This window comes from Autumnicola aciditolerans, assembly GCF_041679265.1.
Taxonomy (GTDB): Bacteria; Bacteroidota; Bacteroidia; order Flavobacteriales; family Flavobacteriaceae; genus Autumnicola.
Window position 1 is genome coordinate 1 of the sequence record NZ_JBGFSM010000012.1, and the last position, 57671, is coordinate 57671.

At 40.7% G+C, this 57671-nt stretch carries 56 protein-coding genes (1 of these 56 running past the window's edge); 25 read left to right on the top strand and 31 right to left on the bottom strand.

Annotated features, from left to right (window positions below; all coding sequences use genetic code 11):
* Positions 1-188: 188 nt before the first annotated feature.
* Complete coding sequence (locus AB8M93_RS13110) at positions 189-479, top strand: YciI-like protein (RefSeq protein ID WP_373058391.1); 291 nt, start codon at positions 189-191, stop codon at positions 477-479.
* A gap of 110 nt (positions 480-589) precedes the next feature.
* On the opposite strand, the gene AB8M93_RS13115 is transcribed toward AB8M93_RS13110, so the two are convergent.
* The 6 genes from AB8M93_RS13115 to AB8M93_RS13140 all read right to left on the bottom strand — a co-directional run bounded on the left by AB8M93_RS13115 (position 590) and on the right by AB8M93_RS13140 (position 5590).
* Positions 590-1069, bottom strand: a complete 480-nt coding sequence (locus AB8M93_RS13115) for a hypothetical protein (RefSeq protein WP_373058393.1) — start codon at positions 1067-1069, stop codon at positions 590-592.
* A 68-nt stretch (positions 1070-1137) separates the two neighbouring features.
* On the bottom strand, positions 1138-2292 hold the full coding sequence (locus AB8M93_RS13120; RefSeq protein ID WP_373058395.1) for a tetratricopeptide repeat protein: 1155 nt from the start codon (positions 2290-2292) through the stop codon (positions 1138-1140).
* Positions 2285-3838 (bottom strand): M56 family metallopeptidase, encoded by a 1554-nt coding sequence (locus tag AB8M93_RS13125; RefSeq protein ID WP_373058397.1) that lies wholly within the window; start codon positions 3836-3838, stop codon positions 2285-2287. The genes AB8M93_RS13120 and AB8M93_RS13125 overlap by 8 nt, the downstream gene beginning before the upstream one ends.
* A gap of 33 nt (positions 3839-3871) precedes the next feature.
* Entirely contained in the window at positions 3872-4333 is a 462-nt protein-coding gene (locus tag AB8M93_RS13130) for an energy transducer TonB (RefSeq protein ID WP_373058400.1), read from the bottom strand.
* Entirely contained in the window at positions 4308-5225 is a 918-nt protein-coding gene (locus tag AB8M93_RS13135) for a M56 family metallopeptidase (protein ID WP_373058402.1), read from the bottom strand. Before AB8M93_RS13135 ends, AB8M93_RS13130 begins: the two co-directional genes overlap by 26 nt.
* Entirely contained in the window at positions 5225-5590 is a 366-nt protein-coding gene (locus AB8M93_RS13140) for a BlaI/MecI/CopY family transcriptional regulator (RefSeq protein WP_373058404.1), read from the bottom strand. The genes AB8M93_RS13135 and AB8M93_RS13140 overlap by 1 nt, the downstream gene beginning before the upstream one ends.
* 341 nt (positions 5591-5931) lie before the next feature.
* Here AB8M93_RS13140 and AB8M93_RS13145 point away from each other — a divergent pair, with 341 nt between their 5' ends.
* From AB8M93_RS13145 to AB8M93_RS13185, 9 genes are all read left to right on the top strand, one after another.
* Complete coding sequence (locus AB8M93_RS13145) at positions 5932-6861, top strand: 1-phosphofructokinase family hexose kinase (RefSeq protein WP_373058406.1); 930 nt, start codon at positions 5932-5934, stop codon at positions 6859-6861.
* 49 nt (positions 6862-6910) lie between these two features.
* Positions 6911-7687 (top strand): trehalose-phosphatase, encoded by a 777-nt coding sequence (gene otsB, locus AB8M93_RS13150; protein ID WP_373058408.1) that lies wholly within the window; start codon positions 6911-6913, stop codon positions 7685-7687.
* A 29-nt stretch (positions 7688-7716) separates the two neighbouring features.
* The gene (locus AB8M93_RS13155) at positions 7717-8214 is read left to right on the top strand and encodes a DUF456 domain-containing protein (protein WP_373058410.1); all 498 of its coding nucleotides are present in this window, start codon (positions 7717-7719) and stop codon (positions 8212-8214) included.
* A gap of 428 nt (positions 8215-8642) precedes the next feature.
* A complete protein-coding gene (locus AB8M93_RS13160; RefSeq protein ID WP_373058412.1) occupies positions 8643-9317 on the top strand; it encodes a hypothetical protein in 675 nt (224 codons plus the stop codon).
* Positions 9318-9468: 151 nt separating this feature from the next.
* Positions 9469-10743 (top strand): cation:proton antiporter, encoded by a 1275-nt coding sequence (locus AB8M93_RS13165; RefSeq protein WP_373058414.1) that lies wholly within the window; start codon positions 9469-9471, stop codon positions 10741-10743.
* A 105-nt stretch (positions 10744-10848) separates the two neighbouring features.
* The gene (locus tag AB8M93_RS13170; protein ID WP_373058634.1) at positions 10849-11892 is read left to right on the top strand and encodes a flavin-containing monooxygenase; all 1044 of its coding nucleotides are present in this window, start codon (positions 10849-10851) and stop codon (positions 11890-11892) included.
* A 101-nt stretch (positions 11893-11993) separates the two neighbouring features.
* Positions 11994-13013 (top strand): aldo/keto reductase, encoded by a 1020-nt coding sequence (locus AB8M93_RS13175; RefSeq protein WP_373058416.1) that lies wholly within the window; start codon positions 11994-11996, stop codon positions 13011-13013.
* Between the two features lie 139 nt (positions 13014-13152).
* A complete protein-coding gene (locus AB8M93_RS13180) occupies positions 13153-14049 on the top strand; it encodes a YihY/virulence factor BrkB family protein (protein ID WP_373058418.1) in 897 nt (298 codons plus the stop codon).
* Positions 14050-14125: 76 nt separating this feature from the next.
* Complete coding sequence (locus tag AB8M93_RS13185; protein WP_373058420.1) at positions 14126-15673, top strand: NAD(P)/FAD-dependent oxidoreductase; 1548 nt, start codon at positions 14126-14128, stop codon at positions 15671-15673.
* A 188-nt stretch (positions 15674-15861) separates the two neighbouring features.
* On the opposite strand, the gene AB8M93_RS13190 is transcribed toward AB8M93_RS13185, so the two are convergent.
* The 4 genes from AB8M93_RS13190 to AB8M93_RS13205 form a co-directional block, all read right to left on the bottom strand.
* Positions 15862-18837, bottom strand: a complete 2976-nt coding sequence (locus AB8M93_RS13190) for a DNA polymerase III subunit alpha (RefSeq protein WP_373058422.1) — start codon at positions 18835-18837, stop codon at positions 15862-15864.
* 801 nt (positions 18838-19638) lie between these two features.
* Positions 19639-20856 (bottom strand): DNA polymerase IV, encoded by a 1218-nt coding sequence (gene dinB / locus AB8M93_RS13195; RefSeq protein ID WP_373058424.1) that lies wholly within the window; start codon positions 20854-20856, stop codon positions 19639-19641.
* Positions 20857-21103: 247 nt separating this feature from the next.
* Positions 21104-23470: a TonB-dependent receptor gene (locus AB8M93_RS13200; RefSeq protein WP_373058426.1), complete on the bottom strand. Its 2367-nt coding sequence runs from the start codon at positions 23468-23470 to the stop codon at positions 21104-21106.
* Positions 23471-23653: 183 nt separating this feature from the next.
* The gene (locus tag AB8M93_RS13205; protein WP_373058428.1) at positions 23654-24178 is read right to left on the bottom strand and encodes a hypothetical protein; all 525 of its coding nucleotides are present in this window, start codon (positions 24176-24178) and stop codon (positions 23654-23656) included.
* Positions 24179-24393: 215 nt separating this feature from the next.
* Between AB8M93_RS13205 and AB8M93_RS13210 the strand changes: the two genes are divergently transcribed.
* Positions 24394-24639 carry a hypothetical protein gene (locus AB8M93_RS13210; protein WP_373058430.1) on the top strand — a complete coding sequence of 82 codons (246 nt, stop codon included), beginning with the start codon at positions 24394-24396 and terminating at the stop codon, positions 24637-24639.
* A 364-nt stretch (positions 24640-25003) separates the two neighbouring features.
* Here AB8M93_RS13210 and ald read toward each other — a convergent pair whose 3' ends face one another.
* The 3 genes from ald to AB8M93_RS13225 form a co-directional block, all read right to left on the bottom strand.
* Positions 25004-26104 carry an alanine dehydrogenase gene (gene ald / locus AB8M93_RS13215; RefSeq protein ID WP_373058432.1) on the bottom strand — a complete coding sequence of 367 codons (1101 nt, stop codon included), beginning with the start codon at positions 26102-26104 and terminating at the stop codon, positions 25004-25006.
* A 102-nt stretch (positions 26105-26206) separates the two neighbouring features.
* Entirely contained in the window at positions 26207-29062 is a 2856-nt protein-coding gene (leuS, locus tag AB8M93_RS13220; protein ID WP_373058434.1) for a leucine--tRNA ligase, read from the bottom strand.
* A gap of 148 nt (positions 29063-29210) precedes the next feature.
* A complete protein-coding gene (locus AB8M93_RS13225) occupies positions 29211-30137 on the bottom strand; it encodes a ketopantoate reductase family protein (protein ID WP_373058436.1) in 927 nt (308 codons plus the stop codon).
* A gap of 187 nt (positions 30138-30324) precedes the next feature.
* Here AB8M93_RS13225 and AB8M93_RS13230 point away from each other — a divergent pair, with 187 nt between their 5' ends.
* The 9 genes from AB8M93_RS13230 to AB8M93_RS13270 all read left to right on the top strand — a co-directional run bounded on the left by AB8M93_RS13230 (position 30325) and on the right by AB8M93_RS13270 (position 35702).
* Positions 30325-30738, top strand: a complete 414-nt coding sequence (locus AB8M93_RS13230) for a hypothetical protein (RefSeq protein ID WP_373058438.1) — start codon at positions 30325-30327, stop codon at positions 30736-30738.
* Positions 30739-30944: 206 nt separating this feature from the next.
* The gene (locus AB8M93_RS13235; RefSeq protein ID WP_373058440.1) at positions 30945-31823 is read left to right on the top strand and encodes a cell division protein FtsX; all 879 of its coding nucleotides are present in this window, start codon (positions 30945-30947) and stop codon (positions 31821-31823) included.
* 177 nt (positions 31824-32000) lie between these two features.
* Entirely contained in the window at positions 32001-32258 is a 258-nt protein-coding gene (locus AB8M93_RS13240) for a DUF3098 domain-containing protein (RefSeq protein WP_373058442.1), read from the top strand.
* 1 nt (position 32259) lies between these two features.
* Positions 32260-33054, top strand: a complete 795-nt coding sequence (locus tag AB8M93_RS13245; protein WP_373058444.1) for an undecaprenyl-diphosphate phosphatase — start codon at positions 32260-32262, stop codon at positions 33052-33054.
* A gap of 13 nt (positions 33055-33067) precedes the next feature.
* Positions 33068-33352, top strand: a complete 285-nt coding sequence (locus AB8M93_RS13250) for a nucleotidyltransferase family protein (protein ID WP_373058446.1) — start codon at positions 33068-33070, stop codon at positions 33350-33352.
* A gap of 50 nt (positions 33353-33402) precedes the next feature.
* Positions 33403-33675: a HepT-like ribonuclease domain-containing protein gene (locus tag AB8M93_RS13255; protein ID WP_373058448.1), complete on the top strand. Its 273-nt coding sequence runs from the start codon at positions 33403-33405 to the stop codon at positions 33673-33675.
* On the top strand, positions 33665-34387 hold the full coding sequence (gene truB, locus AB8M93_RS13260; RefSeq protein ID WP_373058450.1) for a tRNA pseudouridine(55) synthase TruB: 723 nt from the start codon (positions 33665-33667) through the stop codon (positions 34385-34387). The genes AB8M93_RS13255 and truB overlap by 11 nt, the downstream gene beginning before the upstream one ends.
* A complete protein-coding gene (locus tag AB8M93_RS13265) occupies positions 34388-35119 on the top strand; it encodes an energy transducer TonB family protein (protein ID WP_373058452.1) in 732 nt (243 codons plus the stop codon).
* A gap of 4 nt (positions 35120-35123) precedes the next feature.
* Positions 35124-35702: a DNA-3-methyladenine glycosylase I gene (locus AB8M93_RS13270; RefSeq protein ID WP_373058454.1), complete on the top strand. Its 579-nt coding sequence runs from the start codon at positions 35124-35126 to the stop codon at positions 35700-35702.
* Between the two features lie 60 nt (positions 35703-35762).
* Here AB8M93_RS13270 and aat read toward each other — a convergent pair whose 3' ends face one another.
* From aat to AB8M93_RS13285, 3 genes are all read right to left on the bottom strand, one after another.
* A complete protein-coding gene (aat, locus tag AB8M93_RS13275) occupies positions 35763-36401 on the bottom strand; it encodes a leucyl/phenylalanyl-tRNA--protein transferase (protein WP_373058456.1) in 639 nt (212 codons plus the stop codon).
* 90 nt (positions 36402-36491) lie between these two features.
* Positions 36492-36863: a DUF3127 domain-containing protein gene (locus tag AB8M93_RS13280; protein WP_373058458.1), complete on the bottom strand. Its 372-nt coding sequence runs from the start codon at positions 36861-36863 to the stop codon at positions 36492-36494.
* 5 nt (positions 36864-36868) lie between these two features.
* A complete protein-coding gene (locus AB8M93_RS13285; protein WP_373058460.1) occupies positions 36869-37741 on the bottom strand; it encodes a flavin reductase family protein in 873 nt (290 codons plus the stop codon).
* 114 nt (positions 37742-37855) lie between these two features.
* On the opposite strand from AB8M93_RS13285, the gene AB8M93_RS13290 reads away from it, so the two are divergent.
* Positions 37856-39010 carry a sensor histidine kinase gene (locus tag AB8M93_RS13290; RefSeq protein WP_373058462.1) on the top strand — a complete coding sequence of 385 codons (1155 nt, stop codon included), beginning with the start codon at positions 37856-37858 and terminating at the stop codon, positions 39008-39010.
* Here the strand turns inward: AB8M93_RS13290 and AB8M93_RS13295 are convergent.
* The 3 genes from AB8M93_RS13295 to greA all read right to left on the bottom strand — a co-directional run bounded on the left by AB8M93_RS13295 (position 39007) and on the right by greA (position 40391).
* Entirely contained in the window at positions 39007-39417 is a 411-nt protein-coding gene (locus tag AB8M93_RS13295) for an acyl-CoA thioesterase (protein ID WP_373058464.1), read from the bottom strand. The two genes, AB8M93_RS13290 and AB8M93_RS13295, sit on opposite strands and share 4 nt — an antisense overlap.
* Positions 39417-39812: an HIT family protein gene (locus AB8M93_RS13300; protein ID WP_373058466.1), complete on the bottom strand. Its 396-nt coding sequence runs from the start codon at positions 39810-39812 to the stop codon at positions 39417-39419. The genes AB8M93_RS13295 and AB8M93_RS13300 overlap by 1 nt, the downstream gene beginning before the upstream one ends.
* Positions 39813-39914: 102 nt before the next feature.
* On the bottom strand, positions 39915-40391 hold the full coding sequence (gene greA / locus AB8M93_RS13305; RefSeq protein ID WP_373058468.1) for a transcription elongation factor GreA: 477 nt from the start codon (positions 40389-40391) through the stop codon (positions 39915-39917).
* A 298-nt stretch (positions 40392-40689) separates the two neighbouring features.
* On the opposite strand from greA, the gene AB8M93_RS13310 reads away from it, so the two are divergent.
* Positions 40690-41121, top strand: coding sequence for a Rieske (2Fe-2S) protein (locus tag AB8M93_RS13310; protein WP_373058470.1), 432 nt, complete (start codon positions 40690-40692; stop codon positions 41119-41121).
* 57 nt (positions 41122-41178) lie between these two features.
* On the opposite strand, the gene AB8M93_RS13315 is transcribed toward AB8M93_RS13310, so the two are convergent.
* Entirely contained in the window at positions 41179-43560 is a 2382-nt protein-coding gene (locus AB8M93_RS13315; RefSeq protein ID WP_373058472.1) for a TonB-dependent receptor, read from the bottom strand.
* Between the two features lie 353 nt (positions 43561-43913).
* Here AB8M93_RS13315 and AB8M93_RS13320 point away from each other — a divergent pair, with 353 nt between their 5' ends.
* Positions 43914-46334: a hybrid sensor histidine kinase/response regulator gene (locus AB8M93_RS13320; protein WP_373058474.1), complete on the top strand. Its 2421-nt coding sequence runs from the start codon at positions 43914-43916 to the stop codon at positions 46332-46334.
* Here AB8M93_RS13320 and AB8M93_RS13325 read toward each other — a convergent pair.
* The 8 genes from AB8M93_RS13325 to AB8M93_RS13360 all read right to left on the bottom strand — a co-directional run bounded on the left by AB8M93_RS13325 (position 46324) and on the right by AB8M93_RS13360 (position 53403).
* Complete coding sequence (locus AB8M93_RS13325) at positions 46324-47685, bottom strand: sigma-54-dependent transcriptional regulator (RefSeq protein WP_373058476.1); 1362 nt, start codon at positions 47683-47685, stop codon at positions 46324-46326. The two genes, AB8M93_RS13320 and AB8M93_RS13325, sit on opposite strands and share 11 nt — an antisense overlap.
* A 334-nt stretch (positions 47686-48019) precedes the next feature.
* Positions 48020-48355, bottom strand: coding sequence for a hypothetical protein (locus tag AB8M93_RS13330; protein WP_373058478.1), 336 nt, complete (start codon positions 48353-48355; stop codon positions 48020-48022).
* A gap of 462 nt (positions 48356-48817) precedes the next feature.
* Positions 48818-49219: an alternative ribosome rescue aminoacyl-tRNA hydrolase ArfB gene (arfB, locus tag AB8M93_RS13335; RefSeq protein ID WP_373058480.1), complete on the bottom strand. Its 402-nt coding sequence runs from the start codon at positions 49217-49219 to the stop codon at positions 48818-48820.
* A gap of 4 nt (positions 49220-49223) precedes the next feature.
* Positions 49224-50774 (bottom strand): DUF4301 family protein, encoded by a 1551-nt coding sequence (locus tag AB8M93_RS13340; protein ID WP_373058482.1) that lies wholly within the window; start codon positions 50772-50774, stop codon positions 49224-49226.
* Positions 50764-51342 (bottom strand): AAA family ATPase, encoded by a 579-nt coding sequence (locus AB8M93_RS13345; RefSeq protein WP_373058484.1) that lies wholly within the window; start codon positions 51340-51342, stop codon positions 50764-50766. Before AB8M93_RS13345 ends, AB8M93_RS13340 begins: the two co-directional genes overlap by 11 nt.
* Positions 51303-51935, bottom strand: a complete 633-nt coding sequence (gene pnuC, locus AB8M93_RS13350) for a nicotinamide riboside transporter PnuC (protein WP_373058486.1) — start codon at positions 51933-51935, stop codon at positions 51303-51305. Before pnuC ends, AB8M93_RS13345 begins: the two co-directional genes overlap by 40 nt.
* Positions 51936-51994: 59 nt before the next feature.
* Positions 51995-52744, bottom strand: coding sequence for a phosphoglycerol geranylgeranyltransferase (locus AB8M93_RS13355; protein ID WP_373058488.1), 750 nt, complete (start codon positions 52742-52744; stop codon positions 51995-51997).
* Positions 52741-53403 carry a 4'-phosphopantetheinyl transferase family protein gene (locus AB8M93_RS13360; RefSeq protein ID WP_373058490.1) on the bottom strand — a complete coding sequence of 221 codons (663 nt, stop codon included), beginning with the start codon at positions 53401-53403 and terminating at the stop codon, positions 52741-52743. Before AB8M93_RS13360 ends, AB8M93_RS13355 begins: the two co-directional genes overlap by 4 nt.
* A gap of 62 nt (positions 53404-53465) precedes the next feature.
* Between AB8M93_RS13360 and ahcY the strand changes: the two genes are divergently transcribed.
* The gene (gene ahcY / locus AB8M93_RS13365; RefSeq protein ID WP_373058492.1) at positions 53466-54782 is read left to right on the top strand and encodes an adenosylhomocysteinase; all 1317 of its coding nucleotides are present in this window, start codon (positions 53466-53468) and stop codon (positions 54780-54782) included.
* Between the two features lie 386 nt (positions 54783-55168).
* Here the strand turns inward: ahcY and rpmA are convergent, their stop codons facing one another.
* The 3 genes from rpmA to AB8M93_RS13380 form a co-directional block, all read right to left on the bottom strand.
* A complete protein-coding gene (rpmA, locus tag AB8M93_RS13370) occupies positions 55169-55429 on the bottom strand; it encodes a 50S ribosomal protein L27 (protein WP_373058494.1) in 261 nt (86 codons plus the stop codon).
* A gap of 29 nt (positions 55430-55458) precedes the next feature.
* On the bottom strand, positions 55459-55956 hold the full coding sequence (gene rplU / locus AB8M93_RS13375) for a 50S ribosomal protein L21 (protein WP_373058496.1): 498 nt from the start codon (positions 55954-55956) through the stop codon (positions 55459-55461).
* 115 nt (positions 55957-56071) lie between these two features.
* Positions 56072-56536 carry a DUF4199 domain-containing protein gene (locus AB8M93_RS13380; RefSeq protein WP_373058498.1) on the bottom strand — a complete coding sequence of 155 codons (465 nt, stop codon included), beginning with the start codon at positions 56534-56536 and terminating at the stop codon, positions 56072-56074.
* 357 nt (positions 56537-56893) lie between these two features.
* Here AB8M93_RS13380 and AB8M93_RS13385 point away from each other — a divergent pair, with 357 nt between their 5' ends.
* A protein-coding gene (locus AB8M93_RS13385; RefSeq protein ID WP_373058500.1) for a M16 family metallopeptidase crosses the window boundary here: on the top strand, positions 56894-57671 show its 5' portion. The gene runs 545 nt beyond the window's last position; the window shows 778 of its 1323 coding nt (coding positions 1-778); it begins with the start codon at positions 56894-56896; its stop codon lies beyond the right edge, outside the window.

The following is a 57671-nucleotide window of genomic DNA, read 5'->3' on the forward strand; positions in this document are numbered from 1 at the left end:
TTGTTTCTTTAATAATCGAATGTTTGATTTCATATACAAGTTGACTTTAGTGGTCAACCTATATCAGGGACATACAAGGGTCATTTTTCCACTTTCCACTTTCCACTTTCCACTTTTCACTTTTCACTTTCCACTTTCCACTTTCCACTAATAAAATATCGTAACTTGGTTTTCAAATAAATTCAACAATGAACTACTATATTTTGAATTATATTCTTGAGAAAAATTATCTTGAAGAGCGCGGGAAATACAGGACAGAACATTTAAACCTGGCAAAGGAAGCCGCGCAAACAGGTACGGTTGTTTTGGCAGGTGCTTTAGATAATCCTGCAGATGAAGCAGTTTTAATTTTTAGGGCAGAAAACGAAGAAGCGGCAAAGACTTTTGCTGAAAGTGACCCTTATGTAAAAAACGGACTCGTAAAAGAATGGAGTGTTAGAAAATGGAATGTGGTTATAGGAAATGACGTTGCAAATTGACAATTGAGAACTGTGCTTAGTTTACCAATGGAAAATCGTAAATCAGGTAGCATTCATTGTCCATCATTAACCCTCCATTTTCCATTTTCCATTGTTCATTGTCAATTATCTTATTCTGCTTTAATTACCACCGGCATTTTAAAAACGGTGGAAACGGGAATTCCTCTTTTGCTGGCAGGATAAATTTTGGGAAGGGAATCTATGCTTTGGTACAGCCATTCTTCAATTTTTGGTAATTGCCTGGTAAGGATGGTATCCATCGATGCGATGGAATCAATTTCAGGCTTACCCTGTTTGCTTATCTCAAGATAGATCACCAGGGTATCATCTATACTTTCGGTAACTACAGGCTGTTGTCTGGCGAGATAGGCATAAATATTTTGCGCCACTTTTGTCTCAAAGCACTCTTTAGCCCCTGACAGTTCGGTTTCCTGCCGGCAGTCTTCAAAGGCGGGATACTCATCAACTTCCTTCCAGTTTAGCGCCTTGGATTCCTGGTCTAAGACTTCTTCCGAAGAAATTTTTTTGGTTTCAAAGTTACAGGCAGATAAAATAAGTAAGGAGAAAACAAGAAGTAAAATTCGTTTCATTACCAATTTGCGGTTAGGCTTTCAGCAAAAGTAATGAAAATGAGAGGAATCTAAAGATATACTATTTTTTACTCCTTCGCTTTTTCTGCCATATGGATTTCCTTTTTAATATCACTTACCCGGTTCCTGGCCAGGTAAATCATGCCTTCATTCCCTTTTGGATCGTACTTGTTTAAATAAGCTTTATAATAGTTCATCCGGGTTTCCAGGTCTTTAAAATAATTATCGGCTGCAATTGCCCGTTCATACATTGCCCGCTCATTATCAGGGTTTTCTTCTAAAGCTTTTTCCAGGTACTCCAGGGCATCCTTGTATTTTTCCATTTCTTTATATGTGAGGGCGAGGCTGAGGAATTCGGCATCTACCGGCTGCTTCTTAATAAGAATAGACATTAAAAGATGGGTTTCAGATTTCTCCAAATCCCCGGTCAAGGCGTACAGTTTGCCAAGTGAATAATGCGTGGCGGCATTCCTGTCTTCAAAAGTAAGGGCTTGTTGGTAATTGTGGATTGCTGCCTTATACTCCATAATCTGATAATACGCAAAAGCGAGTTTACTGTAGATAAATTCACTTTCTTCACCAAGTTCCAGCAGTCTTTCATACTGCGGAATAGCTTTTTCGTATATCTGAAGTGCGGAATAGGTTTGTGCCAGAATTGAAAGCAAAGACCGGTTATTTGGATTGGTTTCTAATCCCTGTTGGCAAAAGTGTTCTGCCAAAGTGTACTTCCTGTGCCGCAAGGCATCCTTGGCCAGTTTATATAAAGCTGCCTGGTGCGTTTCGTCCAGGCTTACCACTAGAAAAAAATGGGCCATCGCCGTACTATCTTTCTGCTTTTCCTTAATCAAACCAAGCTGATATTGAAAACTGGCATTTTTAGGATATGCTTCAGTTAAACGGGAAAACAAACTGTCAGCCTTTGGTAAATTGCCACTCCGCATCAAAAGCTTTCCATAATCTAAAACCGTTAAGAGCCGGTTGGGATTTTCAGCTAAAACCTTCCGGTAATTTTCAAGGGCTTTTTGATAGTCTCCGCCAGCTTTATAATATTTTGCAAGTTTTAGAAAAGTTGCTTCGGAAGCTTCGCTCTTGCTGGCAACTTTAATGGCTTCAGCGTATTTGCCCACCGCGTATAAACTGTCGGAAAGAGCGAGAGCCGAAGTTTGCGCTCCGGCCCCGCAGGCTGTTAAATAAACAATGAATAAGAGAAAAAACCTACTCATTTACCTGAAATACTATTGGAAGGGAATACATTACCCCTACTTTTTTACCATTTTGTTTTCCGGGAGTCATCACAGGAAGCCTGTTAATTACGCGCTCGGCTTCTTCCTCAAGTGCAGGGTCGGCCGCACGGGATCTTACCTGCTGTATGCTGCCATCTTCCCCTATTTTAAACTGAACAATTACCCGGTTTGTTCCTTTTAGGCCAAGTTTTTTGCCAAGGCTTACATCAAAATTGTCATTGACGAATTCTGATATTTTTTGAGAAGTACATTTTTTCCTTTCCTCGTTGGACTCAATTCCTTCGCAACCGGGAAAAGCCGGAACTTCCTCTATTACCGAGTAAGGAACATTTCCTCCCGCTGTAAAATTAGAAGAAGCGCTTTTACCGTTGTTCCTGGTTACCGCAATACTGGAATTTGCACTTTTAGGGTTTCCATTCATAGTTATGGTTTTATTCCCATCTGTAATTTCAATGGAGCTGTACCCCGCATCAGCAGACATTTCAGCAAAGGCATCAGTTAAGTTTTGCCGCTCTTCAGCGGTAAGGTTCTCGAAATCCTTCACCTCTAAATGAAGAACTCCTTTCTCTACCTGTGCGGTTTCGATTTCTTCAGAAGCCTGATCTTCAGAACATGCCACATAGGTTAACATTAGCATCATTAATGGAATAATTACCAGGAATTTGAATTTTGCGATTGTAGTTGATTTTGATTTTTGTAACATAACGATTCGTTTTTTGACCTGCCCGCCGGAAGGTAAAAGAAAGGTTCTTCCAAAAAGGGTCAGGCGGGTTAATGAATGATTAAAAAATTGATTGATAAATGAAATATTCTGAGTGCTGAAAGCCGAATTCAGCAGTTGTTCGTAATACGTCTTTTTTCCGGTGGTTTTCACCACTTCTTCGTCAGCCAGGAATTCATGAAGCCCGGCAATCCTGGATTGATAAATATAGATTAGCGGATTAAACCAGAAGATAATTTTCAGCATTTCAAAGAAAATCAGGTCCCAGCTGTGCTTCTGCTTTACGTGCACCAGCTCATGCGAAAGGATTTGTTCTTTTTCTTCTTCCGAAAGCTGGTCGCCAAGAAACACGGTGCTAAAAAACGTGCAGGCTACACTGGAATCAGGTATTTCAATGATCCTGAAATCTTTTTCTTCTGAAATTTTCCTGAACCGGAACATCCTGTTAAGGCTGTTGTACTTTTTTAAAAACAGGAACAGGCTTACCACAAATCCGGTAAAATAAATTAACAGCCACCAGTTTAGCTGAAGTCCCTGTGCTGCAGCAATATTTACGGCAGGTAACTGTTCTATTGCCTGACTTTGCTCTCCAATTACCACTGCCGGCAACATGATGCGGGCATTCTGCGGAACGGCTTCTGCAAGAAAATCCAGTTTTAGTAAAGGTAACAGCATGGAAATTACAGGGGTTAGCAGTAAATACCATCTGTTATAGCTAAAGAAGGTCTCCTTTTTAAGAAGCAGCTCGTACGCCAGCAAAAAGCAAAGCTGGAAGAACAGGATTTCAAGTAAATAGTGTAACATAGCTTATTTTTTTGGTTCCGTTTAAGGATAAATTTAAATTTTGAAGACAATGGGCAGGGAGTACATCACGCCCACTGTTTCGCCTTTTTGTTTCCCTGGATTCATTTTTGGTATAGCCGAAATTACCCGCTCGGCCTCCTGTTGCTGCATTTTTCGTGCTTCAGGCTCAAGGCCTGGAGTTACCGCCCTTGACCGTACATCAGTAACTTTTCCGGTTTTGTCGATTTTAAATTGCACCACAATGCGATTATCATTTAAGCTGCTATATTCACGCAGTGCCTCTTTATTAAAATTATCTGCCACAAAAGCCGTAATTTTTTCGGTCGTGCATTTTTTTCGTTCATCATTAGAAGTTAATTCTTGACATCCGGTAAAAACAGGCACCTCATCTACCACGGCAAAGGGAATGGGTGATAATTGTGGTTTTGGATGGCTTTCTTCGGTCTGTTTTATTTCTGTGGTATCCTCGTTATGTATAATCCCCTTTTTCCGCATACGCCACATAAGTAAGCATAAGCAGCATTAATGGAACCAGGATAGAATACCTCGCTTTGGCAATAGCTTTTGATTTTGATCTTTTCAACATAATAATTCGTTTTTTGACCTGCCCGCCGGAAGGTAAATAGAAGCTTCTTCCAAATAGGCTCAGGCGGGGTAATGAATGACTAAAAAATTGATTGATAAATGGGATATCCCGGGTGCTGAATGCCGAGTTCAGCAGTTGTTCGTAATACGTCTTTTTCTCGGTGGTTTTCACCACTTCCTCGTCTGCCAGAAACTCATGAAGCCCGGCAATCCTGGTTTGATAAATATAGATTAGGGGATTAAACCAGAACAAAATCTTCATGATTTCGAAATACAAAAGATCGGCACTGTGGTTTTGTTTTACATGCGCCAGCTCATGCGGCAGGATTTGCTGTTTTTCTTCTTCGGAAAGCTGATCGCCCAGGAAAATGGTGTTAAAAAATGTACAGGCCAGCCGGGAATTGGGAATTTCAATGATTTTGAAATCTCTTTCTTCTGAAATTTTCCTGAACCGGAACATCCTGTTTAAATCGCTGAATTTCTTCAGAAACAAATAAATACTCACTAAAACTCCGCCGGCATAAATAAGCAACCACCAACTAATATGAAAGCCGTTCCATGCTGTAGCGGCAGCTTCAGGATTTCCGCCTAAAACTACTTCAGGCAGCATTATTCGTCCCGTAGCCGGAACAGCTTCTGCTAAAAACTCGAATTTTAGCAATGGCAACAGTATGGCAAGTAAAGGTGTTGCTAATAAATACCACCTGTTGGCGCTAAAAAACGTTTCATTTTTAAGCAAGAGTTCGTAAACCGCTAAAAAGCAGCATTGGAAAAGCAGTATATCTATTATATAAGGTAACATTAGTCTTCTTCTTTTTTGTTGATTTCCTTTAAAATCGCTTCAAGGTCTTTGGTGTCAATTTCATTCTTCTTCATAAAAAAGGAAAGCATACTTTTAAAAGAACCGTTGAAATAATTGTTAATAAGCTTATTCATGCTCTGGCTGCTATAGGTTTCCTTTTCCACCACCGGAAAATAGATATAACCTTTCCCCTGCTGCCGGTGATCTACAAATTCTTTGTTTTCAAGAATCCTTACAATGGTGGAAACCGTATTGTATGCCGGTTTTGGATCTGGCAATTCTTCAATTACAGAAGCAACATTTGCTTCTCCCAGTTTCCATAGCACCTGCATGATCTCTTCTTCTGCTTTTGTTAGTTGTTTCATGTTTACAGCGTTGAAATTTCCACTTTTAAGGGAATCAGTTTTAAAATTTTAGCTAAGTCTTTTAGCTTTTAAAGAACTACACCTCAAATATAAACTAAATATTTAGTTTAAACTAATATATTAGTTATAAAATTTAAAAAAATGTGGTTTACAGCAGCTTTAAATCCCCTGAATCCCGCCACCACAGAGCTTTACCGGTTCCTACATTAACTGAATCGCAAGGCAGTTTAATTCTGTTAAATAAATTCCAAATCTGTTCATTATGCGCAAATTCCGAAGAAGAACAAGTAATTTTAAGGAAATCCTCTGAAGCATTTTCAGAAGAAAAGACGTCGCAAACCATGAAAAAAATAATCACCCTTACTGTAAATCCAGCGCTGGATATATACACGCATGTAGATAAAGTAGAACCCGAAAAAAAGATGCGCTCCAATTCCCCTAAAAAAGATCCCGGCGGCGGCGGCATAAACGTTTCCCGGGTGATTAAACGTTTGGGCGGGGATACCAAAGCAATTTACACCTGTGGCGGATTTACAGGCAAGGTCTTTACCGGTCTCCTTAAAAAGGAAAATATAGACCTGGAAGCTGTGGAGGTTAAAAACGAGATGCGACAGAGCTTCGCCATTCATGAAGATGCTACCGGCGACCTCTACCGGATTGGTTTTCCCGGGGAAGAATTACTGGAGTCTGAATACCAGGCGCTGCTGAAAAAACTTGAAAACATTTCCGACGCAGAATTTTTAGTAGCCAGCGGCAGCCTTCCTCCCGGTCTTCCGGAAGATTTTTATGCTCAGGTTGCAAAAATTGTCAAAGACAAGAATATGAAATTTGTACTGGATACTTCAGGCAAGGCTTTGGCTGCAGGTTTAAAGGAAGGGGCCTTCCTTGTAAAGCCAAACCTGGACGAGCTTCAGGATCTAAGTGGCAGAAAAGCTGAAAGTATGGACGATAGAAAAGAAATGCTGCAGGAAGTACTTCACAAATACTCGGTGGAAATTATCGTGCATTCCCTTGGCCCGGACGGTGCTTTTTTAGCCACCAAAGATGCCGTAAAGCATTTTGCGGCTCCAAAGGTAAAACCCAACAGTTCTATAGGTGCCGGGGATAGTATGGTGGGCGGTATAATGTTTAGCCTTGCCTCCGGGAAATCGCTGGAAGAGGCTGTAAAATATGGCCTGGCCTGCGGCAGTGCCACCTTAATCTCCCCCGGCACAGAATTGCTTCAAAAAGAAGACGCCGAAAAGTTTTATAAAGAACTCAGCGATTCCTGATTTTTCTTATCTTGAAAAAGGCCAATAATCAATCCTAAAATTAAAAATCATGTCACATCAGTTGCCATCGGCCCTGGAGCACGAAAAAGAGCTCCGGGAAAAATTCAACAAAATAAAGCCATTGTTCTTCCTGGACTTCGACGGGACTTTGGCTCCTATCGTAGAACATCATGAAGACGCGGCCATTTCAGAAGAAATGCGCGAGCTGGTACTCCAACTATCCAAAAAATATCCCACCGCCGTGGTAAGTGGCCGTGGGATGAAGGATGTGAGCCAGCGGGTAAATTTACCTCAGCTTTATTATGCCGGCAGCCATGGTTTTGAGATTTCAGGTCCGGGAAATTTTCTTAAAGAGAATGATGAAGCGCAAAAGGTATTGCCAAAATTTGACGAAATTGAACCCTTGCTTCGTGAAGAGCTGAAGGATATTAGAGGGGTTGATTTTGAGCGGAAAAAGTTCACCCTTGCCATTCATTACCGCCAGGTAAAAGAAGAAATGGCAGATGAAGTTCACCACCGCGTGGCCACTGTCCTTAAAAGTTACCCCGATCTTAAGAAAGCTGACGGAAAAAAGGTAATTGAAATACGCCCTTCTATAGACTGGCACAAAGGCAAGGCAGTGGAATTTCTAAAAACCCAACTGGGAGAAAAAGATCAGGATTATTCGGTATATATAGGTGATGACGTTACAGATGAAGATGCCTTTAAATATGTAAAGCACGGGCTGGGAATTTTGGTTGGAGACCATGGCCATGAAACTTCAGCAGATTATGCCCTGAAGGATCTTGATGAGGTAAAACAATTTTTTGAACTATTGTTGAAATAATAAGCCACGTCTTACTTCACCCGATTTAAATGGATATTATCTTCTTTAGTATTGCCGCTTTTTTTATGCTTCTTGGCATTTTAGGCAGCATTCTCCCGGTACTTCCTGGAGTTCCGTTTAGCTGGCTGGGATTATTGATATTTTACCTTGCGCCTTCAGTGCCGTTTAATTATTGGTTCCTTGGCATTAGCCTGGCTGTTGCCATTCTTATTTATGTTTTGGAGCTGGTAATTCCTGCAATAGGAACTAAACGTTTTGGCGGCACCAAAGCCGGAATGATAGGTACTACTATTGGTCTTATTGCCGGCATCTTTACCCCAATTCCTTTTGCTATTTTAATTGGTCCCATTGTGGGTGCTTTTATAGGCGAAATGATTAATAAAAGTGATTCCAAATCTGCACTAAAAGCGGCATTTGGTTCTTTTATAGGTTTTCTGGCCTCCAGCTTTATGGAATTTATGGTTAGCCTGATTTTTCTAATCCTTTTCCTAATGAAGTGCTGGAACTATAAAGAACTTATATTTTAAAACCCGCCAAATCTCTTTAGCGGGTTTCCAGGCAGTAAGCCAATTTTTGCTGTGAACTAAAAATTTTAATTACTACCCCTTAAGATCTTTATTTTGATCTATATATCTTCCTAAAAAGCGGGGTTATCTCCGGAAGAAAAATGATCAGGAACAAAAATAAACATTCCTATTTTTTCTTTTCATAAATCCTGCCAATCTGTTTGTTTTATGATGCACTTCCCTTTCAGCTTCTGCTTTAAAAAAGAATATTTAAAAAGGTTAATTTTAGGCTTCCCCTTTATAAGGCTGCAAAAGCACCTACAAAAGGCTGTTTTAGAGCATTTAATTAACATAACTTTACTTTTCTTTATTAGAGCTTTAATCCTGCCCCTTTGCTATTTTCCTTAATTTTAATCCACAATAAAAGCTATAAACCAAAAAAAACAATTATGGCAGAAATACATGTTGAAAAGAAAAAGCCCGTATGGCCATGGGTTCTATTAATAATTATTATAGTCCTGGCGCTACTCTACTTTTTTGTATGGGCAGATAATGATACAGATGATGTTTCAGAAGAAGATAACATCGAAAAAATTGAACAGTATGAAACTGAAGATTATGCCAGCAATGATTATCCTGAAAACGCAGTGGGCGAATATTTAAGTTATGTAGACCGCGGCAGTGATGATGACCTGTTGGGAGATGATCCGCGTTCACAACAAAAAGCAATGATGCTGCTTTTGGAAGCCGTTGAAGAAAAAGCCATTGAACTTAACCGCAGTCCTGGTCCAGAAATGGAGAGCATCAGCCAGTGGGATGCCCAAAAACAAATAGACAGTATTAAACAAACAGGAAAGGTAGTGGTAGATAATTTAGAAAACATTCAAAAAGAGCAATATCCAGCTTTGCAAGATGATGTTGCAGAGTTAAGAGCAGACCTGGATGAACTGCCTGTAAACCAAAGCCAGGATGAGCGTAATCTCTTCCTGAGTGACTTTTTTACCAAAGCCGCCGATATTTTAAGACAGATGGATGCAGAAATTAATAGCACCCCCATGTCCCGCTCCGGAGTAGATACCTCAGGATATAGTACAGAAATAGATACTATTAGTGCAAACCAATAGCTATCCTGCTAAGATTATGTTATGAACAAATGACCGTCTTCACCCTACTGAAGGCGGTTTTTTAATATCGGATCTTGGAAAAGTGTTATGCTTTTGCAAAAAATTTGAGCGCCACCACCAGAAGCTGTAAATTCCGCTTTCAGAATCCTTTATGAAAGAACATTATCTCATTTTAGCGGGATTAGGCCTGGCTACTTTAATAATGGCCTGGTTACCTTCTGTTTCCAAAAAAATTAAAATAAGTTCTCCCGTTATCCTTATACTTATAGGATTTTTGTTGTTTGCGGTAGAAATCCCACTACCCTGGCCGGATCCCCTTTGGGCAGACCGCGCTTTAATGTATTTTTCTGAAACTATCGTAATCATTTCGCTTATGGGCGCCGGTTTAAAAATTGGCACCAGGTATAACTGGAAATCATGGAAGCGTCCGCTGCTGCTGGTGTTTGTAACCATGCCTCTTTGTATGGCCGGTGCTTATTTCCTGGGCACCTATTTTCTCCTGCTCTCTGTACCCTCTTCGCTTTTGCTTGCAGCTGTACTCGCGCCCACAGATCCCGTACTGGCTGCCGATGTGCAACTGGACGATCCGGACAGAGAGAAAAAATACAAGGGCAAAATCAGGTTTGCGCTAACTGCAGAAGCCGGCCTTAATGATGGGATGGCCTATCCTTTTTCTTACCTGGCCGTGCTAGTGGGACAGGCAGGAGGCTGGGCAGCCTTTAATTTCAAGGAATGGCTTTGGGATAAACTGCTTTTAAAAATTGTTATAGGCGTAATTTTAGGATTGCTCATTGGCCGCGGAATTGGCCTGCTGCTTATTGGCTTCCATAAAATTACCGGTGTAAAAACCTTTGATGGCTTCCTCGCCCTTTCCCTTACTTTTATGACTTACGGGCTTACTGAGCTTCTGCATGGTTATGGATTTCTGGCTGTTTTTTTTGCCGGGCTTAGCTTGCGCTACTATGAAAAAGTAAGTGGGGAGTACAAACAAAAAATGCACGATTTTGTGCATGAAATTGAAAGACTGCTCCTGGTAGTATGGATTATCCTGTTTGGAGGTTCCATCCTAAACGGAATGCTAACTTTAACCAATTGGAAGGCAATAGTTTTTGCCTTGATATTTGTGCTTTTTATAAGACCGCTCGCAGGAATGATAGCCATTGCATGGGGCAAAAGGGAAAGCTTTAAAGAAAAACTGGCGATTAGCTTTTTGGGGATTCGCGGGATAGGTTCTGTTTTCTACCTATCCTGGGCCTTTTTACAATTTAATGGCTTCGAATTTAAAAATGAACTCTATGCCATTACCGCTTATGTAATCCTTATTTCCATTATTATCCACGGATTTACCGCACCCTCCATAATCCAGTATTTTAAAAGAAAGACCGAAAAAGAAAGGCAACAAAAGGCTCAGAACAAAGCAGGATAAGCTTCAAAAATTCTACTGTTCAAAAGATAATTGCCGTGTTATCCATTCTCCAAAGAGCTGCTAAAAGATTTAGTGGTAAAGTTTAATAATCCTATTTTTGCCCTGATGGAACAAACCCGGGATTTTATTATTATTGGGGCAGCACAGGCAGGCTTATCCATGGCTTATTTTTTAAAAAAAATGGGCAGAGATTACCTGCTTGTAGATAAAGAGGAGAGGATTGGCGCCTCGTGGCTCAACCGCTGGGATTCTCTCACGCTTTTTACTCCTTCGGAATTTAACAATCTTCCGGGCATGAATTTCCCCGCTCCTAAAGGCTATTACCCTTCCAAAGAAGAAGTCGCGGAGTATTTTAAGGCTTATGCCGAAGAATATAATTTTCCCATACAATTCAACACGCTTATCACCGAAATAACCGGGGAAAATAATTTTTTTCTGCTGAAGAGTCCGCAGGGGAATTTAAGGGCGAAAAATGTAATTATCGGCACCGGCCCTTTTCACATCCCTTATACACCGCCTTTTGCCAAAAAACTCGATAAAGGCATTTTTCAGGCCCACAGTAATTATTATAAAAATCCGCAACAACTAAAAGAAGGCAACACCATGGTTGTGGGGGGCGGGGATTCCGGTTTTCAAATCCTGGATGAAATTTCCAAAAAAAGCACGAAGAAGGTATATTTTTCAGGAGCTACAGATGTAAACACCCTTCCGCAGGAAATATTTGGAAAAACGCTTTGGTGGTGGTTCACAAAAACAGGATTCTTAAGTTTTAGCCGTGACTCCTGGCTGGGCAAACAAATAAGAAAAAGCAGGCAGCCGGTTATTGGAACAGATGTAAAAGCTATATTGAAACGAAAAAATGTATTTCCTGTAGGCAAAACCAAAAACGCAGAGGGGAAAATTATTATTACCGAAAAACAAAAGCTGTATAACATTCAAAATATAATTTGGGCAACCGGATACAGGCCTAATTTTAGCTGGATTGAGGATTTGGAACTCAATAAAGATGGCTATCCAAAGCACCACAGGGGCATCAGCAATATTGAAGGCCTGTACTTTATTGGACTTCCCTGGTTACATACACGTGGCTCGGCCACCCTGGGAGGTATAAAAAAAGATGCCGCATATCTTGCTGAGCACTTCAAGTAATTTGATTTACCAGCTTTAAGCTCCTGCTTTCGTTAAAGTCTTTTTAAAGGTTTTGCCGGCTGCCACTATTCCTTTACATTATAGCCTAAATAAAAAAAGCTATGAAATATAATTTATTAGGAAACACAGGACTTAAGGTTTCTGAACTTTGCCTTGGCACCATGACTTTTGGAGCTAAAGGAAGGTTTAAAGACATTGGAGGTGTAGAACAAAAAGATGCTGACAGCCTCCTGAAACAAGCCTTGGACAAAGGCGTTAACTTTATTGATACTGCAAATGTCTATTCTGAAGGAATTTCAGAAGAAATTACCGGGAAAGCCATAAAAAATTCAGGAGTGTCCCGTAAAGACCTCATTCTGGCCACTAAAGTGCGTGGCAGTATGGGAGAAGGTGTAAATCAAAAAGGTCTCACCCGCCACCATATTATCAACCAGGTAGAAGAAAGCCTGAAAAGGTTAGATACAGATTATATAGACCTCTACCAAATGCATTCTCATGACCCGCTCACACCTATAGACGAAACTTTGCGTGCTTTTGATGATTTGGTACGCAGCGGGAAAGTGAGGTATATAGGCGCCAGCAATGTGGCCGCATGGCAGCTAATGAAGGCGCTGGACCATTCAAAATTTAATCATTTGGAACGATTTGCTTCCCTACAGGCTTATTATACCATTGCCGGTAGAGACCTGGAAAGGGAAATTATTCCTTTGCTGCAGGATCAGAAAGTTGGTTTAATGGTATGGAGCCCGCTGGCCGGGGGCTTGTTAAGTGGGAAATACGACCGGGATGATGCTAAAAAATCTGGCGGACGCCGGGATGATTTTGATTTTCCACCGGTAAACAAGGAAAGGGCTTTTAATATCCTTGACGTGCTAAAACCAATGGCTGAAAGCAAAAATGCATCTGCTGCCCAGCTTTCTATTGCATGGCTACTACAGCAAGCTGCAGTTACAAGTGTGATAGTGGGAGCTAAAAATGCAGACCAGCTGGAGCAAAATTTAAAAGCTTCTGAAATAGAATTTTCCAAAGAAGAACTGGAAAAATTAGATGAAGTAAGCAAACTTCCCGCAGAATATCCGGGATGGATGCTGGAATTTACCAGCCAGGACAGGCAAATATAAACCTGTATGTTATTAGCTGCGGTAAACTTGATCTTAACAATAGTTTAAGTGCACGCGGCAGCTAATTTCCTTATTTTTAAGCAATACACTGAGAAAGGGCCTTTTAAGGTCCTTTTCAATTTACATAAATTACAGTAAAATGGCTCATCAACCCAACCAAATAAAAGGGATCAAAAAACCCACCCATATAAAATTTCCCGGCTGGAAAAAGATTATCTTAAGAGTTAAGGATCAAATTGCTGAGGATAATGTTTCTATTGTTTCTGCAGGAGTGGCCTTCTATGCTTTTCTTGCGGTTTTTCCCGCTATAGTGGCGTTAATTTCTCTCTATGGCCTTGCCGTAGATCCTCAGCAAATCCAGGGACAGTTGGCGCAAATTTCCGGTATGATGCCACAACAGGCTTATGAGATCCTGCAGGCCCAGGTGGAAAATTTTCTGGCCACTCCGGGCGAAGCTTTGGGTTGGAGTACGGCCATTGGGATCCTTTTTAGTTTGTGGAGTGCAAACAAAGGCACAAAATCACTATTTACGGGAGTAGATATTGCCTATGGAACCGAGAAACCCCGAGGATTTATAAAAGAAAATGCTCTCACCCTGTTATTCACCTTTGGTGCTGTGGTGCTTGTACTTTTAAGCATGGCATTTATAGTGGTCTTTCCCGCTTTTGTGGATCAGCTGGGGCTTCCATCTACGGTACGTACTTTAATTGGCTGGGGCCGGTGGCTGGTACTGGCACTTGTGGTGATCTTTTTTCTTGCAATGGTTTACCGCTATGCGCCGCCACACCATACTCCCCGCTTCCGGTGGGTTATTCCCGGTGCTATCCTTTCTACTTTCTTATGGTTAATAGCATCCTGGGGATTTTCATATTACGTGAGCAATTTTGGAAGTTATGGCAAAGTTTATGGCTCCATTTCAGCTATAGTGGTATTGCTGATGTGGCTTTACCTCACCAGCTTTATCATTCTCATTGGAGCTGAATTAAATTCGGAAACAGAAAATTACATCCGCCACGATACGAATGTGGAAAAGTAATTTTTTCTGCGGAAAAAATGCCGTATGGCTGGCTTAACCTTCAAATCCTTGCACCTTTATATTATCTTTGCCGCTTATGAGCAAATTGGTACAGATTTCGGTTTTGCCCCATCAGCAGGAAGATAAAGAAGCTATTTTAAAACTCGCTTTAGAAAAATCTAAGCTGAAAAATTCTGCTCTTGGAGACTGGCGAATTCGAAAACGCTCCATTGATGCAAGGAGAAAACCTGTAAAACTTAATTTACAGATTGAGCTTTGGCTGAAAGATGAGGTAAAGGAACAAATTCCCGCTTATTTGCCACAGCAGGTAAATAATTCCAGGAAAATTGCCATTATCGGGGCGGGACCCGCAGGCCTTTATGCGGCACTGCGTTGCATAGAAGCCGGATTAAAACCCGTTATTTTTGAACGTGGAAAAGATGTGCGGGCACGCCGGCACGATCTTGCAAAGATAAATAAGGAACATACCGTAAACCCGGAATCCAATTATTGTTTTGGCGAAGGTGGCGCAGGAACATATTCTGATGGTAAGCTCTACACCCGTTCTAAAAAACGTGGGAATGTGCTAAAAGCTTTAGAATGGTTTGTACATTTTGGCGCCAATCCCGATATTCTTGTAGATGCCCATCCACATATTGGCACCAATAAATTGCCGAAGATTATTACCGCAATGCGGGAGGCCATCATTGAGGCTGGCGGGAAAGTTCATTTTAACTCAAAGCTTACCAATCTCAGGATAGAAAATGGTGAAATTAAAGCCATAGAAATCAATGCTGAAAAATGCCATAATTTTGATGAAGTGATCCTGGCTACAGGACATTCGGCCAGGGATATTTTTTATCTTCTGCATAAAAAAAAGATAAAAATTGAAGCCAAAGCATTCGCTTTAGGAGTACGAATTGAGCACCAGCAAAAACTTATTGATAAGATTCAATATCACGGCGATGATGAAAATCCTTATTTGCCGCCTGCTTCCTATAGTTTAGTAGAACAGGTAGACGGGTTGGGAGTGTATTCCTTTTGCATGTGCCCCGGCGGAATTATTGCGCCCTGTGCCACTGCGCAGGAAGAAGTGGTTACCAACGGCTGGAGCCCGAGTAAACGCAATAATCCTTATTCCAATTCCGGCATTGTGGTAAGTATTCAACCTGAAGATTTGCCAGATTTTAAGCCTGATGATCCTTTTGTATGCCTGGATTTTCAAAAAATGGTAGAACATAAATGCTGGGAAGCTGCTGGCAGAACTCAGCAGGTGCCGGCACAAAGAATGATAGATTTTGTGGAAGGAAAAGTTTCTGAAGATTTTCCAAAAACATCTTATCAACCGGGAATTGTAAGTGTGGATTTAAATAAGGTTTTGCCCCCGCTTATCGCCACCCGGCTGCGCAAAGCATTTGTGTTATTTAGTAAAAAAATGAAAGGATATTATACCAATGAAGCCGTATTGCATGCCCCGGAAAGCCGTACTTCCTCCCCGGTTTCCATTCCGCGTAATCCTGAAACGCTGGAGCATATTGAAATTAAAGGTTTATATCCCTGCGGCGAAGGTGCGGGTTACGCCGGCGGCATTATTTCCGCAGCCATAGATGGGATAAATTGTGTAGATGCGATAGTGAGAAAATAGTTGGGAGTTCAGGAACAATTCAGCATTCAACATTTAACATAAATAAAACCGCTCCCATCCTTTTCAGGGACGGAAGGCCGAAGGAAGTTCTAAGTTCGGGGCTGGGAATTTGTTGTGGGTTGTAAGTTGTCAGTTTAATTTGCCACCCTCACTTTTTCAACTTCTAATTTCCAACCTCTAACCCCACTTTAGACTTTAAGCCTTACCCCCTTAACCAACCTTGGATCTGGAGCAGTTTCCTGGCGGGAAATGGAAGTAATGCTGATGGAAATATAATCCAGTTCCTCCACCACCTTCCCCCGGCACAGGTAAATCCCCTTATTCCGCAGCGGATATTTTTCTGCAGATTCAGGAAATTGAACGGTATCAAAAATCTCGGCATTTTCATCATAAAAAGTTCCGAAGTACATAAATTTTCCATTTACCGTACCTGTTTTTTTTGCCGTGATCAGGTTTCCGTAAATCCCGACTTCTTTTCCTATATATTTCTTCAATTCTTTTGCTTTCACCGCAGGTTTCATTGGATTTTTCAGCAAATCAAAATGACTACTTAGCGGGAATCCCAGCAATTCCATCTGGTCGTAAGCTTCAATTAAGCGGGAAAATTCAAATTCCGGCAGGTCAAAATCTTTATGCTGCGGCTTAAATAATACCGCCTGGGTGGATTTGGGTTTGCTCTTGCTTAGTTTAAAATGCGCTTTCCACAGCAAATGATACTTATCCAGCCCCGTAAACCTGAAGGCATTTATCTTCAGCAAAATGCTTAGCTGCTCAACAGAAATATAAATACGGTCTATAAAATCGTCCAGCGATTTGAATTCCCCAAAAAACTGCCGGTTTTCTATAATCTGCTGTACCACTTTTGTCTCCAGTTCTTTAATATAGCCAAGGCCCAGGTAAACATCTTTTCCGTAGATCGTATTAGGATGATCGCTCTTATTAATACAGGGCGCATGCACGGTGCCACCGCATTTTCTTATCTCCTGAATATAAGTTTCCACGGAATAAAACCCGCCGCCGTTATTGAGCGCGGCCACCATAAACTCCAGCGGAAAATACTTTTTTAAATACAAACTCTGGTAACTCTCCACCGCGTAAGAAGCGGAATGCCCCTTCGGAAAAGCATAGCCGGCAAAAGAAGAAATCTGTTCCCAAACCTCTGTGGTCAGTTCTTCAGAATAGCCTCTTTTTTTACAATTTTTCCTGAAGGTTTCTTCAATTTTGTGCATCTGCTCTTTGGAAGTTTTCTTACCGCTCATCCCTCGCCGCAACACATCGGCATCGTCCAGATCCAGCCCTGCAAACCTGTGGGCTACTTTCATTACATCCTCCTGGTACACCATCACGCCATAAGTATCTTCCATGATGTCGTACATCACAGGATGTGCCTGCTTCCGCCGTTCGGGATCGCGATGGCGTTTGATAAATTCCTCTTTCATGCCCGCGCTGGAAATCCCCGGCCGTATCACCGAACTGGCCGCGACCAGGTTTTCATAATTATCGGTTTGAAGCTTTGTGAGCAGCCCGCGCATGGCGGGAGATTCCACATAAAAAACACCCATACAATCGCCCACTTTCAGCAGATCGTTTATTGCCGGATCATTTTTAAATGCCGACACATTTTCCATATTTTCAATATGCGCACCGGGCTGGTTGCGCTCAATAATTTCAATGGCATCTTTGATTTTCGAGAGTCCGCGCTGGGCCAGGATATCAAATTTATGGATACCCACTTCTTCAGCAATATTCATATCAATCTGGATGGTGCGAAAACCTTTGGGTGGCAAAAAAGTCCCGGCATAGTTATGAACATCATCATTCAGAATTAAAATTCCGCCGGAATGCACGCTCAGGTAATTGGGGAAACCTTCAATTAGAGCACTATACCTTAGCACCAGTTTTTCCAGCTCATCCAGCTCTTTATAATTAAAAAAACCGGCAGAAAGTTTATCGATTTCTTCCTTCGGAAGTCCAAAAACTTTTCCCAGCTCCCGCGCCACCGCCCGCCGCTTAAAAGTCACATAAGTTCCCATAAGCGCGGTATTTTTATAAGTCCTAAAAATATAATTTGTCACCTCATTGCGGTCTTTCCAGGAAAAATCGATGTCAAAATCTGGCGGCGACTTGCGGTTGGCGTTGATAAAACGCTCAAAATAAAGGTCCAGCTCAATAGGGTCTACATTGGTAATCCCGATAATGTAGGCCACGATGGAATTGGCCCCGCTTCCCCGCCCTATTACCGGGAAATTTTGAGATTTCGCATATTTTACAATTTCCAGGTTGATCAAAAAATAGGAGACAAAATCCAGTTTTATAATCGCAGTAAGCTCTTTTTCCACCCGGTCATAAACTTCCTGTCCTGCGCCGGGATAGCGTTTAGGAAGATTTTGGTAACAACAGGTACGTAAACGCACCTCATCTTCCCCTTTATTTTTTCCCAACACCCTCAAATTCCTGTTCTGCCCTTTTCCAAATTCAAATTTCACACTGCAGCCCTGCATTAGCTTTTTAGTATTTTCAAGAATATGAGGAAATTCCTTAAATTCTGCTTCCAGTTCATTTAATGGGCGCATTTGATGCGAAAAAGAACCTTGTTCGCTTTTTGGTAATTTGCTTAACAGCGTGTTGTTATCTATTGCCCGTAACAGCCGGTGGGCGTTATAATCTTTTTTACTGCGGAAGCTGACGCTTTGCAGCAGCACCAGTTTTTCCTTAAACTTTTTATATTCTGAAAATTGCAGTTTTCGCAGGCTTTCTGCAGAAACCCCGATAAATTCATTTTCCCAGAAATTTTCTTTCTTCCGGGCCATCAGCTTTTCCAATGGATAGATGATAAAGCAATCCGGCAACTGCGGGGCATCGGCTTCAAAATCTTTTTCGGCATGTAGATAATGGGAAAGATGTTCATTGAGCTGCCGGAAACCTTCATTATTTCTGGCAATTCCTACATACTGCTGGGTTACTCCATTCCTGAAGTCGATTCCTACTAGCGGAATAATATCATAATTTTCGACAATTTTCAGAAATTCCAGACAGGCCGAAGTATTGTTGATATCGGTAACCGCCAGGGTTTTTACTCTATTTTTTACTGCAAGCTCACATAAATCTTCCACCGGGAAGGTACCGTAGCGTAGGGAGTAGTATGTGTGGCAATTTAGGTACATTTTTCTGTTGTCTGTTGTTTGTGTTTTTTTGTTGTGGGTTAAATAAAGTTCAAAGTCGGGAGTTCGGAGTTAGAGGTCATGCCAGGCTCGATGTAGCTCTAACTTCCGCTATTTTATAATTTTGAATGATGAATTTTGAATTGTTATCTGTTGCTCTCCACTTTCCACTGCAAAAATCCCGCAGAATTCGCTAATATGCAGAAGTCATTTTCTCTGTAACTCATTACCTTTTCTACTTCTAATTTTCCCCTTTCCCCTTCACTTTTCACTCCAAAAATTCCGCAGAACCCGCAAATTTTCGCAGAAGTCATTTCCTCTTTAGCTCATTAACTTTTTTACTTTTTAGATTAACCTTCCCAACTCGTACCTCGTACCTCGTACTTCTAACTTCCCGTAAAACCAATCCACAGCTTTACGCAAAGCATTCCCTCTTTAACTCATTAACTTTTTAACTTTCTAATTTTTCTTTTCACTTTCCACTCCAAAAATCCCGCAGAATTCGCTAATATGCAGAAGTCATTTTCTCTGTAACTCATTAACTTTTTTACTTTTTAGATTAACCTTCCCAACCCGTACCTCGTACTTCTAACTTCGTACCCTGTTTCTTACATTTTTTCAAAGCTATAGGCTGTAAGCGATAAACCTTATCTTTAAATTTTACAACGTGAACTTTCCACTCTTCACTTTTTCTATTCCAAATCACATTGTCCATTCTTCATTATCGATTATCTATTTAACCTTAACTTCTAACTTCGTACCTCTTACCTCGTACTTCTAACTTCAACCCTCTAACTTTCAATTTCACTGATGTCTGTGCGCAAGTACCACAGGCGGCTTTCCGTTGAAGGGGTTTTCTCCCCTGCCCACGCTGGTACCGCCAAAAGTAACCGCCCTAACCACACTGTGTTCCCCAAACCGGTTCCTGATCTTGTCAATGGAATTATACAAATTCAGCATCTCCTCACTATCGTCAAACAGGTTGATCTGGTAATTCCCGCCTACGAGTCCTGTGTATTTAATTCCGATAAGGCGAATTAACAACCGGCGGGTGTACAGCTGCCGGAAGAGTTCCACAATTTTCGGGATCAGGATATGATCGGCGCTGGTATAGGCAATTTTAGCCTGTTTGGTAACCGTCTGGAAATCTGAATACCGGATCTTCACACTAATGCTCGAGGTGAGTTTATTCCCGCGGCGTAACTGGTACGCCAGGTTTTCAGCCATTCCCACGAGGGTGGCATGCAGCTTTACCATATCTATGGTATCGCGGTTAAAGGTGCGCTCGGCTGAAATGGATTTGCGTTCATGAAAAGGGATAAGAGGAACCTCATCTATCCCATGCGCCCTTTTCCAGATGGTACGCCCGTTTTTGCCCAGTACGCTTTCCAGCATTTCCACCGGCATCTCTTGGATAGTCCTTATTTCCCTGATGCCCAGGTTCATTAAAGTCTGAAAAGTTTTATTGCCGATCATTGGAATTTTTCCTGCGGAAAGAGGGGCCAGAAACTCCTTTTCAGTTCCGGTTTCAACAATGCGTTCATTATTGGGTTTTGCCTCTCCGGTGGCGATTTTGGAAACGATCTTATTTTGGGACAAGCCGAAGGAAATAGGAAGGCCACTGTCCTTGATGATTGTCTGTCGCAATTCTGAAGCAAATTTACTGATCCCGAAAAATTTATCCATCCCGCTGAGATCGGCATAAAACTCATCTACACTTGCTTTTTCAAAAACCGGTACCCTACTTTGGATAATTTCGGTCACTTCATGGGAGTGTTTGGAATAAACGGAGGCATCCCCTTTTATCACAATGGCCTGGGGACATAATTGGCGGGCCACTTTCATGGCCATACCGGAACGCACGCCAAATTTACGGGTCTCATAACTCGCTGCCGCCACCACGCCCCTGTCTCCCATTCCGCCCACAATTAGCGGCCGGCCTTCTAACTCGCTGTTTAATTTTCGTTCCACAGAAACAAAAAAGGCATCCAGATCCAGATGTAGAATAGACTTTGATTTCATTATTTTTGGATTTATTCCTATTAAATGGAATATTTCCAAAATTAGAAAAATATTAAAGAATTTGTAAGTAAAGCATAGTTAAAAAGACTTGGTATAGAGAAGAATTAATTTTAAATCAAAATCTAAATTCTTTTCGGAAAATTCCATCATCTAAAAAGAAAAAACATACTATCATCTTCAGCAAGTAAAACTTCTTTCCCATAAAAAACTCCCGTTTCCGGGAGCTTTTCGATTTTAGCTTGAAGTATTAAAAATTATACTTCAGGTTTATTCCGCCAAAATAATTAGCTTCATAAGGCGCGGGTAAATACGCATCGGGCAGCTGGTTTAAAAAGACCATATAGTAATACTGGCTTCCGGTAATATTGCGCGCCCCGGCATAGATATCCACTTCAAAATTGCCGTACACCTGCCGGTAACCCAGCCTGGCATTCAGCAAATTATAAGGATTGGCCACATTCTCACCGTCTGAAGTAAAAGGCACGGCATCCCGATAAGAATAATTTATATTTCCGTAGAAACCAGGATGGGTAAGAAAGTCCACTCCGGCATTCACCACCCAGGGTGCCACGCCGGCCACGGCATTTCCGCTGTAATCCACCTGCACGGGTTCACCATCAGAATTTAAAGATTCATAAGCGTAATCTTTATATTCAAAATCTGAATACGTAAAATTCCCGTAAGGACGAATGCTTCGGAAGAAACCTGCGGAAGATTCATACGCATTAAGCTTCAGCAGCAATTCAACTCCTTTATTGTCCAGTTTTCCGCCGTTGGCAATATAAGTGTAGGCGGTGGTATTCTCGTCCAGGGGCACGGCGACGGAAGTGAATTTATCCTTAAAAAAGGCATTAAAAACCGCCGCTTCATAATACAGGCGATTGCTGAAAAGGCTTCCTTTAGAACCTATTTCAAACTGGTCGCCCACCTCTGGTTCCAGGCCGGTATTGAGTTCTCCTGAAGTGGAAAGCACAATATTGCCGCTTACCGGGGCATTATAGCCACGGCTGTAGGAAACGTAAACCGAAACATTCTCGTTAAACACCTTGTTTAGCGCAAAATGCGGTGAGACCAGATCATGATAATCTGCATTTACATTCCGCTCCCTGTCGCTGCCGGCTTCATACATGCGGTTTTCAAGGTCTATGTTCATGGCACTTATCCCCACGCCCGCAGTTAAGGAAAAATCCAGTGGCATCTGCAGCGTCCATTCCGTGAAAATGTTAGAATTATTGGAAAGGGCAAACTGGTTGCTCCTCAGGCCGCCAATAATATTATAGCCATCAGGATCTTCAGGATTTTCCACCATTCCGTAGCCAACAACCTGTGCACGTTGCTCCTGTAGTTCCAGGCCGGCGCTTCCGCTAAGGGCAAAATCATTGTTCAGTTTAAAGTTAAAATCAAATACAGAACGAGCGCCATAGTTTACCGGCGTTTTATCTGTCCAGCCTCCTGCCGAACTGGCGTTACTGCTAACTCCTGACCCAAAAATACTGGTGGTGTTGGAAAGCCAGTTATTGAACAAATAAGAATGGCTGAGGCCTGCCCTGAAGCTGATCACCTCAGAGTGCGCGTTGTTTTTAATATATCTCGCGCTCCCGCTGTAATCTAAATTATTGTACTGCTCTATGGTGAGCTCGCCGCCACGCTGGTCATAACTGTTGCTGTAGCCAAAATAAGCCGAAAGGTACTGGTGCTGGTTTGGCCGGTAATCTGCCACCGCGTTTACAAAATCTTTGGTAGAAGCGGTATGCGCCATATAACCGTCAGAAGTCTGGTGGCCGTAATTAAGCAAAAGTGAAGTATTTTCTGTTGCCGTGGCAAATTGAGTGGTCGAGCGGAAGAGCCCGTAATCTCCCACGCTTAGCTGCTGGGCCAGGGAAGTTTCCCCTGCTTCCGGACGCTCTGTTTGCAGCTGCACCACCCCGGCAATGGCAAGGCCAAATTTTGTGCCCGCCGGGCCTTTAATAACATCTACCGAGCCTATGGAAGCAAAATCGATATCATCCAGCAGCGTCACGCCTTCAGCATCGGTAACAGGGATGTTATTAAGGTAGACTTTATAGCCCTGCCCGTCAAAATTATTGGTGGCACCCCTAAAGCCCACGCCGTTTCCATAGCCCCGAATGTTAAACTGCTGGCCGGAGGAAACTGCCCGCCGGTTCATACTCACGCCAGGCACATTGGCATTAATGGCATCGTCCAAATAGAGTCCTGTGCCGCGGTTAAGCTCCACAGGGTTCAGCTGTACTTCAGAAACCGGGTTTTCCAGTGCCCGCTGTACATGGAGTGCGGTTTTTAACTGCACTTCCCCAAGTTCTGCCACTGCAGGTATAAGGGCAATATTCAGCGTTTCAGAACAATCCTCTACAGCCGCTGTCCAGCTGGTGTAGCCTACAAAACTAACTTCCAGCTGCATTCCGCGTTTACAGCGTACTTCAAAATAGCCGTTTTCGCCGGAGCTTCCGGCGGCAAAATTATTGATGCTGATTTTAGCTCCCTGCAAAGGTTCGCCGGTTTCAGCATCGAATACCCGCCCCGTCAGCCGCTTGTTCTGGCTGAATCCCAAAGCGGAAATCATTAATACTAATAAGTATAAAAAGAATCTTATCATTTATTTTAATTTTCTAAAAAAGTTAAAGTAAGAAGCCTGGGCGACCACAGAAAATGGCCGCTTTCGCTTATATTTTATAACATCTGCTTCACAATTGCCACTGAAACAACATCAGAATTACCGGATATTTGCGCCGGAAATGTAAAACGAAAGTGAAAAATTTTGAAAGCAGAACCTGGAATATCAAACCCGCTTTGGCGGAGGACCGGAAGGTTCTAATCCCGGAGAGCTGTAAAAATTAAAGTATCCGAAAGAAATTCCCGATTTTTTCTCATGATCTGGCAATGCCAGTGCATATGGAAAATGGTTTGGCTGAAAAAAGATCTTAAGGAAAGGTTTTGCAGTATTCCCGGTTCTTTTGCTGCGCTTGGAGTTTTTCTCCAGTTGCTTTTTGAGACTGGCCAGCAAAATCATCTCCTCCTTATCTTCAATACAGAAATAAAAAGTAGCATCTCCATTTTTTTCGGTGTTTACCACATCGTACATCCTGCCTTTATAGCTAAATTCCCCATCTTCGTGCCAGTGGAATTCCTTTTTTGTTGCTGAAGAATATTTTAGCTGAATCAGCTCTTCCCTTGGAGTCGCGGCAATTATTCTTTGTTTGACCTCTTTTTTTATCTGATAAAGCTGTATTCCAAAGGAGATATAAAAACCCGCAGAATTAAAAGAGAAGATTAAAAGCAGTAATATCGCAAAGGCTTTTTTCAAAAGCTGAAAACTTAAATTGAAGGACTAAAGTAATAAATTTTGAGGGGCAGTAGTCTGCTCCCCGCTTCTTTTCTATTAAAGCAAAGTCACAAAGCTTATCCCGGCTTTAGCAAATAATAAATTTTTTACGCCAAAAAATAAATAAAACTACATAACAGGAGATTATTATTAATTTTTTGTAAATTAAAAGGCTTGCTATTTAAATTTATAACATTATGGACGACGCTTTTAAAAACCCGGAATTAATAGAAGATTGTGCAGGAAATTTTATTTTTAGAAAAAAAGATGGTTTTAAAATAGATCCTTCCGGAATTGTGATCCCGGCGCGAAATCTTCATTTTTACAAATTGGGCGGAAAATTTATCAGCATAAACCTGGAAAGAGCCCGGGCGTCTAAAAAGCAGAAGATCTTTAGATGTGCATATAAAATGATGAAGGCATTTAACCGCTCCCTGAACTAAGGAAATTCCCGTTCCTGCGTTTCCATTATCAATTGATATTTACCTCCCGAAGAATATATCAGTTATTTTTTCATTGTAAATCGTCTATTTGTCCTTGTGCCTTTTCTATTTTTCCGCAGAAACATATAAACTCCAAACTCCCTCTTTTTACTCTGAACTCTCATTTTCTCGAAAAAGTTCCGAAAGTATATCAATTGTGGTTATTGTTTTCTGAATTATTGCCTATTGCTTATTGATCATTTTTTATTTGACCTTCAGCTTTAAATTTCCCGCAGAAGCCGCAGATTTCCGCAGAAACATATAAACTACAAAAACTCCCTCTGAATATATAATTCCAGGGTTTATCAGCTAAAAAACATTAGAATTACACCATAATTTCTTTCCACCCGAAGGCTTCAGCTATAGGTGCAAACACCACTTTTCCTTTTACAATATTTAATCCTTTGGCAAGCGCCATATCTTTAACACATGCCTCTTCCCAACCGGATTCCACCAGTTTCAAAATATATGGCAGCGTAACATTGGTAAGGGCCAGGGTAGAAGTATGCGGTACCGCGCCGGGCATATTGGCCACGCAATAATGCACCACATCGTCTATTACATAAACAGGGTTCTCATGGCTGGTAGGCCGTGAAGTTTCCATACAACCTCCCTGGTCTACGGCAACATCCACGATCACTGTCCCTGGTTCCATCTCTTTCAGCATATCCCGGCTTATCAATTTTGGTGCCCTGGCTCCTGTATTTAAAACGGCACCAATTATAAGATCATGGGTTTTAATGTGCTTTCTTATATTGTATTCATTAGAGAATTCAGTGACTACGTGGCTGGGCATAATATCGTTCACATGGCGTAAACGATCCATATTAATATCCATAATGGTTACCTGGGCTCCCAATCCTGCAGCCATCTTAGCCGCCTGTATGCCCACAGTACCTGCTCCCAGAATGAGTACCTTACCGGGACGAACTCCTGGTACTCCTCCTAACAACAGCCCTTTTCCCTTCACAGGTTTTTCTAAATATTTTGCTCCCTGCTGGATAGCCATTCTCCCGGCAACTTCAGACATGGGAGTGAGCAAAGGCAATGCTCCCGTAGCATCCTGCACCGTCTCATAGGCAATGCAAACAGACTTGCTCTGGATCATAGCTTCAGTTAAACTACGATTGGAAGCAAAATGAAAGTATGTAAAGATCACCTGGTCCTCTTTAATAAGGGAGTATTCCTTTTCAATAGGTTCTTTCACCTTTACAATCATTTCGCTCCTTGCATACAATTCTTCAATAGTAGGCAATAAAATAGCTCCTGACGCGGCGTAATCTTCATCTAAAAAGCCGCTATTGTCCCCTGCTGTAGACTGTACAAAAACCTTATGTCCTTTTTTGGCAAGTTCAAGTACTCCTGCAGGGGTCATTCCCACCCGGCTCTCGTTGTTCTTAATTTCTTTAGGTACACCAATTTTCATAAGTAGAATATTTATACACAATAATAATTGAAAATATTCAATCTTAGGGGGTGCAGCCAAAAATTGAAATTATTTTTATGTAAATCTAATTTTTTAAGGGGGTCAAATAACAATATTTACTATTTTACCTGGAACCACTATCATTTTTTTAGGGGTTTTCCCTGAGAGATAATTTTTTGTGCGTTCATCAGCCAGCACCGTTTTTTCGATTTCTTCCTCGCTTAAATCCAGGGACAACTCCATGGTAAAACGCATCTTTCCATTAAAAGATACCGGGTAATTCTTGGTACTTTCCACCAGATATTTTTCTTCGTAAACCGGATATGCCGCGGTAACCACAGATTCTGAATGACCTAATTTCGCCCATAATTCTTCGGCAATGTGAGGGGCATAAGGTGCAATTAATACTGCCAAAGGCTCTAAAACCTCTTTTTGGTTACAGTTTTGGGCAGAAAGCTCATTCACGCAAATCATAAAGGTAGAAACCGAAGTATTAAAGCTGAAATTTTCAATATCCTCAGTCACTTTCTTAATAGTCTTATGCAAAGTTTTTAGCCCCCCCTCTATCCCCCCCGATGGGTGGGAAGTTTCAACCAGGAACTCACCATCGGGACCGGAATGATAAAGCTTCCAAAGTTTCTTAAGGAAATTATGCACTCCGGTTATTCCCGCGGTATTCCATGGCTTGGCCTGTTCTAATGGCCCCAGGAACATTTCGTACATCCTTAAAGTATCGGCCCCATAATTTTCGCAAATATCATCAGGATTAACCACGTTGTATTTGGACTTGGACATTTTCTCCACTTCACGGCCTACTTTATAAGTTCCATCTTCTTCAGTAACAAATTTTGCCTCTGCGAATTCCGGACGCCACTTTTTAAAGCCTTCAATATCCAGTTCATCTGAAGCATTTACCAAAGAAACATCTACGTGAATGGGTTGTACATTATTTTTCCCGACAAGATTTTTGGAAAGAAGTACGTTTTCCCCTTCCAGCCTGTATACAAATGCACTGGTACCTAAAATCATTCCCTGGTTGATCAGCTTTTTAAAGGGTTCTTCAACCGATAGGAATCCGCGGTCGTGAAGGAATTTTGTCCAGAAGCGGGAATATAATAAATGTCCCGTGGCATGTTCGCTTCCGCCTATATATAAATCTACGTTCTCCCAATACTGCTGCGCTTCCTTAGAGACAAAGGTCTCCTCATTATGCGGATCCATATACCTGAAAAGATACCAGGAGCTTCCCGCCCAACCGGGCATAGTATTGAGTTCGAGCCCCCAAACCCCTAAAGGGGGCTTTTCATTATCTTCTACAGCAACAACCTTCTCATTTTTTTCATCCCAGTGCCATTTTTCAGCGCGTCCCAGAGGTGGCTCACCTTCTTCAGTTGGGAGGTATTTTTCTACTTCAGGAAGTTCAAGTGGAAGGCAATGCGTGGGAATGGGATGCGGCAACCCTTTTTTATAATAAATAGGAAAAGGCTCGCCCCAGTATCTTTGCCTGCTAAACACCGCGTCACGCAACCTGTAATTTGTTTTTCCGTAGCCATGGCCTGTTTTTTCAAGCTCCAGGATTACGCGCTGTAAGGCTTCTTTATATTCGAGTCCGCTAAGAAAATCGGAGTTTGCGATCACCGTTCCTTCTTTGCCGGAAAAAGCCTCTTCAGAAATATCGGCATTTTCAAAAATATTGGTAATTGGCAGGTCAAAATGCCTGGCAAAATCATAATCCCGCTGATCTCCACAAGGAACCGACATTACCGCACCAGTTCCATAACCGGCCAGGACATAATCCCCAATCCAGATTGGCACCGGCTCTTTGGTAAAAGGATGTTCTGCATAAGCACCGGTAAATGCGCCACTTATAGTTTTTACATCGGCCATGCGTTCCCGTTCACTTTTTTTGGCACTTGCAGCGATATAAGCCTCTACTTCTTCCTTTTGCTCTGGGGTAGTTATTTTCTGCACTAATTCATGCTCCGGCGCCAAAGTCATAAAAGTTACTCCAAAAATGGTATCGGGACGGGTGGAAAAAACAGGAATTTTGAATTTTGAATTTTGAATTTTGAATTTTATTTGTGCTCCCTCCGATTTGCCAATCCAGTTGCGCTGACTTTCCTTCAGGCTTTCGGTCCAGTCGATCTTATCAAGGTCCTGAAGCAAGCGTTCAGCAAATGCTGAAATTCGCATGCTCCATTGCGTCATTTTCTTCCGGATTACGGGATGGCCGCCACGTTCTGAAACTCCGTTTACAATTTCATCGTTAGCCAGCACCGTTCCCAGCTGTGGGCACCAGTTCACTTCGGTTTCAGCTAAATACGTAAGGCGATATTTTAATAAAATCCTTTGTTTTTCTTCGGAAGAAAAAGCATTCCATTCTTCCGCAGAAAAATCTTCGACCTCATCATCACAGGCCGCTTTTACTCTTGTATTCCCTTCCGCAGAAAAAATTTCCTCCAGTTCAGAAATTGCGCGGGATTTATCCTGCTCGTAATCATACCACGACTCGAAAAGCTGGATAAAAATCCACTGCGTCCATTTATAATAATCGGGATTACTGGTGCGCACTTCCCGGCTCCAATCGAAAGAAAAACCAATTTTATCCAGCTGCTCCCGGTAACGTTTAATGTTATTTTCAGTAGTAAGCGCAGGATGTTGTCCGGTTTGTATGGCATATTGCTCTGCCGGAAGCCCAAAACTATCATATCCCTGCGGATGCAATACATTAAAGCCTTTATGACGTTTGTAGCGTGCATAAATATCGCTGGCAATATAACCTAACGGATGGCCTACATGAAGCCCTGCCCCGGAAGGGTAAGGAAACATATCTAATACATAATATTTAGGCAGCTCCTCTCCTTTTGGAATAGAACCGGGATTCTTTGCTTTAAAAGTTTGATTTTCGGCCCAGTACTTCTGCCATCTGGCTTCAATTTCGTTGAAGTTGTAATTCATCTTCTTTTGTTAACTATTGGTCATTGCGAGTAATGAAATGACGTGGCAATTTAAAATTGCTTCATTCCACTCGCAGCGACATTCATCACTAATTGCCTGCAAATTTACAATTTTATACTTGTTGGGAGAATGTACGGGAGATCAATTCCTAAGCTTTTCGGGCTTCTTTTTCCATTGGCAGCACGAGCTCGTAAAGCAGCCGGTTAACGGGAGTAGAAATTTGGCATTTTTCACCCTCCTTTACAATATACCCGTTGAAATTTTCCAATTCTGATGGTTTCCCTTCCATAATATCCCGCTGCGTGGAAGCTGTAGTCCCTTTGGGTTGCTGTGCTGCCACTTTAAGTGCTTTTTCTACATGTTCCCGCGTTAAAGCAATGCCTTTTTTATTGGCAACGGCCAAAACCTCTTCGGCAGTTTTACGCATCATATCCTTTAGGTAATCGCTTTGCAGAATTTCATCTATAGAAACCCTGGTAAGGCCTCCAATTGCACTTACGGTAGTGATGTAAAGGAACTTTTTCCATATTTCCAGCTGAATATCCTCCGGAATTTCACATTTAACCCCTGCATTATCAAAAATTTCTTTTAGTTGAAGAATTCGCGCTGTTTTAGTATTGTCCAGTTCCCCGAAAGTGACATGAGGCTCAATAGAAGGGTGTTTTATTTTCCCCGGGCTATCTATAAAGGCTATAATTCGGCATAATCCTCCTAAAACATTCTTTTTAGGCAGAACATCCATAAGCTTTTCAGCATTACTGGCACCATTCTGCAATGGCAGCACCATCGTATTTTTGCCAATTATCTGCTTTATAGCTTCTGCGGCTTCAAAGACCTGCCAGGATTTTACTCCGAGGATCACCAGATCGGGAGTGGGAACTTCAGAAAGATTATTGGTAGCCAGTTTTGGATGTACAGTAAAATTCCCGTTGATACTTTCTACTTCCAGTCCTTTTTCCCTGATTGATTCGAGGTGCTTTCCGCGGGCAATCATGCTCACATCATATCCGGCTTTCGCCAGTTTTCCGCCAAAATAACCGCCAACTCCTCCAATTCCATATACTAATATTTCCATAGCTGTTTTTTCCAAATTTAAGAATATATAAGTCCCATCTGGAGGTTTTTATCATTAGGAAGAGGGCGAAATTAAGAAATAATGTTTGTTTTAACATTTTTTTATATATTCGTTTGCGGAGGCCAGAAACCATAAACGGGGCGAAACCGAAAAGCCACACGAGTAGGAACTAATTGAACCAACCATTATGAAATTAAAAACTTCATTTATTTTATTAGCCATTATTGGCACAACTACCCTAACAAGCTGCTCTATGCGACTTGTGGATTTTACCGTAATCAGCTCGAAAAATGTAAATTTAAGCATCGATCGTTCCCAGGGGGTAAAAACCGAGGGTAAAAAATCTTATTTCCTTGGAATTGGATGGAATATCAAAGATGCCATGGATGAAGCCCTGGAGAGCGCCGGCCCAGAATACGACCTTCTGGTAGATGGAGTTGTTCGTTATGGAAGCTATCCATTTATTGCCACTGTTACTGTTGAAGGAACAGCAGTAAGTTCTTCAGCAATGAAGGCCAGCATGAGCGAAGCCGGCTATGAGGAATGGTTAAAAACTCAAAATATTTTAACTGAAGAAACCGCAGTGGTGACACCAGAATAATTCCGCCCGCTATACAATTCCCGGAAGGCCGTTTAAAAGGATAAACTTCACATTTAGTATTAAGGTGAGTAAATTTTTTAAACGGCTTCCTTTTCCTATTATGTATATACTGCATAAACGCTCATCAAATAAAATAAATCTTTGCACGTTTTTAAATACGGGAAAGCTGAACTTTCTTATTTTTACAAAAAATCTGAGTTCGCTGTATGAGCACATCTTTTGAGAAGTACCAGAAACGCAGACTGATTTCCTCTTATTTTTCAGTAGTAATCAGTATCGCATTAGTACTTTTTTTATTAGGAATACTGGGCCTTTTGGTATTGAATACTAAAAAAGTAGCCGACCATTTCAAGGAGCAGATTGCGATGACCGTTTATTTTAAAGATACGGCCAAAGAGGTGGAAATGGAGGAATTGAAGAAGAGCCTTGCCATGGCAGATTATACCAAATCTGCCACTTTTGTTTCCAAAGAAGAAGCAGCCGAGCAACATAGTGAAGAAATTGGCGAAGACTTCATGGATTTTTTAGGCTATAACCCGCTGCAAAATTCTATAGACATCTATTTAAATGCAGACTATGTCTCCTCCATACAGGCAGATTCTATTGCCAACGGGCTTACCGAAAGAAATTTTGTGGATGAGGTGGTATATGATAAGCCTTTGATTGCCCTCCTGAACGAAAACGTGCAAAAAATTAGTCTCTGGGTGTTAATTATAAGTGCTGTTTTTACTTTTATAGCGGTATTGCTTATTAACAGTAGCATAAGGCTGGCGGTTTATTCTAAAAGATTTATTATCAAAACTATGCAAATGGTTGGTGCCACTAAGGGTTTTATAAGAAGACCTTTTATCTGGCAAAGTGTAAAACTGGGGATAATTGGAGCAATCCTGGCCTTAATTGGAATGGCCACAGTACTTTATTACCTAAACAAAAGCTTTGGTGAGTTAAATTTGCTGGGGGACGTTAAATTACTTGCGGCATTATTTATTGGAGTGTTCTTAATTGGCGTTATTATTACCTGGATAAGCACTTATTTTGCCACCTCAAGGTTCTTGAATTTAAAAACAGACGAATTATATTATTAAGTTAGAAGTTAGAAGTTAGAAGTTAGAAGTTAGAAGTTAGAAGTTAGAAGTTAGAAGTTAGAAGTTAGAAGTTAGAAAGATGGAGATTCAGGAATAGAAAATGGAATTTCTGAACCGGGATTTATTAAAAGTTATAAAAAACACTACCAACAATCTGCTTCAGGAAATATATAAAAGATGAGTAAAAAGAATAATTCCTCACCACAGCAAAATTCTTTTGTTTTTGGAAAGAAAAATTATACAGTAATGTTCATTGGGCTTGGCGTTATTGCTTTAGGCTTTATTTTAATGTCCGGTGGTGGAAGTGATGATCCAAACGTATTTAACCCCGCTATCTATAATTTTCAAAGGATCCGTCTGGCCCCAACCCTGGTACTTATAGGTTTTGCGATAGAAGTTTATGCAATTTTGTTAAATCCTAGTAAAAATAAGTAATTTGGACGCACTAGATGCTGTAATCCTTGGAATTATACAAGGGCTTACCGAATTTTTGCCGGTTTCTTCCAGTGGCCACCTGGAACTCGGGAAAGCTATCTTAGGCAACCATAGTGTTCCTGAGGAATCCCTCCTTTTCACGGTAATACTTCATTTTGCCACTGCATTAAGCACCCTGGTGATTTTTAGAAAAGATGTGGCCGATATTTTTAAAGGTTTGTTTCAGTTTAAATGGAACGAGGAAACTCAATTTTCTCTTAAGATTATCATTTCTATGATCCCCGCTGCATTGGTAGGGCTTCTTTTTGAGGAAGAACTGGAAACCCTTTTTGGAGGAAATATTATGTTTGTTGGCTTTATGCTCATAATTACCGCGCTGCTGCTATGGCTGGCAGATAAGGCTAAAAATACGGGAAAGAGCGTAAGCTATAGCAATTCTTTTGTAATTGGAATTTCCCAGGCCATTGCTGTTTTGCCGGGAATTTCCCGAAGTGGCGCTACCATTTCAACATCGGTTTTGTTAGGAAACGACAAATCTAAAGCTGCGAGATTCTCATTTCTAATGGTAGTTCCTTTGATCTTAGGGAAAATTGCCAAGGATTTGCTGGATGGCAATATTAGTCATACCGGAATACCAGCTTCCATTTTAATAATAGGTTTTGTTGCTGCTTTTCTCGCAGGACTAGCGGCCTGTACCTGGATGATCGCCCTTGTTAGAAAAAGCAAACTCTCCTACTTCGCAATTTACTGCTTTATTGTTGGCATTATAGCCATTACATTCGAGTACATGAATTGATTATCTTTGCATTATGGATGCAAAGACCAATCAAATAATCATTGATTACCTAAAGGCATATAACCCTAAGGAAATTGGTGTTTTTGGTTCCTACGCACGTGGCGAAATGAAAAATGACAGCGATATTGATATTTTGTATTCCCTTGATAAAAAAATTTCTCTGTTTGATATCGTGCAAATAAAGCTGGACCTGGAAGAAAAGTTAAACAGGAAAATTGATTTTGTGTCCAGGAAAGGCTTAAAGAATTGGATAGCCCCGTACATAATGAAAGATTTGAAGCTTATCTATGAAAAATAGCCCTGGGCAGGATATGCTGGAACATATTTCTTATATAGAAGAATTTTTATTTGGAGTTAACAGAGGAGCAGCTTAGCAATAATAAAGAAAAAGAATTCGCTATTATCCGAAGTTTTGAAGTTATAGGAGAAGCCGGGAAAAAGGTAGATAAACAGCTAAAACAAAAGTACCAGCAAATTCCCTGGAAAAAGATGGCTGGTTTCAGGGATGTGCTCATCCATGACTACGACAAAGTAATAACTGAAATCCTCTGGATTACAGCAACAAAAGAATTACCGCCCCTTAAGGCGCAACTTCTTCGAATACTTGAAGATGAATCATAAAAATTTTACAGCAGAAGATTTTAAAACGGGCCAAATCCTGTTATTTGATAAACCTTTAGACTGGACTTCCTTCCAGCTGGTAAACAAAGTACGGTGGCTCATAAGAAAAAGCTTCGGAATCAAAAAAATAAAAGTCGGCCACGCAGGGACTTTAGACCCGTTAGCATCTGGACTTCTTATCATATGTACCGGGAAATTCACAAAGCGCATCTCTGAATTGCAGGGGCAGGAAAAAGAATATACCGGCACTTTTACCCTTGGCGCCACCACTCCTTCATATGATTTGGAAACTGAAGTGGATAAAAATTATCCTATAAATCATATTGCTGAAAAAGACCTTGAAAAAGCTTCAGACCAATTTATGGGAGAAATTGAACAAATTCCACCGGTTTTTTCAGCCTTAAAAAAGGACGGAAAACGCCTCTATGAATATGCCAGGAAAGGTGAAGAAGTAAAAGTGCAGCCAAGAAAAGTAACAGTTAGCGAATTTGAAGTTAATGCAGAAGAATTTCCGCTTGTTGACTTCCGGGTGGTTTGCAGCAAAGGAACTTACATCCGCTCCCTTGCACACGATTTTGGGCAGGCACTAAATAGCGGCGCTCACCTTTCCGCATTAAGGAGAACGAGGATTGGAGAATATTCTGTTGAAAAATCTTTAGACCTGGAATCTTTTCAGAAATTATTACCTTCACGGGAGAATAATTCTGCCTGAGTGCAGTTTTCTTATCCTATGGAGGAGTTTTTCGACAAGCATAAAGCCCTGATTATTACCGTCCTGTTATTTGCGGTATTGTTGCTGGCGCTTTATAATTTCAACCTTTCCAGCAGGAACAGGGAAACTTCAGAAATGCTGGTAAACCTGGAACAAATAAAGGAACTGCAAAAAGAAGAGCAGCAACAGGAGGAAACACAGCAAACAACCAGGCAGCAGCAGGTGAAAACCCATAAAGCGTACAATGAAAACCAGGAAGCGAGACAACAGAATTTCGACAGGCAGTTGAACGAAATTTTTGAAAAGAACAGTGCCGCCAGGGAGGAAACTTCTGAAAATCCTTCAAACCACTCTTCTACCGGTGACTACAGTTTCAGCAAAAAACAAAAAACAACTCAAAAAAGGTCTGACGGGAACAACAAAAAAAGTGCCACTTCAGCAAAACCGGGAACTATGGACAACAGTTCCATCTCCTTTTCCCTTATTGGCAGAAATGCGGTGCAAATACCCAATCCGGTTTATACCTGCGATACTCCTGGGAAAATCGTGGTAAATATTACGGTAAACGAACAGGGCAGGGTAACCAATACCCGTATAAATGAAGCTAGCTCTACCTCCTCTAACGAGTGCCTTATAGAGCAGGCCCTGCAGTATGCTTCCGGCGCACGGTTCACTCCTCTGGCTGGCAGAAGTTCCCAGCCTGGCACTATAACTTACCATTTTAAACCTTAAATATATGGCTGAATTATCACGTTGCGCATGGTGCGTGGGCGACCCGCTTTATGAAGCTTATCACGATAAAGAATGGGGCGTGCCGGTTTATGACGATGAAACTATTTTTGAATTTCTAGTACTGGAAACCTTTCAGGCCGGTCTAAGCTGGATTACTATTTTGCGTAAAAGGGAAAATTTCAGGGAAGCTTTTGATAATTTTGACTATAAAAAAATTGCTGAATACCCTGAAGAAAAAATTGAAGAACTGCTTCAGAATTCAGGAATAATCAGAAATAAGCTAAAAGTAAGAGCTACCGTTACCAATGCTCAATTATTTATAAAAGTGCAGGAGGAATTTGGCAGTTTTAGTAACTATATCTGGAGTTTTGTAAATGGCAAACCTTTGCAGAACAAGGTGGAAAATTATAAAAACGCACCTGCCACCACAGAAATAAGTGATAAACTTAGCAAAAACCTTAAGAAACGCGGATTTAAATTTGTGGGTTCCACAGTAATGTATGCCCACATGCAGGCCACTGGAATGGTTAATGATCACGAGGTTTCCTGCTTTAGATATGAACAGGTTAAAAAGGAAGCATAATAAAGCCTATTTAAGATAGGGATTCCTATACCTTATTATTTGAAGGTCCTCTCCAATTATTTATTTCAGAAATTCCATAAAATCCTCTCTGGAGATTTCCTCTGCTCCCAGGCTTTCCAGATGTTTGGTATACACCTGGCAGTCTATGAGTTTAACTCCCTGTTCCCGAAGCTTTCTCACCAGGTGGATAAATCCATACTTAGAGGCATTGCTTTTTTTGGTAAACATGCTTTCTCCACAAAATACATGTTTTTCTTTTAAGTAGATTCCATAAAGCCCACCTACCAGCTCCTTATCTTCCCATACTTCCACCGAAATGGCTAAGCCAAGCTGGTGCAGCCCAAGATAGGCCCTTTTCATCTCTCCGGTGAGCCAGGTGCCGTTTTGCCCCTTTCGTTCAATGGAGGCACAATTATGAATAACCTCTGCAAAAGCCTCATTGTAAGTAACCTTAAAAGCTTCCTTTTTTAGAAGGCGCTTCATACTCCGGGAAACCTTCAGCTTTTCGGGAAAAAGGATCATTCTGGGATTAGGACTCCACCATAGAACCGGCTGAGACTCATTGTACCAAGGGAAAATCCCCTTTTCATAAGCATCTTTAAGCCTTTGTAAAGATAAATCTCCCCCAATGGCCAGCAATCCGTCTTTACAGGCATACTCTACCGGAGGAAAATTATCATTATTTTTAAGAATATGCATAGCGACCACTAAAAGAGCATTAAAGATATAAAAGTAAAAAAGCCCGCTCCCCAATAAGAGAAGCAGGCTTTAAAGTTTTACTAAATTTATTTAGAAAGGCAAATCATCATAATCTTCATCATTTAAATCGTTGGCAGGCTCAAAATTGTCCGGCGGCGGAACATTTTGTCCTGATGGCTGCCCGGCTTCAAGATTTTCAATTCTCCAGCCCTGGATAGAATTAAAATATTTGGTTTCACCCTGGGGGCTAACCCATTCCCTACCACGCAGATTAATTCCGATTTTTACCGGTTGTCCTACCCTGTAGCTATCCAGTAAATCTGTTTTATCCTGCACAAATTCCACTAAAATATGTTGAGGATACTGCTCTTCTGTAGTGACCACTACTTCTCTTTTTCTAAATCCGTTGCTGCCGAAAGTTTTAGTATCTCCAATCAGCTTAATTTTTCCTTGTACTTCCATTTCTGTTATTTTGCTAATAATATTTTCCAGGCTTCTTCAGTTTTATTTTCTTCAATTAAAAGCTGCGCCTGCGTATGAATTCCTTTTGTATCTCCTTTAGCCACTGCGGCGGCAAGTTTGGGATTTTCCCTGAGGTAAGCATCTATCTCTTCTTTTGAAGGCAGTACTTCAATATTTCCCAATCTTCCCAAATCGTTACCGGTTAACACACTACTGTTTCTTATTTCCTGCGGAATCTGGTCTACGCCCATTCCTATTTTAGCCAAAGGTTTTGGTACTTCAAACAAACCCTCCTTTGCCCTGGCATACCAGTTGCCGCCTAAGCGCGCCACCTGGTCTATCTTTACCGGGTCTATATACCCTTCAGCATCCAAAATATCTTCTTTAATATGCGTTTTCAATATTTCACATACAATAAGGCTTCCTGCCCCGCCGGTGTCTCCCAGCTCTATAATCTCATTCACTCTGCACTCAAATTGCACGGGGGACTCTGCCACTCTAAATGGTTTTACTTCTTCTGAAGGGAGCATCCCAAGCCCAGCTTTTTCAAATTCATTCACTCCCCTTTCAAAATCTGTACTGCTAAGGGACATTTGCTGTACCATATTGTAATTTACAATATTAATCACACATTCCCGCGTTTCCCTACAATTCAGAAAAGTGTCTTTTACCGTCCCGTCTTTACCTCTTCTTACCGGTGCAAAAACCAAAATGGGTGGGTTTGCGCTAAAAACGTTAAAAAAGCTGAAGGGAGATAAATTCACATTACCTTCTGCATCTATGGTGCTGGCAAATGCAATGGGCCTTGGTGCAACGGCCCCACTTAAGTATCTGTAGAGAGCACCCGAAGCCGATTCTTTAGAATCTATAGTTAACATGCATTAATTTTTCACAAAGGTAAAGAAACAGGCAGGGAATGAAAAGAGGAGCTGCACAATAATATTCCTTTAAAAACGCTTATCTTTAAAACGCATAAACTTTGCTATTCTTTCATGAATTTTACCAATGGGCGCAACTTTAATCGCTGGTTTATTATAATTTCCTGTTTAGCCGTAGTTAGCCTTGTTCTTTGGAATACCAGTGTGTTTTTTCAGCATTTAAAGGAAGACGAGCGATCTAAAATGAACATCTGGGCCAGGGCACAGGAAGCACTTAACCGAACTCCGGCACCCGAGGATGCAGATTTGGAGCTCATCCTGGAAATCCTTAACAGCAATACCAGTATCCCAATTATCCATACCACAGCAGATGGCAAAGTGGCCTATAGCAGCAATATAAATCCTGAACTGCTTGATGATGACGCAAAGGTAAAAGAATTTCTACAGCAGTTTAAAGCTGAAAATGAGCCCATTATCATGAACCTGGATGAGGACCAGCAACAATATATTTATTACGGCAACTCCCCTACCCTTAATAAACTAAAGTACTATCCAATTGGCCTTTTACTCATTGCTTTTCTTTTTGTGGGGGTAATCTACTTTTTCTATACCACCACCAAGAACAGTGAACAGAATAAATTATGGGCGGGAATGGCAAAAGAAACCGCCCATCAAATTGGCACACCCCTTTCTTCCCTGATAGGATGGACAGAGATTCTTAAAGATGAAAAGGTGAATCAAACTTACATCTTGGAAATGGAAAAGGATGTAGACCGCTTAAAAACTATTACCGAGCGCTTTTCAAAAATAGGATCTACCCCAATTCTTCAAATAACAGATCTTGTAGAAGCCACACGTAATAGTTTTGATTATCTGCAATCCCGAAGCTCCAGCCTTATAAACTTTAGCCTTAAAGCGCCTTCAAAAGCTATTGAGGTAGAGCTTAACCAGCAGCTATACAGCTGGACCATAGAAAACCTGGTGAAAAATTCCATAGATGCCATGCGGGGCAAAGGAAAGCTAAATATTGAAATTAAAGAAGAACCAAAGTGGGCACATATTTTTGTAAGAGACACCGGCAAAGGCATTGATAAAAGTAAATTCAAACAAATTTTTGAACCGGGACACACCACAAAAAAACGCGGCTGGGGCCTGGGGCTCTCTTTAGCCAAACGGATTATTGAAGATTATCACAAAGGAAAAATCCGGGTGGTGCAAAGCGAGATAAATAAAGGAACAACTTTTAAGATATCCCTCAGGCGGGTTTAATATTTCTTCATTATCTCTCGGAGTTCATCCGGAATCCGGAAAGTTTCGTTCTTTTCAAAATCATAGCACACCACCACATCTTTACCTACCGCACAAATTTCCTTCTCTTCATTCAGCACAAGATGTCGCAGGCCAAAACTTGAGTTTTTCATAAAGTCCAGACCTGTTTTTATAATGGCCTTTCCGGGATAGTAGAGGGACTTCTTAAAATCGCAATGTGTAGAAACCAGCATTGTACCACGGCTGGAGGTATTATAATTCTCATAAATGCCTGTGGCTTCCCAAAAATTCACCCGGCCAGATTGCAGGTAACGCATAAAGGAAACATTATTAACATGCTTATACGCATCCAGGTCACTCCAGTCTATACGTATTTCCAGGCTTAACTTAAATTCAGGCACCTCCATTAAAGCACAACATTATCACAAATATCATCGGCAAGCTTTTGGAAATCCTCTTCAGACATTTCAAAGTTGTTGGAGAAATTCATGTCCCTCATATTATTTAGAGGGACAAGGTGTACATGAACATGAGGCACTTCCAGCCCTATAACCGCCATCCCCACTCTTTTACAAGCTACCGTTTTTTCAAGGCCAATCCCTACTTTACGGGCAAAAAGCATTAATTCCCGGTACATTTCTTCTTCCAGATCAAAAATTTTATCAACTTCTTTTTTGGGTATACAAAGCGTGTGGCCTTTTGCATTGGGACGAACATCCAGAAAAGCAAGGAACTGACTATTTTCTGCTACTTTATAACAAGGAACTTCTCCCCGTGCAATTTTAGTAAATAAGGTGGCCATAAGTTTATTTTTCAGATTAGTATTCTCTATAAAATTAAAAATCCTTTTCGAATTTCTTAGTTAAAAGAACTGAAAAGGATTTTTACAATTTATAATAAATAATTATTCACGCCATATCTCCAAAATTTCAAATTTCATCATGCCGTTTGGCACTTTAATCTCTGCAGTATCCCCAACTTTTTTTCCCAGCAAGCCTTTTCCTATAGGGGAATCTACAGAAATTTTCCCCGCTTTAAGATCGGCTTCGCTTTGCGCCACCAGTTTATATTTCATTTCTGCCCCGTTGGTCTGGTTCTTTATTTTAACAAAAGAATGTACCAAAGCCTTGGAAGTATCCAGCTGAGACTCGTCTATAACCCTGGCATTGGCCACCAGTTCTTCCATCTTTGATATTTTCATCTCCAAAAGTCCCTGCGCCTCTTTGGCCGCGTCGTATTCGGCATTTTCACTTAAATCACCCTTATCCCTGGCTTCTGCTATAGCTTCTGAAGCCTTTGGGCGCTCAACATCTTTTAAATGATTAAGTTCATCTCTTAACTTTTTGAGCCCTTCTGCTGTATAATAAGATACTTTGCTCATAACTTTTACGTTTTAATCTACAATAGAGGACACAGGCCCTCGTTATTCTTTAAAAATTATACTATAATAATGTGTTGGTTATCTTTTCCGATGAAGTCGAAAGAGACCGGCAACTAAGTTTTTTGCCGTTTTCAAACTTTTGCTTCATTATTTAATAGAAAAAATCCCATTCTGGACGGGATTTCTTATAACAAATGTAATAAATATAAACTTCAGGTACAATTATATTATTTTCGCCGGAGGAGTAAAAATTTAAATATAACACTTCTTCTGAAAAGACCGGAAGAACAAAAGAACTATGAAAAAAGCAGTTTTAATCCTTATCACCTTTTTCTCACTTCAGGCCTGTTCCCCTGAAGATAATAACAACGGAAACAATCCAAACCTTGTGGACCTCAACATCCAGCTTCAGCTAGATTTAGATTTCGCTGAATTTAATGACCTTAAATATCCCGGAAACAGTTACACCACTTACAATTACGGGATAAAAGGCATTGTGGTGTATAACCTCAACAATTCGCAATATATCGCTTTAGAGCTAAGCGACCCCAATCACCCGCCCGGCGAATGTTCTGCAATGGTGGTAGACGGCATCACTGCCAAATGCCCGTGTGACGATGGCAATGAGTATAATATAATTACGGGAGAGCAAACCGCCGGAAACGGGCAGTATGCCATGAAACCTTACCGGGTGGAAAAGCATGGGAATATAATAGTTGTTTCAAATTAAATTAAATATTCCTGCCTTAAAGAAAATCCCGGAAGCCTAACCTCCCGGGATCTGTTTTTAAAATTTAAGGGTAAGCCCTGCAAGAAAATTAGTAGTGGCCTGCGGATAATAGCCTGCACCATCGAGGGTCTGAACTCCGGAAGGATAATCGGGATTTTCCACCTCATAGGTGTAATAATAGCCGTTAGACACATATTCTTTCCCAAAAATATTATTTACCAAGCCGGTAAGTACCACGCTTTCGAATAGCGGTGCGCTTCTCCAGGTGTACTGCACATTAAAATCATTTATAAAATAGCTGTCCAGTTTTGAGCCTTCAGCTTCAATATTGCTCATATACTGCTCGCCCACGTACTTGGAAAGCAGTTTAAGCTCCAGGCCTTCAACGGGAGCATAACTAAGAATATTACCGGCCACAATTTCCGGAGAAAAGGAAATTGTGGTATTTCCAAAATTTGTGAGCTCACCGTTAAGGGTAGAAACAAAATCCACGTTTTTGTTTCGGCTTAATGCGATATTTGGCCTTACCCTAAGCTTTTCTGTGATCCTTACGGTAGCATCTATTTCCAAACCAAGGCGGTAACTATTTCCGCTATTCTCCCGTACAAAAGCCCCAACATCGTCTATGTCTCCTGTTAACACCAGCTGGTTTTGATAATCCATATAATACAGGTTGGAATTCACCTGCACACCGGGACTGTTAAACCTCCAGCCCAGTTCAAAGTCGTTCAGCTCTTCTGCATCGGGATCTCCGTTTTCATAATCGCTCCTGGTTGGCTCCCTGTGCGCACGGGCATAAGACGCGTAGAACTTGCTCTTTTCATTCGGCTGATAAGTGATTCCCGCTTTTGGATTGAAAAATTCAAACGAATCGTCTACATTAAAAAGAGTTCCGTCATCCAGAATCCCGTCCGTTTCATAGTTAATGGTTCTTAGCTGAAGGTCTGCGTAAGCCGCCAGATCATCGGTAATGGCAAAGGTCGCTTTTCCATAGATATTAAAATCGGTTTTTGTAGCCGTGCTTTCATAATAGGGCTCATAAGGATCATTATTCCTGGCGAAACGGCTATAAATAACCTCTCCAAAATGATCGCCTTCATACCTGTTCCAGCCTCCCCCAATTACAGCATCTACATTTTGAGTAACATATTTTAAACTAAAGACCGTTCCGTAGAAATCATTATCCAGCCATTCCCTGCTTACAAGATCTGAGGTATTTACCTCTTCCCCTTCTGCCATAAAAGGCTGCAGGCCAAAATTGGTTAAAGCGGCATCTTCCTGGTATTCCTGATAATACCCTCTTCCTTTGGTATAATGCAAAGCAATGTTGGAAGACCAGTTTTCGTTATAATCCTCATTCCACAACAACTGGTAATGGTCCTGCCAGTAATTATCGGTCTGATCTTCATAAAACTGCACATTTCCATCTTCATCGGTGTACATTCCCGCGGGATTAAACCTTCGGTCTTCCCTTAGCATTTCTGCATCAATCCCATACCAGGCGTGGTAAGTAGTTTCACTTCCGCCAAAAGAGATGGCTTTTACAAGGGTATTATCATCTACATAAGTTCCCTGAAGAAAATAAGATTTCAACTCACTCTCTGCCCGGTCTATATAGCCATCACTCCTGATTTTTGAGGCCCTTCCGGCAAATTCCCAGTGATGGTCCATAAGCCCGGTGCTAAATTCCAGCGTATGCTTAAAAGTATTATAAGAACCAATACTGTTAGACAACTGCGCTGACGCTTCTTCCTGGTAACGATCTGTAAGGATGTTCAGGCTGGCCCCAAAAGCGCCGGCACCACTTGTAGAAGTTCCCACGCCGCGCTGTAACTGAAGGTTTTGAACAGAAGAAGCAAAATCTCCCATATTTACCCAAAATACACCCTGGCTCTCGGCATCGTTAAGCGGGATTCCGTTTACGGTAACGTTCACCCTCGTGGCATCGCTCCCGCGTACCCGGATTCCCGTGTAACCTACCCCGGCGCCGGCATCTGTAGTAGAAACCACATTGGGCATATAATTCATCAAAACAGGAATATCCTGGCCTAAATTACGGTCTTCAATTTCTTCATTAGACAAATTACTGTAGGTGATGGGATCTTCAGAAGTAACCCTTACAGAAGAAAGGAATACCTCATCCAATACTTCTTCCGCGGTACTCATATCTACATCAAGCACTTTATCTTCAGTAAGGTTCACCTGGATTCTCTTACGGTTTCCAAAAGAAAACAGGATGGTATATTCTCCTTCTTTAAGCTGAAGGGAATAATTTCCATTTTCATCGGTTTGCGTCCCGGTGCCGGTGCCAATAGCAAAAACTGAAACTCCCTGCAAAGCAGTTTGTGCATCGGTAACTTTACCACTTAAGGTGTACTCTTGAGAAAAAGCCTGCAGCGAGAAGAATAGCAGGCCCAGGAAAAATAAAACGTTTTTCATTCGTAACAATTTTTTACGAATAAAAGGGGCAATTATTCCTTGGTTTATAATTAAAATAAAAAATCCTGAAACCGCCGTTCAATTTTGGCATTTTCAGGAGTAAACATACGCAACGCTTTCGCGCTTTCCCTTGGCAGCATTACCCGCCCAGGTTCATTGGGTATGATCTCAGCCTCTTTTAAAGGCACCCCTTTGAGATGTGCCGCAAATGTAAACAGCTTTTTTCAATATCCAATATTTTATTTCGTTTGATTTATTGATGTAATTTTACTGAAGCCAAACATCGCATTTGTTTAAAGCTCATCAAAGAAAAAATAATAAGATTGCGCAATTCCCAAGCAAGAACCGGAAATATGCAAAACACAAGACGCTCCATAACCTTTAAAGTAGTTGCAGGGTATGTGATCCTGGCAACCCTGGTAGGTATTGCCATTTGGTTCGTCTATACCAAAGTAATTGCATTTACCAGCCTTAACCAGAACAATAGTACCAACAATGAGCAGCTTTTTATGGTTAGTGAAATTACTACAGACCTTTATGAGACAGAGAATACCAGCAGAAGGCTAATACAAACCGGCGCCCCTAAAGACAGCATCCTCTACGAAAGCCAGATTGACAGCATTAGGGCAGATATGCAGCTGCTTAAAAGAACATATACTGATAGTATAATGCAAACAGAGCTGGACAGTATTTCCAAACTGCTCACTCAAAAATCTGAAAACCTTTGGGAACTGCTGGAATTACGGAAAAAAGACCGCAATACAAATTACTATTCCCAGGTGCTTCGGGAATTAAGAAGAGTGGATGAAACCTTTGCCCAGGATAATTATGAAGGTCGATTTCAAAACCTGAAACCGTACCAGAGGAAGGTTCTTATAGATCTCCTGGAGTATGCCCGCAAGGATAATGCACAGCCTTTAACCACCAGAACGGCAGATTCCCTGGTAAATTCGGTTAAAAAGGTTTTGAGCGAACTGGAATATGCCAACCGTCAATTCCAAAATACCGTTATCCAAAAGGAAAACCAGTTACTGGATAACGATATGATCCTTAACCAACAGCTTAGAAGTCTACTTGCAAAAATTGAACAGGAAGAACGTGCGGCTGCAATGCAAAGAACCAGGAATTCCCAGCAAATGCTGGAAAGCACCTCCAATATTATTATAGTTGCGGGAATTATAAGCGTACTTATTATCCTGATATTTCTAATTCTTATCCTCGAGGATATTTCCAGAAGCCAGCGATATCGTTTACAACTTGAAGATGCCAAGAATTTTGCAGAATCATTACTGAAAAGAAGGGAGCAATTTATGGCTGCTATTACTCATGACCTGCGTTCCCCACTTACCACCGTTATTGGCTATTCAGATTTAATGAACAAGACAGGACTTAATAATAAACAAAATCATTACCTGGACCAGATTAAACGATCTTCAGATTTTATTCTCCACCTGGTGAATGACCTCCTGGACCTCTCTAAACTGGAAGCCGGAAAAATGCTGGTGGAAAATCTGCCTTTTAATCCGAAGAAGTTAATTGAAGACACTGTTTATAACAATATTCCTGCGGAAGAAAACAGGGAAATTGAGGTAATTGTAAAGGTTTCAGAAGAAACGGATACAGAGGTAATGAGTGATCCTTTCAGGATAAAGCAGATCATTGCCAACCTGGTGACCAACGCTTATAAATTCACTGAAAAAGGGGAAATTCGTGTTACTGCCAACATTATTGAAAAAACTAAAGATGCTGAACTTCAAATTGTTGTAAAAGACACGGGAATAGGAATTTCTGAAGAAAAGCAGGAAGAAATATTTGAAGAATTTTCCCAGGAAAACAGTAAAATTGAAAAGCGCTATGGCGGCACAGGCCTGGGGCTTACCATTACCAAAAGCCTGGCGCATCTTCTAAAAGGCAATATAAAATTAAAAAGCAGGCCCGGGGAAGGTAGCGAGTTTACCGTTACAATACCGGTAGCCATTGCCCCTAACAAAGAAAAAACCAAAGCCGGTTTACCCGAATTAAAACCTGAACAGGTAGATCTAAGTGGTAAAAAAGCCCTGGTGGCCGATGATGAAAATTCCCAGCTTGCCCTTACCTGTGAGCTGGTAAAATCTATTGGCTTTAGCTGTGTAAAATGCGTGAACGGCAAAGAAGCACTGGAAAAATTAAAATCTGAAGAGTTTGACCTGGTGCTTACCGATATACAAATGCCCATTCTTGATGGATTTCAGCTTATAAAAGCCATTCGCAAAAATCCCAAACTTGAACATACCCCGGTAATCGCGCTTTCCGGGAGAAGAGAGGTTTCTTCTGAAACTTATAAAAAAGCGGGCTTTAACAGAAATTTGCTTAAACCTTACCGTCCTGCAGAACTTATACAGACAATTGCCGAAATTTTTAAGGTGGAAATTCAACAGAAAAAAACCCAAACTCAAAAACAGAGAAACAATTCCACCGCGTATAACCTGGAGGACATTTACCTGTTTTCCGGAGGAGACAGTGAGGCCATGCAGGTAATTCTAAAAGCTTTTATGGACAGTTCCAGGGAAAATATTGATGCTCTGGAGCAGGCTCTGGCAGCAGGAGATGAAGAAACAATGGCTCGCGTTTCTCATAAAATGCTGCCCATGCTGAAGCAGATGAAGGCGAAAAAAGTTATTCCAAGCCTCGAGAAAATGGAAAGGCACCAGGAGATTTCTAAACCTGAAATTGAACAGGTTATTAAAGAAATTAAGAAACTAATGAAGAGCCTGGAAAGGGAAATTATAGTTTAATCCCGTACTGTTTTAATTTGTTATACAAGGTTTTTCTGTCTATAGAAAGCAGCCTTGCGGCTTTACTTTTATTGCCGGAAGATTTTTCCAGAGCATCCAGGATAAGTTGTTCTTCATTTTTATTCTTGAAGAGGCCGTAATTTTCCTCAGATTTTTCAGCTGTGGAAATTTCGTGTGGCAACACTTTTAGCGGGATCAAATCGTCCTGGGTTAATAACACTGCCCTTTTAACCATATTCTTCAGTTCTCTTAAATTTCCCGGCCAGTTATAATTCTGAAAAGCTTCCACCGCTTTTGGAGTAAAGCCCACTACGTTTTTCTCCAGTTCGGCGTTTGCCTCATCCAGAAAATGATCAGCAAAAATCATTAAATCATCTGTGCGCTCCTTTAGGGAAGGGACTTTTATGGAAAATTCATTTAAGCGGTGGTAAAGATCTTCCCTAAATTCACCCTCCTTCACCGCCTGGGCCAGATCTTCATTGGTTGCAGTAACCACCCGTATATCCACTTCAACTTCCATGTTACTGCCTACGGGCTTTATCCTTCTTTCCTGCAGGGCTCTTAATAACTGTACCTGAAGCTCATAACTAAGGTTTCCTATTTCATCTAAAAATAAAGTGCCCCCGTTGGCCGCCTGAAAATGGCCCGTTTTATCATTTATGGCTCCTGTAAATGAGCCCTTTATGTGTCCAAAAAATTCACTGGAGGCAATTTCCTTGGGAATTGCCCCACAATCTACCGCTATAAACGGTGCCGATTTTCTTTTACTTTGGTTATGAATGCTTTTGGCAACCTGTTCCTTTCCTGTCCCGCTTTCGCCCATAATTAAAACAGACATATTGGTAGGAGCAACAAGTTCTATATAATCATTTAATTTACGGGAAGCATCGCTCACTCCTTTTATAAAACTTCCTTTTGAAGTTGCGGCGGCGGCAGATTTTTGTTTTCCCCCACGCTCTGGTATCCCTGCAGTTTCTTCTTTTTGAACGGCCCTGGTATTTAAGGCATTTTCTATGGTTTGCAGGATGGATTCCGGACGAAAGGGTTTGGAAACATAATCAAAGGCTCCAAATTTCATAGCATCTACAGCCATGCTTATTTCCGCATAACTCGTCATTACAATTACCTGAATAGCAGCATTAATGGCCTTTGCCTCTTTGAGAATATCTAACCCGTTATTGTCCGGAAGACGAACATCGGTAATCACCATATCGGGTTTTAATGAAGATATCTTTTTAAAAGCCTCTGTAGCAGAAAAAACCAATTCAACATTATAATCTCTTTTTACAAGAAAAGTTTTTAGCATGGTCCCAAAGGCCACGTCATCTTCTACTAAGAGAATTTTTGCCATAATTTTTATGAAGTATAAGCTACAAAGTTAACAATCTTTAAAGATTAGCATTTCAATTGAAAGATAAAAAAAAGAGGCCTTAGTTAGGACCTCTTTTCTTACAATTGTAAATTATATTCTAACTTAAAATTGTTACTTCCATTTTAACAGATAAAAAACATCTACTTTCGTAATTCACCAGTATGCAAATCCCAGGTTAGTGTTTGTTAGTGGCTTCCAGATTGCTCTGGACAGGATCTTTATACTTTTCTTTAGTTACCTAATTGTTTCATCCGTTGCTGTAAGAGTTGGTTTCTCTCATTTCCCAGCTATATTTTAGAAAATAAGGACTGGTTTATTCCTCATCTTTAATCCAGTTACCCTCTGCATCTGCTTTTACGGTTTGGGTTTCTCCATCTACATTGATATCGAGTTTGTAAATTTTTTCTCCATCTTCTCCGGTTTTTACCCACGCATTTTCTGTGGTAGCTCCTTCATAACTTTTAATCACAGCCACTTTTACTGCCTGTGGCAAAGACATGATTTCGATAGTTTCAAAACCATCCTGAGCATCCTGTACCGCACTTACTTCTTCTGTTTGGGTTTCACTTTCACCTTCCTGTGCCTGGGCAATATTAGTCGAGAAGAAAAATGCAGCACCTGCAATTAATGATAATCCTAGCTTTTTCATAATATGTTTCTTTAAGTTCTGCTATAGTTATAGGAATAATTGTACCAAAAGCTTCATTAGTTGGCAAAATCATAAATATCAACACTTTACAGGTATTGTATTTGTGGAAATTGTTTTTTATTATGTAGATTTTACGAGATTTAAGGAAATATTATGTAGAAATTTTTACACATTCTGGATGATTCAGAAATCATTACACAAAAAAAGAGGCTTTCCCAAGCCTCTTTTAATCCGAAAATCTAAATAATCCAACAAATTAATGTTGCAATTAAATAAGTCAATCTATCTATCTAACCTAATAAAGTTATAGAGAAAATTATACCAAGCCCTACCACCTATCCTCTTTATTCCATAATGCCTGTTATTAAAGGAAAACTTAAAAACAATGATAATATGTTCTCCTTCTAAACTGGGGAAACTTAGTTGTGTTGCCACACCTACCTGTGGAAAAATTACCCAATCTTATTTAAGAGGATCCCTTCTGTTGGCTTTTTTCTCTGCCTTCATTTTTTTCTTTTTCAGCCGTTTCATTTTTGAAGCCCGCGTTGGCTTTGTTCTTTTTCTTACTTTTGGTTTTTTAGCAGCCCTTTCAAGCATTTCGAACAGGCGTTGTGTAACCAGCACTTTATTTTTATGCTGGCTTCTTGATTCCCCGCTCTGCAATACAAGTACATTTTCTTTGCTAAGGCGGGATTTCAAATTCTTGAGAATCCTTATTTTCACCTCCTCTTGAATCCCGTGAGACTGCTCCACATTAAATTGCAGTTCTACCTTAGAAGCGGTTTTATTAACATGCTGCCCTCCGGCACCCGAACTTTTCACGGCGGCATAATTAAGTTCCTTTAAAATTTGTTCCTGGTCCAAAAGTTTAATCTGGCTGGTGAGATTTTTTTAATAGATCTGCCACTGTTTTTACAGGATTAAAGGTAGAGACCGGAACTTCCACAAAAACAGTATTCCACTTAGACATGGCTCCATTCCATAATCCTGGTCTTTCCAAAGCTTTTAAAGGTTTACCATCTTTTGTTTTATCTGCAATAAAGCTTGTTCTGGCATCTACATAATCATGAAGATTAAATGCTTCTCCTTTATAATTTTTAAGCCCACATACAATATCCACAGGGTTAAAGTGAGTAGCCTCCTTTGCTGTTTTTACCTGTTCCGGATTGTCCTGGTCTATTTGGGCTCCTTCAATAATCTGCAATGAAATTTCACCGTTCTCATCCCGTACCAAGAACGGACCACCGCCGGGTTCTCCTTCATTTTTAACCATTCCTCCAACCCTTAATGGCCGGTTGATTTTCTCCTTCAGATAACTTATTTTTTCTTTGGAAGAAAGGTCCTGCAGATTTTTGCCGGTCTGGAAGAGTTCCTTTTTTACAAATTCTGAAACTTCCTTAATTTCTTTTTCAGCAAGATGTCCGGAATCCAGCTGCTTCATGTATTGAAAACACTGCTTTTGAAGCTGAAGTAGTTTGCCGGCAAGCATTTTTTTATACTCCACCACTTTAGGAATATTCTTTTGTGTAACCACATTATCGATATTCTTTAAAAATGCCAGATCGACCTTTTGAGCGTTAAGGTTTTCTATTAAAGCGCCGTGTCCTCCCGGTCTAAAGAACATCTCCCCTTCAGTAGTTCTAAAAGGTTCATTATGGTTATCTACGGCAATAGTATCGGTTTTTGGATCCTGGAAAGAAAATGAAACCTCAAATACAACTCCCGTATGCTTCTCTGCACGCTCCCTTATCTTTTCAAATTCAGCTTTAAATTTATCTTCGTGCTCTTCAGAAACGGTAAAATGGAGTTTTGCCACACCGTTAACCGCAATAAAATGTGCGGCCTCCACAAGATGTTCTTCAAAGGCTGTACGGAACCCATCTTTATATTTATGAAAAGGCACAAGGCCTTTAGGATAATTGCTTAAATCAAGGCCCTCTTCAAAAAGAATATTTTTTACAAGCTCCAGCCGCTGCTCATCATGGGATAGTTCATCAAAATTCCCGGTGTTTCTGCGGGCATAATCCAATGCGAGGTCGTAAAAAGGAAGTTTTTCCATCCCTTCAAAAAACTTTTGCAGGCTGTGGTTTTCTTTCTTGTCCAAATAATCGCGCAGGCTTTCTTCTGAAGGGTCAAATTCATCTACAAAATTGTGAAGTGCTTTGAACATTCGTGTTGCAGCCCCTGAAGCAGGCACAAATTTAATAATTTCAAGATCTTCCTTTTTGTCTTCGTATAAGGAGATAAGCTGCTGTTTATCTTCTTCAGAAAAAGAAAAAATTCCTTTTCCTACAGTGGCCGCTTCGCTTATGTCCACTTTTATATTGCCTCTTCGAAAAATTCCAATCTGGCTTTCCACTTCCTGTTCGCTTATTCCTTTTTCCCGTATCTGCGAAAGATCTTTTTCACTAAGTTTCACTATGCTGTTTTTTTAGTTGGTTATCAATAATTGAGACTGCACTTTTAAATCGCTCCTCCCGGTTGCCTTTTAAAATAACAAAGGGTTTATGATGTACCTCAAGAGCAGCTTTAAACCTGTTGAACATCCCAAGGCGATCCTCCGGCTTATCCCGAAGATCATCGGGCGTCCATGGAGTATCAATATACATTAAAAAATAGGAAGTGTAGTGGTTGTTTAACGCATGTTTAAGAAGTTGCGGCGGGCAGAAGCCATTATAATATGCTTCAGAATAAACCTTAAGTTCTAAAAGGTTGGTATCGCAAAAGAGCAATTGTTTTTCTTTTTGCGCTAAAGCGTTTTCCTGCTGCATTTGCCCTGCTGCTATAGGAATTAAATCTTCTACCTCGCAAATTTCTTTTTTTTCATCCCATTTTTTCTGAAGATATTCCCGCATATATTCTTTTACCAGCGGCTTGTTGTAATGAGCGGCTAATTGATTGGCCAGTGTAGTTTTCCCGGTAGATTCCGGACCATATAAGACTATTTTTATGCAGGACGAAGGTCGTTGCGCAAGTTTTTCTTCCATGCTTTGTAACCGTAAATTGCAATTATTGTAAATACAAAATATTGAATGGCTGTGAAGGTAAGCCCTTTGTAAAAATAAAGTGGCACCGAGATAATGTCTCCCACAATCCAGAAAATCCAATTTTCTATCTTTTTTTTAGCCATTTGCCACATGCCTACGAAAAATATTGCCGTGGTCACCGTGTCCACATAAGCGGTCCAGTTGTTCCACTTTTTAAAATATTCATAGATCGCAAAAACAAAAACCATAGTAACCAAAAAGATAAAGACCGACTGCCAGTTTTCTTTGCGGGTGGTGTTGGTTATGGGGGTAAAATGATCTGGATCTACCTTGCGGGTCCAGATATACCAGCCGTAAATACTCATGGAAAAATAGTAGGCATTAATCATCATATCCCCTAAAAGGCCGTAAATGGCAAGAATATAGACAAAAATGGCCGTACTTATAATGCCTGTGGGATACACCAGGATGTTGTCATTTTTGGAATAGATCACGCTCAAAAAACCAAAAAAGACGCCTATTAGCTCCAGGACGATAAGGTAAGTAGGCGTTCCATAGTACTGGCCAAAGAAAAAATCAAAAATGGGCTGCATAAATGGCTTATTTGAAATTATAATTATTTAATAGGTTCGTATTTATAATTTGAGGCACGTTACCGGGAAGACTCTGAGGATTCTAAGGAAAGCCTGGAAGCTTGAGCTGCAAAATTTCCTTTTTCAAAAGCTGTTCCAATCACCACAAGATCTGCTCCAGCCTTATAAGCTTTCTGAAGTTGTGTGGTGTCACAAATTCCTCCACCTACCATTAGCGGGAGGTCTATAGCTGCTTTAACTGCGGAAATAATTTCTTCTGAAACCGGATACCCTGCGCCGCTTCCTGCCTCCAGATAGATAAGTTTTTTCCCCGAAAACTGTCCTGCCAGGGCAGTATCTACAATGAGCTGCACATTGTTTTGCGATAGCGGAAGTGTATTGCTTACCCGCTGCACTGCAGATTCTTTTCCTCCATCTATTAAAATATAACCGGTAGGTATAATTTCCAGTTTTGAATTACGCAAACGGGAAACCGATTTTATCTGCTGGCCTATAAGATATTCGGGATTTCGCCCCGAAAGCAGGCTAAGGAACAAGATCCCGTCTGCTGCTTCTGTAATTTGAGTGTATTCCCCCGGGAATAGAACTATAGGTGTTTTGGTAAATGTTTTAAGGGTTTTTACGGTTGCTTCGGTTTTGCAGGGGGCCACTGTACTGCCACCTACCAAAATATAAGCCGTTTCTACAGGTAAAGCTTTCAGAAAAAAAGCTGCACGATCATTGTCAAATTTATCAGGATCTATAAGTACACATAGTTGCTTTGATGATTCAATAGCGCAATTAAAGAATTCAGAAGAAATAGTACTCATGCAGAAATGTTTGCTTTTTCTCCGGTGCCTTCAGCCCGCATGGCATAGACACAGGTAAATCCTTCAAATTCCAGAAAATTAAGATCGAATTCGCAGGTATTGTTTCTAAACATAATCTTCCCGGTAGTGGAAGTATCGTCAAAGTCAAAGTCGGTTATATTAATATGCTGAAGGAACCCAAGGCCCGGCTCTGCCTGCAGTTTATAAATAGATTCCTTGGCGCCCCAGACAATGGTGAGCTTTCTTATTAATGCATCCTCGTTGGCTAGGGTATGATATTCTTTTAAAGGAGTAAATTTTCCGGCTATTTTAAGGATTTTGTCCCGCTGCTTTTCAATGTCTATTCCTACCTCTTTATCACTAACTATAATCCCCGTAAAATTGAAAGAATGGGTAATGGAAATGTATTTATGATCCCTAAGGTGCGGCTTTCCAAGAGTGTCATAATAAAGATCATAATCTGTATACCCGGCTTCAGCCATTAAATGCCTGATACTCATGAATCCTCTCCTGTGGATTTCAGACTTCATTCCATCTACCCTTTTCTGGCAATGAGGGGTTAACTGAACATCTTTACTCAGCCATTCCAGAGACTCTTCAATCTTCCAAATGAGGACTTTAGTATGCTCATCAACTGTTATTGTTTTGTAAAGTGGCATGCAGTTTTGTTAGATAATGATTACTTTTGCAACTAAATTTGATAAAATCCAAATATAATAATATGTCTACTAAAACGGTGGCTTATACGCCTTATAAAGTAAAAGATATTTCCCTTGCCGCATGGGGAAGAAAAGAAATTGAACTGGCTGAGGCCGAAATGCCGGGCTTGATGTCGCTTAGGGAAGAGTTTAAAGATGAACAACCGCTAAAAGGTGCCCGCATTGCAGGTTGTTTACATATGACCATTCAAACCGCTGTGCTTATTGAAACATTAGTTTCTTTAGGGGCTGAAGTTACCTGGAGTTCCTGTAATATTTTCTCTACACAAGACCAGGCTGCAGCAGCAATTGCCGAAGCAGGAATTCCTGTTTATGCCTGGAAGGGAATGACTGAAGAGGAATTTAACTGGTGTATAGAGCAAACCCTTTTCTTTGGAGAGGAGCGCAAGCCTTTAAATATGATCCTGGATGATGGCGGGGATTTAACAAATATGGTTTTTGATAAATATCCGGAATTAACGGAAGGTATCCGTGGACTTTCAGAAGAAACCACCACTGGAGTTCACCGCTTATATGAGCGCATGAAAAAAGGCACGCTTGCTATGCCGGCCATTAATGTGAACGATTCGGTTACCAAATCAAAATTTGACAACAAATATGGTTGCCGGGAAAGTGCTGTTGATGCTATTCGCCGTGCCACAGATGTGATGATCGCCGGTAAACGCGTAGTGGTTTGTGGTTATGGAGATGTGGGAAAAGGTACTGCTGCTTCTTTTAGAGGAAACGGAGCCATTGTAACGGTGACTGAAATTGACCCCATTTGCGCCCTGCAAGCTGCCATGGATGGGTATGAGGTGAAAAAACTGGAAACTGTTCTTCCAAAAGCAGATATTGTGATTACCACCACAGGAAATAAAGACATTGTTCGCGGCGAGCATTTTAAAGCCATGAAAGACAAAACTATTGTTTGTAATATTGGCCATTTTGATAATGAGATTGCCGTAGCCTGGTTAAATCAAAATTACGGGGAGACTAAAAATGAAATCAAACCACAGGTAGATAAGTATACTATAGACGGGAAGGATATCATTCTCCTTGCTGAAGGAAGGCTGGTAAACCTTGGCTGTGCCACCGGGCATCCAAGTTTTGTGATGAGTAACTCCTTTACAAACCAAACCCTGGCGCAAATAGAACTTTGGAACCATTCAGACAAATATGAAAACAAAGTCTACATGCTTCCAAAGCATTTAGACGAAAAGGTAGCAGCCCTTCACCTTGAGAAAATTGGAGTGGAACTTACTCAACTTTCCCAGGAACAGGCAGAATATATTGGCGTGGAAGTAAAAGGGCCTTTTAAACCCGAATATTACAGGTACTAGACTGTAGACTGTAGACTGTAGACTGTAGACTGTAGACTGTAGACTGTAGACTGTAGACTGTAGACAAATTTAAAAATCCCACTTAAAATAATTGAGTGGGATTTTTTTATGATGAAATTGCCTGATTAAATATCCTCCCTTCCGGGTGTTCTTTTATAAGTTCATACAAACAGAAGATTATCCCATCATTCATAGACACAAAATTGCTGTTTTCAAGCTTCGGTTTAGCGGAAACTTTTTAAGCGCAGCCGCCAGTGTGTATAAAAATGTTAAGTGAAAAATCAAATATTTTATTCACCAATTATCTTTATAATGATTCTTAATTTTTAAGCATAAAAAAACCTCCAGCTTTCCCTGAAGGTTTTTAATCTTATAAGAAAAATTTTCTATGCCTCAAATGGTTCAACAGAAACATAAGATTTATTGTCTTTCTTTTTAGTAAATTTTACCACACCATCAATTTTAGCGTGTAAAGTATGGTCTTTTCCTGCATACACATTTTCACCTGGATTGTGCGCAGTTCCTCTTTGTCTAACTATGATATTTCCAGCAATGGCAGCCTGTCCTCCAAAAATCTTTACCCCTAGGCGTTTTGATTCTGATTCTCTACCGTTCTTGGAACTACCAACTCCTTTTTTGTGAGCCATCTTATTTTAGTTTTAGAATATTAATAAAATTAGCTTAATGCAGCAATTAGTTCTGCTTTTTTCATTGAAGAATATCCTTCAACACCTTTATCTTTAGCCATTTCTCTCAATTCAACAACCGTTTTGCTGTTTAAATCTTCAGAAGTGCTGTCAGGTTTAGCTTTGGATTCTTCCTTTTTCTCAGTCTTTTCTGAAGACGAAGATTTTTTACCACCTTTAAGAGTGATATCCCCAATCTGGATTTCAGTTAAAGCCTGGCGGTGACCATTTTTCACACGGTAACCCTTACGTCTTTTCTTTTTGAAAACAATTACTTTGTCTCCTTTAAGATGACGTGTAATCTTGGCTCCAATAAGAGCACCTTCTATAGCCGGGGCGCCAAGCGTAACATCGTCACCATCACCGGCAAGAAGAACTTTGTCAAAAGAGATCTCATCTCCTTCTTCTCCCGCTAAACGGTGTACGAATACTTTTTGGTCTTTTGCAACTTTAAATTGCTGCCCTGCTATCTCTACAATTGCGTACATAGCGTATTAAATTAATTATATTTATATATCTAAAGATAATCTCGCTTATTTATAAGCGGGTGCAAATATAATCCTAATTAATTAATTCGCAAAGCCTTTGTACATTTTCCGGACTTTATATCTGATGTTTCTTTCCTTCCTTGGTATTCCAGGATCTTTTAAATAATTGCATATAAGTGAGGGTAAGGGCAACGGTGGTGGAAGCTCCCATTAAAGCCACGGCAAAAATCACGAGGCCAAGAGGAGTTTCATATTCAGATTCCCACATAGAGACCAGTTCATGAAAAAATTCGGGATTGATATCTGCCGCATACACCGCAAAGAATGCCGTAAATATAAAGGTAGCCATAAACCCAGTAAACATCCCGGTAGCAAAGCCTTTCTGATATTTAAATTTATCGCCTTTTTTAGTTCTGTATTGTTTAATGGCCAAATACATTCCTGCGGCGGTTATTACCGCATTAAAAAGACTGTAGATAGGAAAAACGTTCAACCCGAATATAGACAAGATTAAAAAATAAGCAATTAGGGCAATAGCTGTAAAAATTCCATATTTTAAGGGGATACTTAGTTTATTCATAATGAAACTTATTTTATCATAAATTTCAGGAAAATATGACGCAATCTGCCTTAACAGCATGTTAATTTTGCTATATAAGCCCGCTCATATTAGGCAATTGCTATAAAAGACACCTCCAACAACCAGGGCCCATTTCCGGGCTTGCTATTATAAAAGCAGCCTTCACAGCGCAAAACAGTAATTTTTACCCCCTTCTACCTTAGAACAAAAATATACTTATAACAACAGGCCAAACAGGTGCTACAATTATTGCTGGGAACTGCTCATCTTTAAAACCCCGGTGAATATTAGGTCTATTCCTGTAACATATTAAACTTTTGATATACCTATATTGTGCATTAATAAAACCATTAAGAAATGATTCACAAAATTACCACATTGGCCATTGCGCTCTTTATTGGGAGCTATGGTATTGCCCAGGAGGTTGAGTTTACCGAATACAACTTAGATAACGGCCTGCACGTTATCTTACACCAGGATAACACCGCACCGGTTGTCGCCACGTCTGTAATGTACCATGTTGGCGGGAAAGACCGTGAAGAAGGCCGGACCGGCTTTGCACACTTTTTTGAACACCTGCTTTTTGAAGGAACCGAGAACATTCCAAAAGGAAAATGGTTTGAAATTGTAAGCTCTAACGGCGGTAGCAACAACGCCAACACCACCAATGACAGGACTTACTATTATGAAATTTTCCCTTCCAATAACCTGGAACTGGGCCTTTGGATGGAATCGGAACGTATGATGCACCCAATTATCAAACAGGAAGGTGTGGATACACAAAATGAAGTAGTTAAAGAAGAAAGAAGGATGAGATATGACAATTCTCCTTATGGAAACCTGTTACAATCTGTTTCTTCAAATTTATTCGAAAAGCATCCTTACAAAGATCCCAATGTAGGTTATATGGAAGATCTTGATGCTGCCACCCTTGAAGAATTCAAGGAATATTTTGATAAATATTATGTACCTAATAATGCGGTACTGGTGGTTGCGGGAGATATAGATATTTCCAAAACCAAAAAAATGATCCAGGATTATTTTGGCCCTATTCCTTCAGGAGAAAAAATTAACAGGGAAATGCCGAAAGAAGAGCCAATTAGAGAGCAGATAGATGCCACGGCCACAGATCCAA

What these genes read in the sequence shown, in the direction of transcription:
- AB8M93_RS13110 (WP_373058391.1), top strand. Translation starts at nt 189, where the DNA reads ATGAACTACTATATTTTGAATTATATTCTTGAGAAAAATTATCTTGAA.
- AB8M93_RS13115 (WP_373058393.1), bottom strand. Translation starts at nt 1,069, where the DNA reads ATGAAACGAATTTTACTTCTTGTTTTCTCCTTACTTATTTTATCTGCC.
- AB8M93_RS13120 (WP_373058395.1), bottom strand. Translation starts at nt 2,292, where the DNA reads ATGAGTAGGTTTTTTCTCTTATTCATTGTTTATTTAACAGCCTGCGGG.
- AB8M93_RS13125 (WP_373058397.1), bottom strand. Translation starts at nt 3,838, where the DNA reads ATGTTACACTATTTACTTGAAATCCTGTTCTTCCAGCTTTGCTTTTTG.
- AB8M93_RS13130 (WP_373058400.1), bottom strand. Translation starts at nt 4,333, where the DNA reads ATGCGGAAAAAGGGGATTATACATAACGAGGATACCACAGAAATAAAA.
- AB8M93_RS13135 (WP_373058402.1), bottom strand. Translation starts at nt 5,225, where the DNA reads ATGTTACCTTATATAATAGATATACTGCTTTTCCAATGCTGCTTTTTA.
- AB8M93_RS13140 (WP_373058404.1), bottom strand. Translation starts at nt 5,590, where the DNA reads ATGAAACAACTAACAAAAGCAGAAGAAGAGATCATGCAGGTGCTATGG.
- AB8M93_RS13145 (WP_373058406.1), top strand. Translation starts at nt 5,932, where the DNA reads ATGAAAAAAATAATCACCCTTACTGTAAATCCAGCGCTGGATATATAC.
- otsB (WP_373058408.1), top strand. Translation starts at nt 6,911, where the DNA reads ATGTCACATCAGTTGCCATCGGCCCTGGAGCACGAAAAAGAGCTCCGG.
- AB8M93_RS13155 (WP_373058410.1), top strand. Translation starts at nt 7,717, where the DNA reads ATGGATATTATCTTCTTTAGTATTGCCGCTTTTTTTATGCTTCTTGGC.
- AB8M93_RS13160 (WP_373058412.1), top strand. Translation starts at nt 8,643, where the DNA reads ATGGCAGAAATACATGTTGAAAAGAAAAAGCCCGTATGGCCATGGGTT.
- AB8M93_RS13165 (WP_373058414.1), top strand. Translation starts at nt 9,469, where the DNA reads ATGAAAGAACATTATCTCATTTTAGCGGGATTAGGCCTGGCTACTTTA.
- AB8M93_RS13170 (WP_373058634.1), top strand. Translation starts at nt 10,849, where the DNA reads ATGGAACAAACCCGGGATTTTATTATTATTGGGGCAGCACAGGCAGGC.
- AB8M93_RS13175 (WP_373058416.1), top strand. Translation starts at nt 11,994, where the DNA reads ATGAAATATAATTTATTAGGAAACACAGGACTTAAGGTTTCTGAACTT.
- AB8M93_RS13180 (WP_373058418.1), top strand. Translation starts at nt 13,153, where the DNA reads ATGGCTCATCAACCCAACCAAATAAAAGGGATCAAAAAACCCACCCAT.
- AB8M93_RS13185 (WP_373058420.1), top strand. Translation starts at nt 14,126, where the DNA reads ATGAGCAAATTGGTACAGATTTCGGTTTTGCCCCATCAGCAGGAAGAT.
- AB8M93_RS13190 (WP_373058422.1), bottom strand. Translation starts at nt 18,837, where the DNA reads ATGTACCTAAATTGCCACACATACTACTCCCTACGCTACGGTACCTTC.
- dinB (WP_373058424.1), bottom strand. Translation starts at nt 20,856, where the DNA reads ATGAAATCAAAGTCTATTCTACATCTGGATCTGGATGCCTTTTTTGTT.
- AB8M93_RS13200 (WP_373058426.1), bottom strand. Translation starts at nt 23,470, where the DNA reads ATGATAAGATTCTTTTTATACTTATTAGTATTAATGATTTCCGCTTTG.
- AB8M93_RS13210 (WP_373058430.1), top strand. Translation starts at nt 24,394, where the DNA reads ATGGACGACGCTTTTAAAAACCCGGAATTAATAGAAGATTGTGCAGGA.
- ald (WP_373058432.1), bottom strand. Translation starts at nt 26,104, where the DNA reads ATGAAAATTGGTGTACCTAAAGAAATTAAGAACAACGAGAGCCGGGTG.
- leuS (WP_373058434.1), bottom strand. Translation starts at nt 29,062, where the DNA reads ATGAATTACAACTTCAACGAAATTGAAGCCAGATGGCAGAAGTACTGG.
- AB8M93_RS13225 (WP_373058436.1), bottom strand. Translation starts at nt 30,137, where the DNA reads ATGGAAATATTAGTATATGGAATTGGAGGAGTTGGCGGTTATTTTGGC.
- AB8M93_RS13230 (WP_373058438.1), top strand. Translation starts at nt 30,325, where the DNA reads ATGAAATTAAAAACTTCATTTATTTTATTAGCCATTATTGGCACAACT.
- AB8M93_RS13235 (WP_373058440.1), top strand. Translation starts at nt 30,945, where the DNA reads ATGAGCACATCTTTTGAGAAGTACCAGAAACGCAGACTGATTTCCTCT.
- AB8M93_RS13240 (WP_373058442.1), top strand. Translation starts at nt 32,001, where the DNA reads ATGAGTAAAAAGAATAATTCCTCACCACAGCAAAATTCTTTTGTTTTT.
- AB8M93_RS13250 (WP_373058446.1), top strand. Translation starts at nt 33,068, where the DNA reads ATGGATGCAAAGACCAATCAAATAATCATTGATTACCTAAAGGCATAT.
- truB (WP_373058450.1), top strand. Translation starts at nt 33,665, where the DNA reads ATGAATCATAAAAATTTTACAGCAGAAGATTTTAAAACGGGCCAAATC.
- AB8M93_RS13270 (WP_373058454.1), top strand. Translation starts at nt 35,124, where the DNA reads ATGGCTGAATTATCACGTTGCGCATGGTGCGTGGGCGACCCGCTTTAT.
- aat (WP_373058456.1), bottom strand. Translation starts at nt 36,401, where the DNA reads ATGCATATTCTTAAAAATAATGATAATTTTCCTCCGGTAGAGTATGCC.
- AB8M93_RS13280 (WP_373058458.1), bottom strand. Translation starts at nt 36,863, where the DNA reads ATGGAAGTACAAGGAAAAATTAAGCTGATTGGAGATACTAAAACTTTC.
- AB8M93_RS13285 (WP_373058460.1), bottom strand. Translation starts at nt 37,741, where the DNA reads ATGTTAACTATAGATTCTAAAGAATCGGCTTCGGGTGCTCTCTACAGA.
- AB8M93_RS13290 (WP_373058462.1), top strand. Translation starts at nt 37,856, where the DNA reads ATGAATTTTACCAATGGGCGCAACTTTAATCGCTGGTTTATTATAATT.
- AB8M93_RS13295 (WP_373058464.1), bottom strand. Translation starts at nt 39,417, where the DNA reads ATGGAGGTGCCTGAATTTAAGTTAAGCCTGGAAATACGTATAGACTGG.
- AB8M93_RS13300 (WP_373058466.1), bottom strand. Translation starts at nt 39,812, where the DNA reads ATGGCCACCTTATTTACTAAAATTGCACGGGGAGAAGTTCCTTGTTAT.
- greA (WP_373058468.1), bottom strand. Translation starts at nt 40,391, where the DNA reads ATGAGCAAAGTATCTTATTATACAGCAGAAGGGCTCAAAAAGTTAAGA.
- AB8M93_RS13310 (WP_373058470.1), top strand. Translation starts at nt 40,690, where the DNA reads ATGAAAAAAGCAGTTTTAATCCTTATCACCTTTTTCTCACTTCAGGCC.
- AB8M93_RS13315 (WP_373058472.1), bottom strand. Translation starts at nt 43,560, where the DNA reads ATGAAAAACGTTTTATTTTTCCTGGGCCTGCTATTCTTCTCGCTGCAG.
- AB8M93_RS13320 (WP_373058474.1), top strand. Translation starts at nt 43,914, where the DNA reads ATGCAAAACACAAGACGCTCCATAACCTTTAAAGTAGTTGCAGGGTAT.
- AB8M93_RS13325 (WP_373058476.1), bottom strand. Translation starts at nt 47,685, where the DNA reads ATGGCAAAAATTCTCTTAGTAGAAGATGACGTGGCCTTTGGGACCATG.
- AB8M93_RS13330 (WP_373058478.1), bottom strand. Translation starts at nt 48,355, where the DNA reads ATGAAAAAGCTAGGATTATCATTAATTGCAGGTGCTGCATTTTTCTTC.
- AB8M93_RS13345 (WP_373058484.1), bottom strand. Translation starts at nt 51,342, where the DNA reads ATGGAAGAAAAACTTGCGCAACGACCTTCGTCCTGCATAAAAATAGTC.
- pnuC (WP_373058486.1), bottom strand. Translation starts at nt 51,935, where the DNA reads ATGCAGCCCATTTTTGATTTTTTCTTTGGCCAGTACTATGGAACGCCT.
- AB8M93_RS13355 (WP_373058488.1), bottom strand. Translation starts at nt 52,744, where the DNA reads ATGAGTACTATTTCTTCTGAATTCTTTAATTGCGCTATTGAATCATCA.
- AB8M93_RS13360 (WP_373058490.1), bottom strand. Translation starts at nt 53,403, where the DNA reads ATGCCACTTTACAAAACAATAACAGTTGATGAGCATACTAAAGTCCTC.
- ahcY (WP_373058492.1), top strand. Translation starts at nt 53,466, where the DNA reads ATGTCTACTAAAACGGTGGCTTATACGCCTTATAAAGTAAAAGATATT.
- rpmA (WP_373058494.1), bottom strand. Translation starts at nt 55,429, where the DNA reads ATGGCTCACAAAAAAGGAGTTGGTAGTTCCAAGAACGGTAGAGAATCA.
- rplU (WP_373058496.1), bottom strand. Translation starts at nt 55,956, where the DNA reads ATGTACGCAATTGTAGAGATAGCAGGGCAGCAATTTAAAGTTGCAAAA.
- AB8M93_RS13380 (WP_373058498.1), bottom strand. Translation starts at nt 56,536, where the DNA reads ATGAATAAACTAAGTATCCCCTTAAAATATGGAATTTTTACAGCTATT.